Origin of the sequence: Roseofilum sp. SBFL (genome assembly GCF_017746885.1) — a bacterium.
In the GTDB taxonomy this organism is placed as follows: Bacteria; Cyanobacteriota; Cyanobacteriia; order Cyanobacteriales; family Desertifilaceae; genus Roseofilum.
Window position 1 is genome coordinate 1 of sequence record NZ_JAGHZH010000175.1, and the last position, 57,671, is coordinate 57,671.

At 44.9% G+C, this 57,671-nt stretch carries 46 protein-coding genes and 1 riboswitch (1 of these 47 running past the window's edge); of the genes, 26 read left to right on the top strand and 20 right to left on the bottom strand.

What is annotated here, in order from left to right; all coding sequences use genetic code 11:
* Nucleotides 1–144 precede the first annotated feature (144 nt).
* Nucleotides 145–1,233, top strand: a complete 1,089-nt coding sequence (locus tag J7545_RS18775) for a S8 family serine peptidase (RefSeq protein WP_318701336.1) — start codon at nucleotides 145–147, stop codon at nucleotides 1,231–1,233.
* Nucleotides 1,234–1,285: 52 nt separating this feature from the next.
* Here the strand turns inward: J7545_RS18775 and J7545_RS18780 are convergent, their stop codons facing one another.
* Nucleotides 1,286–1,879: a chromophore lyase CpcT/CpeT gene (locus J7545_RS18780; RefSeq protein ID WP_318701295.1), complete on the bottom strand. Its 594-nt coding sequence runs from the start codon at nucleotides 1,877–1,879 to the stop codon at nucleotides 1,286–1,288.
* A gap of 126 nt (nucleotides 1,880–2,005) precedes the next feature.
* On the opposite strand from J7545_RS18780, the gene J7545_RS18785 reads away from it, so the two are divergent.
* Both J7545_RS18785 and thrC read left to right on the top strand, forming a co-directional pair.
* Nucleotides 2,006–2,494 (top strand): cyclic nucleotide-binding domain-containing protein, encoded by a 489-nt coding sequence (locus J7545_RS18785; RefSeq protein ID WP_318701296.1) that lies wholly within the window; start codon nucleotides 2,006–2,008, stop codon nucleotides 2,492–2,494.
* Between the two features lie 133 nt (nucleotides 2,495–2,627).
* On the top strand, nucleotides 2,628–3,716 hold the full coding sequence (gene thrC / locus J7545_RS18790; protein WP_413038556.1) for a threonine synthase: 1,089 nt from the start codon (nucleotides 2,628–2,630) through the stop codon (nucleotides 3,714–3,716).
* Nucleotides 3,717–3,791: 75 nt separating this feature from the next.
* Here thrC and J7545_RS18795 read toward each other — a convergent pair whose 3' ends face one another.
* Nucleotides 3,792–6,332 carry a CHAT domain-containing protein gene (locus J7545_RS18795; protein ID WP_318701299.1) on the bottom strand — a complete coding sequence of 847 codons (2,541 nt, stop codon included), beginning with the start codon at nucleotides 6,330–6,332 and terminating at the stop codon, nucleotides 3,792–3,794.
* A 421-nt stretch (nucleotides 6,333–6,753) separates the two neighbouring features.
* Between J7545_RS18795 and J7545_RS18800 the strand changes: the two genes are divergently transcribed.
* From J7545_RS18800 to J7545_RS18820, 5 genes are all read left to right on the top strand, one after another.
* Entirely contained in the window at nucleotides 6,754–8,565 is a 1,812-nt protein-coding gene (locus J7545_RS18800) for an aromatic amino acid ammonia-lyase (RefSeq protein ID WP_318719996.1), read from the top strand.
* 577 nt (nucleotides 8,566–9,142) lie between these two features.
* Nucleotides 9,143–10,654 (top strand): long-chain fatty acid--CoA ligase, encoded by a 1,512-nt coding sequence (locus J7545_RS18805; RefSeq protein WP_318701302.1) that lies wholly within the window; start codon nucleotides 9,143–9,145, stop codon nucleotides 10,652–10,654.
* Nucleotides 10,655–10,757: 103 nt separating this feature from the next.
* Nucleotides 10,758–12,563 carry a thiamine pyrophosphate-dependent enzyme gene (locus tag J7545_RS18810; protein WP_318701303.1) on the top strand — a complete coding sequence of 602 codons (1,806 nt, stop codon included), beginning with the start codon at nucleotides 10,758–10,760 and terminating at the stop codon, nucleotides 12,561–12,563.
* 119 nt (nucleotides 12,564–12,682) lie between these two features.
* On the top strand, nucleotides 12,683–13,807 hold the full coding sequence (locus J7545_RS18815; protein ID WP_318719997.1) for a 3-oxoacyl-ACP synthase III family protein: 1,125 nt from the start codon (nucleotides 12,683–12,685) through the stop codon (nucleotides 13,805–13,807).
* A gap of 134 nt (nucleotides 13,808–13,941) precedes the next feature.
* The gene (locus J7545_RS18820; RefSeq protein ID WP_318719998.1) at nucleotides 13,942–15,084 is read left to right on the top strand and encodes a 3-oxoacyl-ACP synthase III family protein; all 1,143 of its coding nucleotides are present in this window, start codon (nucleotides 13,942–13,944) and stop codon (nucleotides 15,082–15,084) included.
* 119 nt (nucleotides 15,085–15,203) lie between these two features.
* On the opposite strand, the gene J7545_RS18825 is transcribed toward J7545_RS18820, so the two are convergent.
* Nucleotides 15,204–18,218 (bottom strand): S-layer family protein, encoded by a 3,015-nt coding sequence (locus J7545_RS18825; RefSeq protein ID WP_318719999.1) that lies wholly within the window; start codon nucleotides 18,216–18,218, stop codon nucleotides 15,204–15,206.
* Between the two features lie 375 nt (nucleotides 18,219–18,593).
* On the opposite strand from J7545_RS18825, the gene J7545_RS18830 reads away from it, so the two are divergent.
* A complete protein-coding gene (locus tag J7545_RS18830; protein WP_318720000.1) occupies nucleotides 18,594–20,390 on the top strand; it encodes a ShlB/FhaC/HecB family hemolysin secretion/activation protein in 1,797 nt (598 codons plus the stop codon).
* A 14-nt stretch (nucleotides 20,391–20,404) separates the two neighbouring features.
* On the opposite strand, the gene J7545_RS18835 is transcribed toward J7545_RS18830, so the two are convergent.
* The 6 genes from J7545_RS18835 to J7545_RS18860 form a co-directional block, all read right to left on the bottom strand.
* A complete protein-coding gene (locus J7545_RS18835) occupies nucleotides 20,405–20,692 on the bottom strand; it encodes a DUF2288 domain-containing protein (protein ID WP_318720001.1) in 288 nt (95 codons plus the stop codon).
* A 38-nt stretch (nucleotides 20,693–20,730) separates the two neighbouring features.
* Nucleotides 20,731–21,369, bottom strand: coding sequence for a lysophospholipid acyltransferase family protein (locus J7545_RS18840; protein WP_318720002.1), 639 nt, complete (start codon nucleotides 21,367–21,369; stop codon nucleotides 20,731–20,733).
* A 65-nt stretch (nucleotides 21,370–21,434) separates the two neighbouring features.
* Nucleotides 21,435–22,238: an ABC transporter permease gene (locus J7545_RS18845; RefSeq protein WP_318720003.1), complete on the bottom strand. Its 804-nt coding sequence runs from the start codon at nucleotides 22,236–22,238 to the stop codon at nucleotides 21,435–21,437.
* A gap of 6 nt (nucleotides 22,239–22,244) precedes the next feature.
* Nucleotides 22,245–22,784 (bottom strand): hypothetical protein, encoded by a 540-nt coding sequence (locus tag J7545_RS18850; protein WP_318701311.1) that lies wholly within the window; start codon nucleotides 22,782–22,784, stop codon nucleotides 22,245–22,247.
* An 8-nt stretch (nucleotides 22,785–22,792) separates the two neighbouring features.
* The gene (gene smpB / locus J7545_RS18855) at nucleotides 22,793–23,260 is read right to left on the bottom strand and encodes an SsrA-binding protein SmpB (protein ID WP_271943609.1); all 468 of its coding nucleotides are present in this window, start codon (nucleotides 23,258–23,260) and stop codon (nucleotides 22,793–22,795) included.
* Nucleotides 23,261–23,442: 182 nt separating this feature from the next.
* Complete coding sequence (locus J7545_RS18860) at nucleotides 23,443–23,709, bottom strand: hypothetical protein (protein WP_318701312.1); 267 nt, start codon at nucleotides 23,707–23,709, stop codon at nucleotides 23,443–23,445.
* 49 nt (nucleotides 23,710–23,758) lie between these two features.
* On the opposite strand from J7545_RS18860, the gene J7545_RS18865 reads away from it, so the two are divergent.
* The 3 genes from J7545_RS18865 to J7545_RS18875 all read left to right on the top strand — a co-directional run bounded on the left by J7545_RS18865 (nucleotide 23,759) and on the right by J7545_RS18875 (nucleotide 25,920).
* Nucleotides 23,759–24,247, top strand: a complete 489-nt coding sequence (locus tag J7545_RS18865) for a 2'-5' RNA ligase family protein (protein ID WP_318720004.1) — start codon at nucleotides 23,759–23,761, stop codon at nucleotides 24,245–24,247.
* A gap of 133 nt (nucleotides 24,248–24,380) precedes the next feature.
* A riboswitch (Glutamine riboswitch) is annotated at nucleotides 24,381–24,450 on the top strand.
* A gap of 51 nt (nucleotides 24,451–24,501) precedes the next feature.
* Nucleotides 24,502–24,960: a DUF4278 domain-containing protein gene (locus J7545_RS18870; protein WP_318701314.1), complete on the top strand. Its 459-nt coding sequence runs from the start codon at nucleotides 24,502–24,504 to the stop codon at nucleotides 24,958–24,960.
* 741 nt (nucleotides 24,961–25,701) lie between these two features.
* The gene (locus J7545_RS18875) at nucleotides 25,702–25,920 is read left to right on the top strand and encodes a hypothetical protein (protein ID WP_318720005.1); all 219 of its coding nucleotides are present in this window, start codon (nucleotides 25,702–25,704) and stop codon (nucleotides 25,918–25,920) included.
* 643 nt (nucleotides 25,921–26,563) lie between these two features.
* Here J7545_RS18875 and J7545_RS18880 read toward each other — a convergent pair.
* The 3 genes from J7545_RS18880 to J7545_RS18890 form a co-directional block, all read right to left on the bottom strand.
* Nucleotides 26,564–27,520 carry an NAD(+) kinase gene (locus J7545_RS18880; RefSeq protein WP_318701315.1) on the bottom strand — a complete coding sequence of 319 codons (957 nt, stop codon included), beginning with the start codon at nucleotides 27,518–27,520 and terminating at the stop codon, nucleotides 26,564–26,566.
* A gap of 91 nt (nucleotides 27,521–27,611) precedes the next feature.
* On the bottom strand, nucleotides 27,612–28,598 hold the full coding sequence (locus tag J7545_RS18885) for an SDR family oxidoreductase (RefSeq protein WP_318701317.1): 987 nt from the start codon (nucleotides 28,596–28,598) through the stop codon (nucleotides 27,612–27,614).
* A 219-nt stretch (nucleotides 28,599–28,817) separates the two neighbouring features.
* Nucleotides 28,818–28,925, bottom strand: coding sequence for a PetM family cytochrome b6-f complex subunit 7 (locus J7545_RS18890; protein ID WP_271939003.1), 108 nt, complete (start codon nucleotides 28,923–28,925; stop codon nucleotides 28,818–28,820).
* 150 nt (nucleotides 28,926–29,075) lie between these two features.
* On the opposite strand from J7545_RS18890, the gene pdxA reads away from it, so the two are divergent.
* Nucleotides 29,076–30,110, top strand: coding sequence for a 4-hydroxythreonine-4-phosphate dehydrogenase PdxA (pdxA, locus tag J7545_RS18895; protein WP_413038555.1), 1,035 nt, complete (start codon nucleotides 29,076–29,078; stop codon nucleotides 30,108–30,110).
* Between the two features lie 176 nt (nucleotides 30,111–30,286).
* On the top strand, nucleotides 30,287–30,508 hold the full coding sequence (locus tag J7545_RS18900) for a DUF4327 family protein (RefSeq protein WP_271939006.1): 222 nt from the start codon (nucleotides 30,287–30,289) through the stop codon (nucleotides 30,506–30,508).
* A 54-nt stretch (nucleotides 30,509–30,562) separates the two neighbouring features.
* On the opposite strand, the gene J7545_RS18905 is transcribed toward J7545_RS18900, so the two are convergent.
* Entirely contained in the window at nucleotides 30,563–30,946 is a 384-nt protein-coding gene (locus J7545_RS18905; RefSeq protein ID WP_318701319.1) for a hypothetical protein, read from the bottom strand.
* 67 nt (nucleotides 30,947–31,013) lie between these two features.
* Here J7545_RS18905 and J7545_RS18910 point away from each other — a divergent pair, with 67 nt between their 5' ends.
* The 3 genes from J7545_RS18910 to J7545_RS18920 all read left to right on the top strand — a co-directional run bounded on the left by J7545_RS18910 (nucleotide 31,014) and on the right by J7545_RS18920 (nucleotide 32,676).
* Nucleotides 31,014–32,171: an IscS subfamily cysteine desulfurase gene (locus J7545_RS18910; RefSeq protein ID WP_318701320.1), complete on the top strand. Its 1,158-nt coding sequence runs from the start codon at nucleotides 31,014–31,016 to the stop codon at nucleotides 32,169–32,171.
* A 68-nt stretch (nucleotides 32,172–32,239) separates the two neighbouring features.
* Nucleotides 32,240–32,461 (top strand): type II toxin-antitoxin system HicA family toxin, encoded by a 222-nt coding sequence (locus J7545_RS18915; RefSeq protein ID WP_271939012.1) that lies wholly within the window; start codon nucleotides 32,240–32,242, stop codon nucleotides 32,459–32,461.
* A complete protein-coding gene (locus J7545_RS18920; protein ID WP_271939013.1) occupies nucleotides 32,458–32,676 on the top strand; it encodes a type II toxin-antitoxin system HicB family antitoxin in 219 nt (72 codons plus the stop codon). Before J7545_RS18915 ends, J7545_RS18920 begins: the two co-directional genes overlap by 4 nt.
* 72 nt (nucleotides 32,677–32,748) lie before the next feature.
* On the opposite strand, the gene J7545_RS18925 is transcribed toward J7545_RS18920, so the two are convergent.
* The gene (locus tag J7545_RS18925; protein ID WP_318701321.1) at nucleotides 32,749–34,821 is read right to left on the bottom strand and encodes an AAA family ATPase; all 2,073 of its coding nucleotides are present in this window, start codon (nucleotides 34,819–34,821) and stop codon (nucleotides 32,749–32,751) included.
* Between the two features lie 215 nt (nucleotides 34,822–35,036).
* On the opposite strand from J7545_RS18925, the gene J7545_RS18930 reads away from it, so the two are divergent.
* On the top strand, nucleotides 35,037–37,568 hold the full coding sequence (locus tag J7545_RS18930) for a GAF domain-containing protein (RefSeq protein ID WP_318701322.1): 2,532 nt from the start codon (nucleotides 35,037–35,039) through the stop codon (nucleotides 37,566–37,568).
* A gap of 18 nt (nucleotides 37,569–37,586) precedes the next feature.
* On the top strand, nucleotides 37,587–38,234 hold the full coding sequence (locus J7545_RS18935; RefSeq protein ID WP_318701323.1) for a Uma2 family endonuclease: 648 nt from the start codon (nucleotides 37,587–37,589) through the stop codon (nucleotides 38,232–38,234).
* 132 nt (nucleotides 38,235–38,366) lie between these two features.
* Here the strand turns inward: J7545_RS18935 and adhE are convergent, their stop codons facing one another.
* Nucleotides 38,367–41,039, bottom strand: coding sequence for a bifunctional acetaldehyde-CoA/alcohol dehydrogenase (adhE, locus tag J7545_RS18940; RefSeq protein ID WP_318701324.1), 2,673 nt, complete (start codon nucleotides 41,037–41,039; stop codon nucleotides 38,367–38,369).
* A 270-nt stretch (nucleotides 41,040–41,309) separates the two neighbouring features.
* On the opposite strand from adhE, the gene J7545_RS18945 reads away from it, so the two are divergent.
* Nucleotides 41,310–42,668, top strand: coding sequence for a DNA phosphorothioation system restriction enzyme (locus J7545_RS18945; protein ID WP_318701325.1), 1,359 nt, complete (start codon nucleotides 41,310–41,312; stop codon nucleotides 42,666–42,668).
* A 39-nt stretch (nucleotides 42,669–42,707) separates the two neighbouring features.
* Complete coding sequence (locus J7545_RS18950; protein WP_318701326.1) at nucleotides 42,708–42,971, top strand: hypothetical protein; 264 nt, start codon at nucleotides 42,708–42,710, stop codon at nucleotides 42,969–42,971.
* Between the two features lie 256 nt (nucleotides 42,972–43,227).
* On the opposite strand, the gene J7545_RS18955 is transcribed toward J7545_RS18950, so the two are convergent.
* The gene (locus tag J7545_RS18955; RefSeq protein WP_318701327.1) at nucleotides 43,228–44,661 is read right to left on the bottom strand and encodes an ATP-dependent DNA helicase RecQ; all 1,434 of its coding nucleotides are present in this window, start codon (nucleotides 44,659–44,661) and stop codon (nucleotides 43,228–43,230) included.
* Between the two features lie 26 nt (nucleotides 44,662–44,687).
* Entirely contained in the window at nucleotides 44,688–44,999 is a 312-nt protein-coding gene (locus tag J7545_RS18960) for a Dabb family protein (RefSeq protein ID WP_318720006.1), read from the bottom strand.
* 70 nt (nucleotides 45,000–45,069) lie between these two features.
* Here J7545_RS18960 and J7545_RS18965 point away from each other — a divergent pair, with 70 nt between their 5' ends.
* Nucleotides 45,070–46,707, top strand: a complete 1,638-nt coding sequence (locus J7545_RS18965) for a Ppx/GppA phosphatase family protein (protein WP_318701329.1) — start codon at nucleotides 45,070–45,072, stop codon at nucleotides 46,705–46,707.
* On the opposite strand, the gene J7545_RS18970 is transcribed toward J7545_RS18965, so the two are convergent.
* Nucleotides 46,682–49,549 (bottom strand): EAL domain-containing protein, encoded by a 2,868-nt coding sequence (locus tag J7545_RS18970; RefSeq protein WP_318701330.1) that lies wholly within the window; start codon nucleotides 49,547–49,549, stop codon nucleotides 46,682–46,684. The genes J7545_RS18965 and J7545_RS18970 overlap by 26 nt on opposite strands.
* Nucleotides 49,550–50,149: 600 nt before the next feature.
* Here J7545_RS18970 and J7545_RS18975 point away from each other — a divergent pair.
* Nucleotides 50,150–52,975, top strand: coding sequence for a calcium-binding protein (locus J7545_RS18975; RefSeq protein ID WP_318701332.1), 2,826 nt, complete (start codon nucleotides 50,150–50,152; stop codon nucleotides 52,973–52,975).
* A 53-nt stretch (nucleotides 52,976–53,028) separates the two neighbouring features.
* On the opposite strand, the gene J7545_RS18980 is transcribed toward J7545_RS18975, so the two are convergent.
* The gene (locus J7545_RS18980; RefSeq protein ID WP_318701333.1) at nucleotides 53,029–54,261 is read right to left on the bottom strand and encodes a methionine gamma-lyase family protein; all 1,233 of its coding nucleotides are present in this window, start codon (nucleotides 54,259–54,261) and stop codon (nucleotides 53,029–53,031) included.
* An 80-nt stretch (nucleotides 54,262–54,341) separates the two neighbouring features.
* Between J7545_RS18980 and J7545_RS18985 the strand changes: the two genes are divergently transcribed.
* Nucleotides 54,342–55,163 carry an acyl-CoA desaturase gene (locus J7545_RS18985; RefSeq protein WP_318701334.1) on the top strand — a complete coding sequence of 274 codons (822 nt, stop codon included), beginning with the start codon at nucleotides 54,342–54,344 and terminating at the stop codon, nucleotides 55,161–55,163.
* Between the two features lie 199 nt (nucleotides 55,164–55,362).
* On the top strand, nucleotides 55,363–56,787 hold the full coding sequence (locus J7545_RS18990) for a sensor histidine kinase (RefSeq protein WP_318720007.1): 1,425 nt from the start codon (nucleotides 55,363–55,365) through the stop codon (nucleotides 56,785–56,787).
* Between the two features lie 120 nt (nucleotides 56,788–56,907).
* On the opposite strand, the gene J7545_RS18995 is transcribed toward J7545_RS18990, so the two are convergent.
* Nucleotides 56,908–57,150: a hypothetical protein gene (locus tag J7545_RS18995; RefSeq protein WP_318702198.1), complete on the bottom strand. Its 243-nt coding sequence runs from the start codon at nucleotides 57,148–57,150 to the stop codon at nucleotides 56,908–56,910.
* Nucleotides 57,151–57,362: 212 nt separating this feature from the next.
* Between J7545_RS18995 and J7545_RS19000 the strand changes: the two genes are divergently transcribed.
* On the top strand, nucleotides 57,363–57,671 hold the beginning of the coding sequence (locus J7545_RS19000; RefSeq protein ID WP_318702199.1) for a HEAT repeat domain-containing protein. It continues 3,498 nt past the right edge of the window; only the first 309 of its 3,807 coding nucleotides appear in the window; it begins with the start codon at nucleotides 57,363–57,365; the stop codon falls past the right edge of the window.

Sequence of the window (57,671 nt, forward strand, 5' to 3'; positions counted from 1 at the left end):
ACACCATTGAGGTGATGGAAGACCTCTTAGTTGAGCGGTGTTTGACCTTGGCTAATTCTATGCACGAGCCAGTTCGTCATCTGACTCAATTTCATTGGTGGCCAGTGTGACTTTCTCTTTCCCATACTATCCGGATTTGGGATTATAGACCCCGCTACGGCAGCGATCGCTTTAACTGTAGGTTCTATATCAATGGGAAAAGGTAGTTCCAAGTATCCTAACGATGCAAGGATAGCGATCGCCAAAGTTGAAAAATACCCGTCCCCTTTTACTCGTAGCGGGTTTGGAGTTGACGGTATGATTAAACCTGACTTAGTGGAGTTTGGTGGAGACTTTATTTTAGAGCGCGATCGAATCGATTGCAATGACTCGGGGCCAGCCATAATAACCCTAAATAAAAACTTTCAAGGTTCCTCCCTATTTAAAGCTTATGTTGGTACGAGTTTTTCAGCCCCCCGCGTTGCCAACCTCGCTGCTAAACTTTTTACAAAGTTTCCCAATGCCTCATCAAACCTTATTCGATCCCTAATTGCCGACTCCGCTCAAATTCCTACCAATATGCCTTCTTCTCTAGATAAAGATTTAAGCAAGCAAAAAATTTATGGATACGGACAACCCAATTTTGAAAGGGCTGCTTACTCCACAGAAAATCAAGTATTGCTTGTAGAAGATCATCAAAGCCTATCTGTTGGCAATTATTGTATTTACGAAGTTCCAGCTTTACCGCGAGAGTTTGTAAAGACTAAAGGAACCAAAACTTTATCCGTTACCTTGGCATTCGATCCACCCACGCGCCATACAAGGGGAGATTCCTACCTCGGCATTACGATGGAATTTCATTTGTTTAAGAATGTTGCAAAGGAAAAACTTGCCCAAGCATTTACCGATGCTAAAAAAATCGATAATTCAGACTTTACAGAGATTTCCATAGCAGATCTAAAGAAACAATGTGGTAGTAGTATAGAAATCCCACTGTTACCTAATGCAACAACTAGGAAAAAAGGAACCCTGCCAAAAGGGCAACATCAGTTTAAAAGTATCAAATGGAAATATGAGGATCAACCCTTGTATTTAGTGGTGGCTTGTAACAAAAAGTGGGTCGATCCGGAAAAAAATCCAAGTCAGAGATACACTTTAGTTGTATCCATTGCTCATGCCAATCCGGAAGTTGATTTATATAACCGCATGAAATTAAAAATCCAAGGAAAAGCTTCTGAAAGAATCCGAATTTAGAATATTATTGTTCGCTCTCCCTACTTCCCCACAAGGCACTGTAAATGGGTTACTACTGAGTTTGCACTTCGTGGGCAAAGTTTTCCCAGCGCACAAACTCGAAGGGGCCAGCAATCGAACCCCATACCCTTTCACCCGTTTCTAGGTCGCGTCCGCGATCTAAACTAATCAGTCCAGAAGGACTAACTTCAAATTCACTGTCAAGATAAGTAGTTTTGCCGTTACGAACAACTACGCAACCTTTTCCCGGTTCTACTTTGGCTTTGAAACTCTTGCCTGTCCATTCGACTTGGAAGGTGCATCCCGACAATTTTTCGATTCGGTCTGCGGTGAGGTTTTGGAGGCGTTCGGGATGTCGAGATGCACCGTAGAATTCTTCTTCATGCAAAACTTTATGATTTTCGACCTCAATTTGATTATCCTTGAGAACAAAGTTGAGGACGCGGGTACGATAGGGTTGAGTGACATCTAGATGATAAGCTTGCTCTAGATATAAACTAATATTGCCCATGAGATCGAAGGGAAGCGGACGCATACAAACCCGAATATGAGCAAAAAAGGGTGGATTTTCAAAGGCTTGCTCTTGATTACTGAAGTCTGCGGCCATCCAGCGGGCGAAGGTGGTAATATCTGTAGAATGAGTCATAGGAATTAACCATTAATTATTAATTATTAACCATTGAAAAAATGGGACTGAGACTTGATGTCCAGAGTCGAGTTTATCTGAAATTTTTTTATCTTCAATTTCTCTGAGTCAAGAAACTAAGAGAGAGTGCAGAATAAAACCAGAGTTAGGATAGACCGAGAGCCGAATGCCATGAAGGATAAACCGTTTCAAGCCTTTAATCACCTGAGAGCAAAACAAGTTAAAGCCTTTCTCAAACTGGGCAAACAGGGGACGATCGCCGCAGGCAAGCGAATTTTAAAACAAAATGTTCTCTGTCGGCAAATTATTTTTCTTCTCAAAGGAGAAGTCCAGGTTTCCCTAGAGACTTCCAACGAGGAATACCTCCTATCGACTCTCCAAGCTCCTACCGTCTTGGAGGAAATCAGCTTTTTTAGTGGTGAACCGAGCTCTGCCTATGTTACGACTCTTACCCAGGTGAAGGTCATCGTGATTGACTTTGATGTTTTACATCAACAAGCCGTTGATGGCGATCGCCCTCTGGGGTTTGATTCCATTAAATATATAGCCCTTCACACTGGGGAGTCAGGAGTCGCCTCATCCTCTGGATACAAAGACACCGAGACGCGGGGATGACTCCCTATTGCCTATTGCCTGGATTACTCCACATTTTCCTAAAAGCAACCCATGCATTAAACTATATAGAACAGATATATTAAACTTCATTTGGATTAACCAAGCGAACGTGACTGCCACTTTATCAACCCCGATCGGTCAAACTCATCCAAACTCGTCCGCACGCAGTATTTGGAAAGGATTAATTGAAACCTACCGCGCCTACCTTCCCGTAACTGAAAGTACGCCTGTGGTTACCCTGTTAGAAGGTAACACACCTCTGATTCCTGTGCCGGCGATCGCTGCTCAAATCGGAAAACAGGTTCAAGTCTGGGTAAAATATGATGGCTTAAACCCCACCGGAAGCTTCAAAGACCGGGGGATGACGATGGCAGTCTCGAAAGCGAAAGAAGAAGGCTCGAAAGCCGTGATTTGTGCCAGTACTGGCAACACCTCGGCCGCTGCTGCTGCCTACGCTAAACGGGGAGGGTTAAAGGCATTTGTAATTATTCCTGAAGGCTATGTCGCTCTGGGTAAACTGGCCCAAGCCCTGCTTTATGGGGCAGAAGTTCTGGCCATTAAAGATAACTTCGACCAAGCATTGGCGATCGTACGTGAAGTTTCAGAAAAGTATCCGGTTACCTTGGTCAACTCCGTTAACCCCTATCGGCTCCAAGGACAAAAAACAGCAGCCTTTGAAGTTGTAGATGCATTAGGGGATGCTCCCGACTGGCTTTGTATTCCTGTAGGCAATGCAGGCAATATTACTGCCTATTGGATGGGTTTTTGTGAATATCATCAAGAAAAGAAGTGTAGTCAACTGCCAAAAATGATGGGCTTTCAAGCGGCGGGCGCGGCCCCCATTCTTGCTGGACACCCCATCGAACATCCAGAAACCCTCGCCACTGCGATTCGTATTGGGAACCCTGCCAGTTGGGATCGGGCAGTGGCAGCCCAAGAAGCCAGTGGTGGTCAATTCCAAGCCGTTACCGATGAAGACATTCTCAATGCCTATCGCCTGTTAGCCTCCGAAGAAGGTATTTTCTGCGAACCGGCTTCTGCCGCTTCGGTGGCTGGGTTATTGAAGGTGAAAGACCAAGTCCCAGAAGGAGCCAAAATTGTTTGTGTTCTCACTGGCAATGGTTTGAAAGACCCCGACACAGCGATTAACCATAGCCAAAATCCATGTCATCAAGGCATCGAACCCGATCTAAAATCTGTCGCTGCTGCCATGGGATTTTAAGGGAATAGGGAATAGGGAATAGGGAATAGGAAGTCCTCCCGTCTTCCCTATCCTCCTACTCACCAACGCAGAGCGTTAGAGCCAATTCCCGACCATGACAAAAGAGGCCCAGAAGAAAGGTTCACGAAAGCTTTTACTCTCTAGGAGTTTAAGCTGCGCCTGGCGAAGGGCTTCAGCTTTGCCAATACCCGGTTGACGCAAGTCTTCATAGAATTGGGCCATCAGTTGAGCAGCAACTCGATCGCGAACCGGCCAAAGACTGGCAATGGTGGAGCGGGCCCCAGATTTGACAGCAAATCCGGCTAAACCTAAAGCTGCGCGATCGTCTCCGGCGGCAGTATCGCAAGCACTCAAGACTAATAACTCTAGGTTATCTTTACTCCGGCGGCGGTCTTTGAGTACTTCGGATAATTCTCGCACATTTAATTGTCCATCCCATACCAGTAAAAAGGTATTTTCTTGAGTCGAGCCGAATTGTCCATGGGTAGCTAAGTGAACTACATTAGGATGGTCTCGTTTTAGTTTCTGTACCAATTTGTCTCGCGTAAAGGTTTGGTTGAGTAATTGAGTCGCCTGGATAGTATTGGAAATCTCTTGGACTTCATGTTTTACTTCTGGGAGAGCAGCAAATCCATCGATCGCCTCACTAATGCCACCCACAAGAGCTTCAATCTCTTGTTCTTGCAGTTGTTTTGCTGGTAGCAGTTGCAAACCTGGAGATAAGGCGATCGCATATTTCTCGATCAGATACTGTTGTCCGTCATGGAGGGCGGCTACAGGCACGCGCTGGAGGAGATCGTCAAGCACAAACACTAGGGTGTTGTGACCTTGTAATGCATTATCTTCTTCTGCGGGCCGAATCAACCAATCATAGATCTGTTGGGAGAGTTGTAATCGTTTAGTATTATCGGAGACCGGATGTAGGGTAGCCAAAAAGGTTTGGAACGTTTGGGTTGCCTCCTTTTGAGAAATGGAACGAGTGTAGTAACGGATGGGTTCGGATGCAGCAGAGACGAGGACGACGAGGCGATCGCGAAGCATAATCACGTACAGGAGAGCCGCATCGGGGTCAATGGCATCAATTTGTTGGGGTTTGGCCTCTAAACAAGCATCGTCAAAAAAGTCATCGAGTTCTGCCAATTGTAGGCTCTCAATGAGGTTGCGGACTTCCGCTAATTCGGTTTGACCGGGATGATTATCTAACAGGAGTTCGACTAATTCTCGGTAAACCGGTTCCACACTTTCGCGAAAGGAAAACTGAATCTCCCGATCAACCCCGACTAAGTCACCTCGCAATGCTTGCAGAGCATCAATGGCTTCTCGGTAAGCGGAGATCGCCTCTGTCTGATTTCCTTCTTGTTGCACTACCCGGCCTAAATTCCAAGCTGCTTGAGAAATAATGACATTGGCTTGCATTGCCTGACCCAGTGACAGAGATTGTTTGAGTAAATTTTTCCCTGCTGAGGTTTGTCCTTGTCGAGTATACAGTGCGCCCAATTGTTCTAGAGCATAAGCTTCGGCTGTGGCATCCTTCAAACTACGGGCATCTTGCACCGCACCCCCTAGAAGCTTGGCGACTTTGGACGGTGGTAGGATGGTTTCTGGCCGTTCAAGGGTATTTAAAGTATGGGTAAAGTTAACCGTTGCGTAGATGCTAGAGCGGCTGGCAGGCAATGTATCAATTTGCTTTTGGAGAGAAGTTGCAATTGTTTGGGTCTTTTTCTGCTCTCCAAGTTCTGTATACATTTGTAGGAGGTTAAGTTGTGCGTCTAACCGAGTCTTTCCATTCTTGGCCGTGCGGTCCGCTTGTTGATAATAATATAGAGCATCAGGGGTGTTGTTCTGGTCAGCGGCAATATTCCCTAAACTTAATAAAATTGGACTCAGTTCGCTGTCTGCGTTGATCTGTTCTGCGAGAATCAAAGCCTGATCTAGAATTTGGCGTGCATCGTTCCGATATCCATTCAGATGTAAGGCATTGCCCAAACTATGGAGTGTTTGAATTTTGAGCAGTGAATCATCAAGCTGATTGGTTTGTTGCGCGATCGCCTCAAGAGTATCATAGGCTCGGCCATAATACCCCAAACCATGCCAGACTCGCGCTTGGTTCAGTTGGCTCCCCACCACGCCTTGATGGTCTCTAGCTTCTTGGTAGTAGCTTTCTGCCATCTCCCAAGTGTCTAAAGCCTTTTGAGTTTGTCCCAAATAGAGAAAAAGATTGGCTTGCGTATTGAGGACTTGACCCCAAAGAAAGGCTTGTGGCTCAGGGTCAGACTCTAAGATCTCGATACTCTCTTCAATGGCTTCCTGGGCTGGTTCTGGACGGTCTAGTTTTTGATAAGCGGAGGCGAGATAACTTAAACTCAAGGCTTGATAGGCATCATCTCCTGCTCTCTCATAGCCCTGTGCTGCTTGCTTCCAAAGTTTAGCCGCATCTGCAAAGCGACCTAACTGATAGAGTTGACGACCTTGCTCCAGAGGAGTGGAGGTTTGGGCAGAGGGGACAGGAGTGCGATTGGGAACGATCGCGATCGCGCTTTGAACAGACAAAGCTAGACCGATGGTCACCAGTGCAATTAAAAGATAATTCCAGTAACGTCGTAATTTTCTGATCATAGTGTTCTGTTTAAGACGTAGTGTTGTTGAACACTTAGAAAATAGCTCATTTCCTCTGCCGATGGGAGGGGTCAGACCCCCCTTCCTTAAATCATCAATGCACTCCTCCACCCCTTTCTCTGTCTGGGACAGGGTTTAGAACCCAACGATTTAATTATTAAATTCTTCTATAGCGCTGCGCTTCGCGTTCGGAAGTGGAGAGTACGCATTTCGCAGTAATAGGCAATCTTTCCATCTCCGCGTCCCCCTATCCTCTTTTCTGACTATCGATACTTATATTTATGTTGTATATACATAGATATATCTTATCAACGAGAGGTTGACTTTAGTAGGGGATCATCTATTATGTAGATATAACGAATAAGCTAGTATCACACCATAAATAGATTCACCTAGCACTTAAGGCAGATTGAGGACATTAATGAGAAAAAGACCAGGACTAATCCGTGGGAACACTAGAGTCCTACGGGAAAAAGAACAAGTGACCTTAAGCAGTAAACAGCAAAAACAACAGGGAAACCGTATGGTTCAGGAGACTTCGCAACTGTTTGGAGAACAACCATCTAAGGAAAAGGAGCGATCGCCTCTTCCGAGGCATGAAAATGAAATCGTAACGGTGGGCGATGAGAACCTCACCATCACAGACATAGCTGAAGTTGCTCGCCAGGGGACTTTAGTTCAATTGTCGGATGCAGAAGAACTATTAGAACAAGTTAAGGCTGCTCACAACTATATAGAAGATGCGGTGGCTCAGAACAAAGCCATTTATGGAGTAACCACTGGTTTTGGTGGCATGGCGGATACCGTTATCTCCTCCCAAGAAGCAGCCGAACTGCAAAACAACTTGATTTGGTTCCTCAAGTCAGGAGCGGGAAAACCATTGCCCCTAGCCGATGTCCGAGCAGCAATGCTCTTACGGATGAACTCGCACCTTAAAGGAGCATCCGGGATTCGACTGAAACTGATTAAACGGATGGCTACCTTTCTCAATCAAGGGGTTACCCCCCACGTCTACGAGTACGGATCGATCGGAGCAAGTGGCGATCTAGTGCCCTTAGCTAGGATTACAGGCGCATTGATTGGTATTGATGACTCGTTTACAGTTGATTTTCAAGGGCAATCGATGCCGGCCCCTCAAGCCTTGCAAAACCTGGGGTTGAAACCGTTAATCTTACATCCAAAAGAAGGGCTAGCGATGACCAATGGCACATCGGTGATGACAGGTATTGCTGCTCTGTGCGTTCACGATGCCCAACAACTGTTAGCCTTAGCCATGGGGACTCATGCCCTCTTTGTGCAAGGATTAGCTGGAACCAATCAATCCTTTCATCCCTTTATCCATGACTTGAAACCTCATTCAGGTCAAAAGTGGGCTGCTGCTACGATGCTCGACCTTTTAGAAGGCTCCGTATTATCGCGAGACGAACGGCAAGAGCGGCAGCACTTTGAACGAGAGAATTTAATCCAAGACCGCTATTCCCTGCGCTGTTTACCTCAATATCTTGGCCCCATCGTGGATGGACTGAGGGAAATTGCGGGACAGGTTGAAGTAGAAATGAACTCGGTTACTGACAACCCCTTAATTGATGTTGATAATCAAACCACGTACCACTGTGGAAACTTTCTCGGTCAATATGTCGGTGTAGGGATGGATCGACTGCGCTATTATCTGGGACTTTTGGCTAAACACCTGGATACGCAGATTGCTCTTCTGGTTGCCCCAGAATTTAATAATGGTCTTCCCTCTTCGTTAGTTGGTAATACCGGCCGCAAAGTGAATATGGGCTTAAAAGGGTTGCAAATTACCGGCAATTCCCTAATGCCCCTCTTGACTTTTTTTGGCAATTCTATTGCAGACCGATTTCCCACCCATGCTGAACAGTTTAATCAGAATATTAACTCTCAGGGGTTTGCTTCTGCTAACTTAACCCGGCAAGCGATCTCCATTTCCCATCAGTATATGGCTGTGGCTCTGATGTTTGCTGTGCAGGGCGTGGATCAACGGACTTATAAAGTTGCCGGACATTACGATGCCAGGGAGTGTCTTTCTCCTGCAACTGAAAAGCTCTATAGTGCTGTCCGAGCCGTGGTGGATAAGCCTCCTTCAACTAGAAGACCGTACATCTGGAATGACTGCGAGCAATCACTCGATTATCACATCGCTTGTATAGCGGCAGATCTAGCACAAGGGGGTCTCATTTTGCAGTCCCTTCAAAATATGGGTTTGTCTTAAGGCTGATTAGGAAGTAGCTAGCTTTTCTAGATTCCACTCTAATGGGTTAGGTACAATTGTTTGGGTTACTACTGGTACCATATTTTTCTTTGCTAGAAAATAGTACAATAAGAATGGGTGGCTAAACAATAGTTCCCCTAATATTCTAACAAAGATGGACTGGTTCGCTGTGACATGGATCACTAAAGTGCTCCTAAACTCTGAATATCTACCTAAGCATTTTAACAACAAAGATGGGCTAGCCGTCTGTGACATGGATCACTAAAGTGCTCCTAAACTCTGAATATCCACCTAGCATTTTAACAACAAAGATGGGCTAGCCGTCTGTGATACAGATCACTAAACCATTCCCTTTTGCCAAACTTGTAAGTTTCAATATGATTCAATTTCTCTATTCATTGAATAATTCCTTGCACTCCGAGGAATTGGAAGTTGCTGCGCCTTGGGGAGTCGGCCCTTGTGGAAGTGGGAGTGGAGAATCACCAATCGGGAACAACAAACAAAAAGGGAACTCCCGACTCCCTAGCGCACAGCCTTCTCTCCATTCCCGAAATTTTTATCCTAAAAGACAACAGTCATGAACATTACAGAACATTTGGAACGCGATCACAAAATTTTTCCCCAGCGAGTCGCCCTACGGTTTGAAGGACAGGAATTTACCTATCAACATTTGGATGAGTTGGTCAATCGCATGGCCAATGGACTGAAGCACTTGGGTGTGGAAAAAGGCGATCGCGTGGCGTTATTTTTGCCCAATATCCCGGAATTTGTAGTTGCCTATCTGGGCAGTCTCAAGATCGGGGCAGTGGTGGTTTCGCTCAATGTAATGCTCAAACAGGACGAAGTACTCTTTATCCTCAATGACTGTGAAGCAAAAGCAATCGTTACCACTCAAGACTTGAGAGTGCAAATTGCGGCAGATGACCTTGCCCATCTCCAGCACATTTTAATTGCAGAAGGCAAAGCAGAGGAAGACGTGAGTTTGACCCGTTTACTCGCTCGCATGTCTCCTCATGCCAAGGCTCTCTCCATGCAGATTCAAGACCCAGCCGCTATTCTCTATACTTCAGGAACCACTGGACTCCCAAAAGGCGCAACCCTCTCCCATGGCAATGTAGTCTCCAATATGCACTCGGTGAAGCATAATTGCCAGATTCAGCCCCATGATAAGTTGCTGTTGTATTTACCCCTCTTCCACTGTTTTGGGCAAAATTTCATCCTCAATGGAGGACTCAATGCAGCAGCCACCATTGTCTTACAACGTCGCTTTGACCCAGAGAAACTGGTGGAAACCGTACAATATGAAGGCATTACCATGTTCTTTGGCGTACCCACAGTGTTTGCCAAGCTGCTGGACATGCAGTTGCCTCCCTTAGCCCTGAGAACCATCCGCTACTACTTTAGTGCAGCAGCAGTTCTGCCCGCTGAACTGACCAAACGGTGGCAGGAGCAATATGGCCAATGGGTGCATGAGGGCTATGGGTTAACCGAAACCTCACCATTCTCCTGCTATAACCACGATTGGCACTATAAATTGGGTTCCATTGGGATGCCCATTGACAATGTGGAAATGCAGGTCGTTGATGCCAAAGGTGAGACACTGCCCCCTGGTGAAGTTGGAGAATTGGTGATTCGCGGCCCGAATGTAATGCTGGGATATTTCAATAATCCCGAAGAGACAGCCAAAGTCTTAAAAGATGGATGGTTCCATTCTGGAGATTTAGGTCACATGGATGAAGATGGCTATTTCTACATTGTCGATCGCCTCAAAGACATGATTAATCGGTCTGGGTTCAAAATTTATCCAGCAGAAGTGGAACGAGTTCTTTACCAACACTCGGATGTGATGGAAGCAGCCGTCTATGGCGCTCCCCATCCTACCAAGGGAGAGGTAGTAAAAGCCAAGGTGCGCTTAAAAGCGGGGCGATCGCTGAAAGCCAAGGCATTGCAAGCATTTTGTGCCGATCGCATGGCCAAGTATAAAGTGCCCAGTTCCATTTCCTTTGTAGACAGTCTGCCCAAGAATGCTACGGGCAAGATTCTCAAACGAGTGTTGCGAGAAGAAGAACTCGCTCTCAAGAAGAAATAGGAAGTCAGGAGTAGGCAGTATTGCGATCATCAAATGCCGACTTCCTCCTCTATCCGATAACGTTATCCCTCAAAAAGCTAGTAATTAATGCAAGAAGAAAATCATGGGAAAAGAAATTTTTGACGATGATTCGAGTGTGGCAAAAACTATCGCCCCTCTCTCAGAACCCTGCATAGAAGACAAAGAACAATTGGATCAAACAGAATGCCGGATATCTGTAGCACAAGCGGTTGTAAAAATGCTGGAACTGTTTGATATAAAAAAAGCTTTTGGGGTTTCTGGTGGTGCGATCGCTCCAGTTTGGAATGCTTTAGAACAAAGTTCGATTCAAGTATTCCATTTCCGTCATGAAGCAGGAGCTGCATTTGCTGCAACAGAAGCCTATTTTGTCAATAGTGAAACCGTTGTGGTGTTTACAACTACTGGCCCTGGACTAACAAATGCTTTAACAGGGTTATTTACCGCTCGATCAGAGGGAGCAAAAGTGATCCTAATTTCTCCTTGCACATCTGCTGCTCAACGAGACCAATTTGCGTTTCAAGAAACCAGTCTTAGCACCATGCCTTCCGACTTTTTTAGTACAGGTACTTTGTTTGACTTTGCTACCATTCTTGAATCTGAGGCTCAATTGCCCATGATCCAAACCAAGTTCGCTAAAGGGTTGGCTCACTCAGATGGCTTTGTTGCTCATATCAGTATTCCCATGGCAGTTGAATCCCATTTAACTGATATCTCCTTACCCCAGATCAAAACGGCTTACTCAACAGTTAGGGCCCGCAAAAGAGAGATTGCCCATTGTGCAAAGTTATTACGTGAAAAGTCTTTTGCCATTTGGCTCGGCTTTGGAGCGCGGGGAGCTACTAAACAGATTCGCAAACTGGCTGAACGTATGGATGCTCCCGTGATCTGTTCCCCTCGCGCAAAAGGGATTTTTCCTGAAGATCATCCTCTCTTTCTTGGAGTCAGTGGGTTTGGCGGACATTCCTCTGTCCTCACCTATATGCAAGAGTATCTTCCTAAGCATGTATTAGTTTTGGGAACGCACTTGGGAGAATTTACTTCATTCTGGAGTCCAACTATGGTGCCACAGGAGGGATTTATCCAAGTAGATAGCAACCCCTCAGATGCTTATTCTAATTCTGCCAAATGCCTGGCAGCCATCCAGTCTGATGTCAAAGTATTTCTGAAGCAGTTACTTGAGGCTTTACCCAAAAAGACTGTTGAGTCAACACCCGTATCTTTGCCTCGGCCAGAGTATCTTGTTCCGATGAACCCCCAGTCTAGTGGCCTTGTGCGACCCCAAGTGCTGATGCAGGCCATTCAGAACATCATTGTGGATGGCAGCGATGCTGTAGTGATGACGGAAGCTGGCAGTTCTTTTGCTTGGGGGACTCACACCTTACGTTTCAAAGAGCCAGGTCGCTATCGAGTCAGTATGAACTTTGGTTCGATGGGTCATGCAGTAACAGGAGTTGTAGGTGCAGCTTTGGCCTTGCAAGACGAGACGGACTCAGCACGTAAGGCAGTCGCCATTGTCGGAGATGGTGCCATGCTGATGAATAGTGAGGTAAATACGGCTGTCACATATCAGATTCCTGCGGTCTGGATTGTTCTTAACAATAGAAACTACAACTTGTGTGATCAAGGAATGAAGGCCTTGGGATTCAAGAACGTTGATGCGGGAATGACGCAAACCGATTTTGCACTCGTTGCTCGTGGCATGGGAGCCAAGGGGGTTCGCATTACCCAAGAGACCGAGATTGAGAAGATTTTGGCAGAAGCAATGAAAGCGACAGAGCCTTTCGTAATTGATGTAGAGATTGACCCCACAGTACCTGCTCCCCTTGGAGAACGAGTGAAGAGTTTGATGGCTCAAGGGGCACGGGAATCCAAAGGACTTCCGTCCTAGCCCTTTCATTCTGTAGGTTGGGTAAAGAGAATTTTACCTGACAATATCAACCCAATCGACACAAATCCCCCCAATTTTACAGCTACTGATAATGTATTCAATTAAGGAGACAAATCATCTTGAAATCTGTAGGAATTCGTTCTATCTCTGTCAAATTCCCGAGTGTTATTCGCACCAATAATTACTTTCGAGAACAGTATCCAGAGTTGGTTTCGAGTGCAGAAGAAAGAAGTTTAGCTCGAGCTTTTTCTGCCGATCGCTCAACAGCTCTAAGCAATGATTTTGATCGAGCAATGGCTCCCTATCTATCCGATCCCTTTCGAGGTGCTGTCGAACGGCGAGTATTGGGAGAAGGAGAATCCCCATTAACCTTAGAGTATGGTGCTGCTGTAAATGCACTAGAGGCAGCCAAATTGCAGCCGGAAGAGATCGATCTAATGATCGTCGCTTCATTTATGTCGGAAAATTATGTTCCTCCTGGTAATGCCGCCTACTTGCACAAACAATTAGGATTACAATGTCCGGCTTGGAATCTTGAATCTGCCTGTTCAAGTGGATTAATTATCCTCGAAACAGCTTGTGCGATGGTTAATTCAGGTAACTACAAAAATGTGTTGGTTGTTGTATCCAATACCTATTCTCGCGTTTCCCCAGAAGATGATACGGTTTCTTGGTTTATTGGAGATGGAGCAGGGGCAATGGTTGTCAGTCACCTCAAAGAAAATCAAGGAATGTTGGGAATTAAAGTGGTCGATACAGCTCGAACTTGTGGTGCTTTCCAACACCTCATTACAGTTGATAACGAGGGAAACCCCAAAGTGATTATGAAAACCAACAAAGAAGGAGGAAAGAAGATTCGGGAAACGGGTACCGAATATATTCTCTCATGTTGTAGAGGAGCTGCCGTTGCCGCAGGTGTGAGTTTGCAGGAGATCAATTTCTTTGCCTTCAATACTCCCTTAGCTTGGTATGCAGACTTATGTATTTGGACATTAGGACTCGATCCAGACCGCACGATTAACCTCTATCCTCAATATGCCAATATTGGGGCTGTTTTACCAATTGCTAATTTGTATCATGGAGCGCAGACTGGAAAAATCAAGGAAAACGATTTAGTTCTGATTTACACGATTGGATCGGCTTCTACAGCAGGGGCAATGGTCATGCGTTGGGGAGATGTTGCACTCGGCGCTGCACCTGTTCCCTCACCAAGTTCTGTCCAGAAAGTGGCGGTAGCCGTTTAATCTGAATCTCTGTTAGGTGCGTTATAAGAGTCTATTTAATACTTATCTCTGTTTAACAGACGTACCCTTTTCATTCTTCCCTAAATAAACGTGTCTTTTTTTCGGTTTTTTATCCAATTAAAGGAGTTGTCATTATGTTGAATCAATCCGTAGGAATTCGTTCATTAGCGATTAGCCTTCCAAGTGGAGTTCGCACCAACGATTTTTGGCGCAAAAATTATCCAAACTTAGTCCAGCAAGCAGAACAACTGACTTTAGCGAAAGCCTTTGCTCCTGAAAAATCAGATTCTAACGAAGCTAATCTTTGGATCGAAGAGATGATCCCCTATTTATCCGATCCATTTCGAGGTTGCGTGGAACGCCGAGTAATTAGTAGTGGAGAAGATGTTCTAACCTTGGGATATCAGGCTGCTTGCCAAGCCCTTGAAGCAGCAGATCTGACTGCGGAAGATATAGATTTAGCTATTGTCAACACGATGATGCCTAAAGGAATCATCGTAGGCGATGCAGCCTTTTTTGCTGGCAAACTTGGGCTACACTGTCCTGCTTGGAATATAGAATCAGCTTGTTCTGCTGCAATGGTTGCCCTTCAGACAGCCTATGCTCAAGTGCGTTCTGGAGAGTGCCGTAATGTTTTAGTAATTACTTCTGCTGCTTACAGTGATTTTCTTGTTCCCAATGATACTCTTTCATTTTTGATGGGTGATGGTGCCAGTGCTTTTATCGTCAGTGAAGTGAACACTAATTACGGAATCCTTGGCAGCAAAATTCTCAATACTAGTGAAACTTGGGGGGGATTTGATGTTCACATCTTGAATGATCGTGGCAAAGTGCAAATGCAAATGCAACCAACAGAGAATGCAGGAGCTGTACAGCAGTCTGTCAATAAACATTTTTGTACCTGCTGTGAAGGTGCTGCTACTGCTGCGGGAGTTACACTTGACAAAATTAATTTTTTTGTGTTCCATGCTCCTATGGCTTGGTATGTCAAGTCTTGCACCCGCGCTCTTGGTATTGATCCAACTCAGACAATCAACCTTAACCCATATCTGGGTAATATTGGCCCTGTGTTACCGCCAATGTACTTATACTTTGCTGCTCAGGCTGGTCGCATTCATGAAAACGACTTAGTGCTCCTCTATGCTATTGGTTATTCTGGAAATAGTACTGCATTCGTCATGCGCTGGGGCGATGTGGCGTTAGGCTCACTCCCCAAAAACTCAGACAAAATCCTCCAGGCAGCTCGTAGCCAAGCTCCTATGGCGGTAGTTACCTAATATCAGCTTTTTTAGGGTGCGTCAGTAGATACTGCCTTGGATATAGAAGAAACTCGGTTTCTAGCGCCTGTTCCCTAAACGGAGTCGAAGGGAGCGCAACAACGAATCATCATTAATGGTTACGGGCAAACCCCCTGATGATTGCTCCCACGGAAATAGCGTACTGGCTTTGACCAGTCTACATACAGCTCCATCGTGCCATCGGGCAGCCGTCGGGCTGCATTAGCCTCGATAATCGGAGGTACGGGTTGAGGTCGTTGTCTCGCTGTTCTGTCCATGTAGGGAGCAGGGTCTCGGATATCATGCCAGGTGGTTACGCCAGAACGTCTGATGCGGGGATTTTCTGGCGTTCCTCCCCGTCCACTGACGACAAAACGACTATCGCCCACCGCATCGCACCCTTGAACGATGATGGTCTCTGGGTCAATTACTTCTGATTCTAATTCGGTATCTTGTTCGGTAGGATTGACATTGAGGTTAGAAATGGTGACTGTCCCACTGAGTCCAAACTGGGAACTAGCCGTAATATCGCTCAACGGGGTTAAGTCTTCCCGGAATTCTAAGCCCAAGATACTGTTACTAATAATATTAATATTGCCTCCATTTCCTTCAAACGCATTGGCAACGATATCACTGTTTTCTTCAGAAATGGCAAACACAAAGGGACTGTTAATCGTAATATCCCCTCCATTGCCTGCACCTCCAGCTTCCGTAGAAATCAACCCACCATTGCGCAAGAGGAGAACATCGCCCACTCTTAGCTCAATGTTGCCCCCTTCACCCGAAGCCGTTTCTGCCGTTAACCGTCCGCGATCGCGTAACTCTAGGCGATCGGCTTGCAATTGTAAGTCCCCCGCATTGCCAGTGCCTTCATTCCGAACCGTGATTTCTCCCTCATTCAGCAGTTGTACCTGGTTGCCTTGAATCGTAATTTGCCCCGCATTTCCTGATATCTCTTCCCCTTCATTAGTTAAAGCACCCGCAGAAATTAAGCCTTCCCGTTGAATGAGCAGTACATCAGAAACCGTCAGATCAATATCTCCCCCTTGTCCTAGGGCAGTGGTAGCGGTAACTTTCCCTTGATCGCTTAATTCTAGACGTACCGCTTGAATTGTCAGGTCTCCCGCATTTCCGGTTCCGTTGTTGCGAACCGTGATTTCCCCTTCATTGAGCAGTTGAATCAGATTAGCATTAATCGTAATATTGCCAGAATCGGCGGACAAGGCTTGACTTTGCACCCCGACTTCTCCCACTTCTGTGGAAATTAAGCCTCTATTGCTGATTAACAGCATATCCCCAACTTGCAAGTCAATCTTACCACCTCCACCAGAAGCAGTTGCTGTAGTAATTTCTCCTTTGTTTATGACCTCAATACGGTTGGCTTGAATCTGGAGGTTACCTGCTGTGCCAGTGCCTGGATTACCTACACCGATTCTTGCTCCATTAGAAATAGTTAAATGAGGGGTGTTAATGGTCAAACTACCTGCATCCCCAGAAGGACGATCTGGGACTCCCAAAGCTTGACGAAACACTTCTGGGAAAATCCGAGCATCTGATACAATTTCAGCTCGCAGTTCCCCTTCCTCTGTTTTTCCATTACCATTGACTTCTATAGAATGACTGGCATTGATAATGAGGCTTCCTGCCGATCCTTGAGCCAAAGTTGAAGTGCTGATAGTTGCTCCATCTTGGACAACTAATCTAGATGTGTCGACCGATATTTTTCCTGCATTTCCTTCTCTAATTGCTCCACTACCGATACTTGCTGGTCTCAAGCTTTGAGGGACAAATCCACTTAATACTATCAAATCAGAATTTATAGTAATATCTCCACCTTGTCCAGCACTTAAACTGCTAGTAGAAATTTGCCCTCCATCTAAAGCTACAATATCTTGAGCATCAATCGTGATATTCCCGGCATTACCTTCTCCTGCTGTCACAGCAACCAAACTACTGAAAATATTTGGATTGTCACTGGCAAAACCATTCACTTCTACCCTATCAGCCGCACTGACCGATACATCCCCTCCATCCCCACTGCCATAGGTTTTATTATGTATAATTCCTCCTCCTGATAGCAACAGGTTCCCCGTAGAAATACTGGTTTGCCCTCCTGCTCCCTCACTTACCGTTTCATTAAATAAGAGACTCGGAAACATCTGTTCTGCATCAGTTCCACTGACTTCCAACACCTCACTCGCATTCACCGTTAAGTCACCCACAGGACTTGAACCCCTATTCTGAATCAATCCTACTGACCCTCCTGTGAGGCGCACTTGCCGTCCCACCATCTCAATGGAACCGCGTCCTAACCCACTGGCATCCACTGCGGCCTGTTGTGATAAAGTAATGTCCCCAAAACGTTCTACTCCCTCATATCCCAATCGCCATCCTCTCTCTACAGAGGTTAGACTCACTTGTCCTTCACCCACCCCCGCTAGAGCAATATGTCCTTCGGGCGCTCTAACTACTCCCCCAACTAAGTTCACTTCTCCCCCAATTAAGGCTAAAGTATTTCCCGAACTTACCTCCAACCCAGGATTGGCCTCGCTGCGGTCTACTGGAGAGGTCCGAATACTTCTAATCGTCAACCCATGTCCTTCTCCTTCCACCTGAATGGGAGCTGGATTATCAATATTAAAATTTAACCCAATCGGAGAATTGATGGTCAACAACGGTTCCTCGCTAGGGTCGTTCGTATTGAACACTACCCCATCATTAAAGATAATCTGATTGGCTGTTGTCCCAATAAACGACCCACCCAACCTCAACTGCGCTCCCGAACCAAATCGAATTCCTGCCGGATTAATCAGGAATAGATTTGCTGTTCCTTGGGCTTCAATCAACCCATTAATAAAGGATTGATTCCCCCCAGTCACCCGACTAAAGATATTTTGAATATTAGGACTATTCAGGAACACTGCCGAACCCCCAAAAGGAACTGAGAACTCCCGGAAACTATGAAACAAATTCTGTCCCGCAGTCGTTCCCCCATCAATCATAAAATGGGGATTTCCATTTACCCTCGTTCCCAATGAGCCATCAGGAACTACCTGAGCGAAGGTGGGTGAAGCAGTAAAGGAAAAAGTCACAGCAACCAGTGTCGTTGAGAGAGTGAGCCAAGTCCGTTGCATAGCTATGCTCCAGGTGAAACGCTTTGCCTCGAACCTATCTCTAGATAGCCTGATTGTCAAGTAAATAATTAACCTTTATTAAGTATTAATAACACCAATCTTCTTCATTCCTCTCGTTGTTGTCCTCCCAATCCGTAAAGTTGGGAAAGGCAGCTTTAGTAGACGACTACTGGTTTCTTGGGGTTTTAATTCTCTGGAGAATAATACCTTATCTAATATTTATCTATCAATTGAGTTTGATTTTTTTAGATTTTCTGAGATAGAAAAAGATTGTAAAAAAAAGAATTTACTGCTAGACTACACTCGATCCCACTGGCCCTGAGCGGAGTCGAAGGGAGGGGGATAACGCACCAAAAAGTATCCTGGTTATAATTTATGCTTAATCGAGTTCAATTTAGCCGTAAAATAGGTCTTTTTTTAGCAACTGTGGTGCTATTAGAGGTCAGTCCAAGACCAGTTCTTGCTTATCGGAAATCTAGTCCAATGATTGCAGATGCGATCGCTCTAACTGAGTCTCCTGCCTCCCCCTTACCCCTGGATTCTCGAGGCATAAAAATTAGCCAGCGCATTACCCCTCCCATCCCTCAACCGCCACTGCCGAGTGAACCGCTACCCCTTCTAGAAGAGATCCTGATTCCTCCTGAATCTCCAGAAGACTCAGAAATCATACCGTCGGAAGGAGAAAGTAATTTTTGGATTGAGAGATTTGAAATTGAGGGGAATACAGTCTTTAGTAATGAGGAATTAACAGAAGCGCTTGCCTCTTTTCTCCAGCAAGAGTTAACCTTGGTTGAACTGTTAAAAATCCGATCAGTTATTGCTGAACTTTATAGCCGTGAGGGTTACATTTCTTCTGGAGCGATTTTTCCTCTACAGAGAATAACTGATGGGACGCTAAAAATTCAGGTTATTGAAGGCAGTTTAGAATCGATTGAAGTCATTGGAGTGCGTCGCCTCAGTTCTAACTATATTCGTAGTCGCCTCGCTTTGGTGGGTTCCCCTCCACTAAATATCAACCGCGTATTAGAAGGGATGCAACTGTTGCGCTTCGATCCTCTCATAGAGAGCATTACCGGCGAACTGCAAGCGGGGAGTAGCCCACAAACCCGCATATTGGTGGTCACGGTTACGGAAGCTGATAGTTTTACGATTACTACTAATCTGGATAATGCTCGCGTTCCTAGTGTGGGTACGTTTCGCCGACAATTGCTGATCGAGGAAGGCAACTTAACGGGTTTGGGGGATAAAATTCTCAGTATTTATACGAATACAGATGGCAGCAATATTTTTGATTTTAACTATACCTTGCCCTTGAATGCTAGCAATGGAACCTTGAGTGCTGGGTTTGGCATTAGTCGTAGCCGTGTGATTACAGAGCCTTTCGATCGCCTGGGGATCACTTCTGCCTCTAACTACTATAGAGTCAGTTATCGCCAGCCGCTTATTCGGACGACTCGACAAGAACTTGCTCTAGGATTGACGTTTTCTTGGCAAGATAGTCAAACGGAATTAGAGCTGGATGATATTGGGCCTTTTCCCCTTTCTCCTGGAGCTGACGATCGCGGTAGCACCCGTATTGCTGCTCTGCGATTTTTTCAGGAATGGACAACCCGGAGCGAACGGGATGTTGTCAGTTTGCGATCGCAATTTAGTTTCGGTTTAAATCAACTCTTTAATGCCAGCCGTAACGAAGCTCCTCCTGACAGTAATTTTTACACTTGGCGGGGACAAGGACAGTGGGTGCATTTATTGGCTCCTGATATGCTATCGATTGTTCGTACCGATATCCAACTAGCCGATCGCCCTCTGGTTCCTTTGGAGCAAATGGGATTAGGTGGAGTAGACACTGTGCGTGGATATCGTCAAGAAACTCTACTGACGGATAATGGAGCTTTATTCTCAGCAGAAGTGCAACTGCCTGTGGTGCGAGTTCCCAGAGTCCAAGGGATTTTACATCTGATTCCCTTTATTGATCTTGGAGTTGGCTGGAATGAACAGGATTTAGATCTCGAAGAAAACTTCTTAGCTGGAACGGGTTTAGGATTATCTTGGCGGATGAGCGATCGCTTCATCGCTCGAGTAGACTGGGGTATCCCCCTAACTTCCCTTTCCTCTGACGGCGAGAGTTGGCAAGAAAATGGCGTTTATTTTTCTATCCTCACGAATTTTTAAAATTTCATGGAACCCTAGGCTTCTTGTACGAGAACATAGGGTTGGACAATAAGAGCCTCAAACTGTTGATCTTCAACACGCTCCCAATGATTTAATTGTTCAAGGGTGGGTTTAGCGATCAATTGTTCGCTAATCCAGTGTTGTACGGAAGTGAGTTGATCCGTGGCGATCGCCACTCCGACATCGACTAAATCTAATCCTTGAGTCACCACTACCACATTATCCCTAGCAATATGAGGCTTGAGCCATTGCCATTGTGCGCGATCGATTTCTTGCGCGAGACGTTCCCTAATGTCTTCCATATTTGAGGTTATCTATTCTAATTTTGCACCTGCTTATTCTACCGTCCTAAGTCGTGGAGTGCATGGATAGCATCTTTACAGACTTCAGTCATTCGCTCTAACTCTGCTCGTTTCGTTGTTTTTGGAGGATCGATCAAAGAGCCAATACGGACGGTAATCGGAACAGAGCGCGGGAGAGGAGTCTCTTTAACGAGGATGTTTTCCGTACCCCATAAACTAATCGGTAATAGGGGCGCTCCAGCTTTAGCCGCAATCATAGCTGCGCCTAATTTCGGCACACTAATGCGACCGTCTTTAGTCCGAGTGCCTTGTAAAAATAATCCTGTCGCCCACCCTTCTTCTAAAGCAGATAGGGCATTACGAATAGCACTGCGATCGGCGGCTGCCCGTTCAACGGGATAGGCTCCATATAAGCGGATAGCTTGTTTTAATACGGGAACTTTAAATAATTCTTCCTTGGCCATAAAAGCGACCGGTCGACGCACACAGTTGGAGAGAATGGGCGGATCGAAATAACTGGCATGGTTACTGACAATGACTAACGGCCCCTCCTGGGGAACATTTTCCGCCCCATAAATCTGGCCTTGAAAATACACATGCAGCATGGGACTGACCACAGACCACTTGAAGATGTGGTAAAGAATAAGACTTTTCAAGGGTTCGCGGTTTTGAGTCATGGTTTTGAGAACGAATCGGGATAGGGAAGAAAAGGTTTAGAGATTTTATCAAACTGAGCAGCTCTTTAGGGTTTTACTTTGATTAATTTATTGAGTCTAAGCTGATGGGAGGGACTTAACAGCGCTTGCCAGGCGAGCAGGACAACACCGAGGGTTCCTAATGCACTTCCAGAGGCGATCGCAAAGATAATGATAATTTGATACCGCACTGCATCTAAGGGACTAGCTCCAGCTAAAATTTGACCGGTCATCATCCCTGGCAAATTGACCACTCCCATCACCATCATCGAGTTAATGATCGGAATCATGCCGCGCCTAACGGCTTGTTTGACTTCGGCATGGGTGGCTTCCCATCGGGTTGCTCCTAAGCTCAGAAGAGTTTCAATTTTGCCCTGATTCGTCACTAAACTCTCCATAAATTGCTCTAATCCTAAGGACACTCCATTCAAAGCATTACCTAAAATCATACCCAATAGGGGAATTAAATATTGGGGATCGTACCAGGGATTGACTTGAATTACAGCCAGGATAGAGAATTGGGTAATGAAGAACGCAGCCACCAAAATGGAGAGGAAGGAGCGCCAATAGATACCCACAAAGCGCCTTGAGGTGCGGTTAACGCCAGACATTCCCGCGATGCTGGTCATCAGGATAGCCAGCAGTAAAATGGCGATCGGATTCGATAAGGAAAATAGCCAATTGAGGACATATCCAATTAACAATAATTGGACGACCATGCGAATCGTGGCGATCGCTAAGGTTTTCTCTAATCCTAACCGCAAACCCACCGATAATCCCATATTGATGAGAATTAATAGGGATGAACTGACCAATTGAATCTCACTAATCGAAATCGTGCTCTTGGACATGAATTCTTACCACTTCATCATCGGTAATGGGTTAAGGAGATTGTGCTTAAATTCTTCTTTAGTTAATCGCAATAAGTTTTGATGAAATCCAAGATTAGGAAAGGTTTTAAAGACTTCTTTAATATAAATTCTCGGTAAACCAAACGACCGCCACCCCTGAGACACATCCACCCAATCTCCTTTTCTAAACACTTCCACTAACGGATACTCGCAGTTACGAACACGGGTGAATTTGTGGTGTAAATCGATCATGAGCGAAATTTCCGTTGACCATGACTCCTTACCTTGATTTTTGAGGTAAGTTTTAGCTAATTCAATCGATGGCGGTAAATAGTCCACCGTATCATCCGGCCAAATCCCCAGATCGTGAAAACAGCCAGCAATAATCAACTTTTCTCGATCGTCCTCCTGGCAATTATGAAAAATAAAGCAGAAATTCAATACTCGATAGACATGGTTTTTATATGGCTCGTATTGACTGCCGATCGCGGATTTCCACTCTCCGAGAATGGATTCTAATAGGGGGATATGGGTTTCTATGCACATAAAGTGTACTAAAAGTTTTTCATCGCCCGTTGAATTTGCCGTTGATCGTCACGGCGTTTGATGTCTTCTCGTTTATCATGGAGTTTTTTCCCTCGACCTAAACCGACGGCTACTTTAACCCATCCTTCTTTTAAGTAAAGCTTGAGGGGAATTAAGGTTAAGCCTTTCTGTTCCACTTTACCGATGAGTTTACGAATTTCCTCTTTATGTAATAACAACCGGCGGGTTCGTAAGGGGTCATGGTTAAAGTAATTCCCTGTGGTTTTGTGGGGAGAAATATGCACATTGAGTAAGACGGCTTCTTGATTACGAATTAACACGTAGCCATCCCGAAGATTAACCCGTCCTTCGCGAATCGATTTGACTTCGGTTCCCCGCAGTTCAATTCCGGCTTCATAGGTTTCTAATATTTCATATAAGTATCGTGCTTGCCGGTTATCGCTTAAGATTTTATGTCCACTGCCTGTTTTAGCCATAGTTTTTCCTCGACATACATTATTTTCCAACCGTTCCATCCCCGTGAATCCCCCTTGGGAAGGGAGGCTTTTTCTACGAGTTTATCCCTCTAAATTCCTTTTAGACAGCCTACTTTTCTCTATTGGCTCTCTTTGTAAGGGGGATGGGGTAGAGCGAGATGAAATGTGCTATACCTTACTCTTTACTCAACGACAATACACCATTCATAGAGATCGTAGGTGACACAATGGTTAAGAATCAAGGGATCTTGCTCGACGATTGCCTCTGCTTCTTCCCAAGATTTGGCTTCAAATACTAACATGCCACCGCCTCGTCTGCGCCAATATCCACTCCGCGCTTTATATCCTTTATTCACGAGGTCTTGAACAAAGGCTTTGTGGGCGGGAACATACCGATCGAATGTCGCTTTATCGACGATTCCAGATTCGATTTTGGCAAACCAAGGCATGATCGAAGAAGGATTATGAATTTTTGGGTGATTCTTTTTTATTTTAGCGATGAATAGCAAAATGGAGCGTTTTTTTGTGGCTCTTGTGGTTCCCTCTGGGTTTCAGGAGGAAGTGGAGCAGATTAAGCAGGAGTTTAGCGATCGCTACCAGAGTCGCAAAGCCTTTAATACTCCTGCCCATATTACCCTACAACCGCCGTTTGAGTGGGAACCTGGCAACATCCAACAGGTGGAAGAGTCCTTAGAAGATTTTGTCGGTAATGCTTTCCCCATCCCCATTCAACTGGACGAGTTCGCGGCCTTTCCCCCCAAGGTCATCTATATCAATGTGGTCAAAACCCCTGAACTGATGGCCCTGCAATCTGCCTTGATCCGCCATCTTCAAACCACCCTCCCCTCCATCAAACGGCCCTCCCATCCCTCCTTTACCCCCCATGTCACCGTTGCCTTTCGGGACTTAACCCCCAAGAACTTCCGCCAGGCTTGGCCCAATTTTGAGCATCGTTCGTTTCAAGGTGAGTTATCGCCTCTAGTCTGACCCTCCTACGCCATAACGGTCAACGTTGGCAGTTGTTTGATGAGTTTCCCTTACCCGAAGAAATATAAAGTTTTGTTACGAATACTGGACATTTTGCAAAACCGTATATTAGACTACAGAAAGTTAAAGATAAATCGTTCATCTTACTTTACTTCGTTTGTCGAGTAAGACGGAAGTAAGGAGAAATCCTGAAGGAACGCGCCTCTGTTAACGATGAAACAAAGCGAGTTTGATTATCTTAGGAGGCGAAAGCTATGGAACTTTGTTATCGCGGACTTACCTATAATTACAATCCCCCCACTATCGAAATGGGAGAGGAAAAGGTTGGTGGAACCTATCGCGGTTTAGAATGGCGGTTCCGCAACATCAAGAAAGCACCAGTGATGCAGACCAACCTGGATCTCAAATATCGTGGACTAAGGTATCATGTCGGCAGTGAAGTGAAAGCACCGCAAGCTATTCCAGAGGTGGCACCAGTTACCCCAGTGGTTGCTGCGGCAGCATCGATGGCTGGATCGGTAGCGGAAACAGCCAGAGCTTTAATGATTTCTCGCGATCGCAGCATCAAAATCCGTCAACAAGCCATGCTCGGCCGTTTAGCCACAGAAGTAGGTTTAACTGCTGATTCTGGAAAATATTGGAGCCGCATTCAAGGTAAAATCCAACCCACATTCCGGGTGAACTATGAGCATCATGTAGGTTCCTACAGCTAGAAACGCTGTTTTAGATTAGCTCTTAGTTGGTATATTTTGAGTATCGTCTCCCTCCAAGGCTCTTGGAGGGAGCTTTTTAGGATTTATCCCTCTTTTGTAACTGTGCGGAATCAAGTAGGAATTATAGTGAATTCGATGAGCTAGTAAGGGCTTACCTCAAGGCTTGCCAGAAGAGTACTCCCAAGGGGGTCTCTATCAGCAAGCAAGGCAATCGGCTCTACCTCCGGTTCAAGACAGCGACAAAGCCTGCTACAGCTAACAATTCCTGTAACGAGTCATTTACCCGTGATGGTTGCGTCAATGCTCTAGCGAAAGCCTTAGCAGTCTTTGACAAGCTCAAAGAAACTGAAACAGAGTCTGAATTCTGGGAATGGTATGAGTCAGAAATCAGGGAAGATGTATCTCTTGAGAATGACATCATAACCATTGGCGATGCCATTGAGATTGTGAAAAACAACTATCTCAATGGTTTTGACAAGTGCGGTAGAGATAGAAGTGATAAGAAGCTTAAGACTAATACTTTGGCCAACTATCACTTAACTTACAGAAAACACTTTGATAAGCTCAACCCTAGGCTTAGGCTGACTGGGGAAAACATCATCTCTGAACTGACCCGTAACTGGGGTCAGTTGATTGTCTCAATTTCTGGCTCCCAAACTCTTTGCTCCAAAGGGTTCAAAAATGCCTATACAGGAGTCGTGAAGCTTCTCAGGGACACCAAGCTAACCCCAGAGTTGGACTATGAATGACAAATACGACAAACACCAGACCACCAGGAAGCAAGTCAATCTTCTCATGACTGATATCTCCGAGAAATCAGAGAACCAACGCCTAAAAGAGAAACTTGCTAGAGCAAAAGAAACCCTCCTGTTCCTGAAGAAGGAAAACGCTCGGCTCAACGAACTCCTGGGAGGCAATAACGACCTCCCAAGGATTGGCAGCTCAACTAAAAAAGAGTAGCGGACATAAACAGCAAAGAACCCCCAACTGGGGGTTTTCTTTTTACCTCATCCACCCTAGCCACTTTAGTCAAAGGGTTCCCTTCAGCTCATGCTTCGCCCTTGACCCCTTTTACTAAAGTGGCTACTACTCCGTTATCGGGTGCTTCGGCAGGGGAATGTCTATTTTTTTGAAAGCAAGACCTAAAACTCCTCCAGAGTCTTACAGCGCGAAGCGCTGTATATCTTCTTTGGTTACCCTAGTTGGGTCTCCAGCTTGGATATATATCTATTTTATCACATTTTATGATTCTCTCTTCATCCATAGGGAATATTTATGTGATGGTCGTACGACTGTCATGTGACTGATGTATTGATGGAATGCTATGGCAATGCTTTTGTGGATATATTTTCTCTATTTGTACGACCTATTTACCCTGCACTGCTTTGGAGTGGTGTAGGATGATTTTGTGTTGAATGTGTGTTGAGCATAGCCCTCCAACCTATTGATGGGGAGGGGAGTTCCTTTACCCATAAGCCTATAAGAAAAAGCGGGTAGGGGGAATCGAACCCTGAACCAAGAGATTAAGAGTCTCCGGCTCTGCCGTTGAGCTAGTCACCTCAGTGGTTTGAGCATCGATCTCAGTTATAGGCGATCGCCACCATTAAGGCAACTCTACTGAGGTCGGTTTAGCGATATGGGGCAATCCCCAGCCCAATTTTTCCCGCAGAATGCGGAAGAATTCTGGAGTCTGTAGGCGAATAAACCGAGCCAAATAGGGTGATTTTTCAATGACTACTTCATCTTCAGGAGAGACATAACAGCCCCCATTGCCATCAACCACCATTACTAATTGATTGGGATACACGGGATAAATCGTTACCGGGTCACTGTCATTAAAAACCAGAGCGCGTGAGGCTAAGGAATGAGGACAAATGGGCATCAGTTGCAGGACAGGAACTCCAGGCGTGACGACTGCTCCTCCCGCACTCAGGGAATAGGCGGTTGAACCGGTCGGTGTGGATACGATAACTCCATCAGCAGCCATATCAACTGGGGCATGGTGACCGATTTGAATTTCAAAATGGCACATACTGGTGAGGGGTTCTCGGTGCAGTACCATTTCGTTTAAACACAGCGCTTCCCATATACTCGGACGTTTCGTGTTGTCTTGAGTTTTAGGAGTATTCTGAGCGCGATTGCTATAAACGCGCACCATTAACATGATGCGGTTTTCGATGGTGTAATTGTCGTTCTCCACCCGATCGAGGGCTTCTGAGAGATGATTAATATAGGTTTCCGTCAGAAATCCCATGTGACCCGTATTCACCGTTAACATGGGAATACCGCAAGGGGCCACTTGTCGAGCTGCCGAAAGCACCGTGCCATCGCCGCCAAGGACGATCGCAATTTTCATCTGTGACGTAAAGTTTGGGGGAACCAGATGATCGATGGGAGTATGGCATGTGGGACGATCGGGATGGGAGTATCCCAATATTCCCCCTGCACCTGTCGCCAGTCGCACCGTCCATCCCCGTTGGATCAGTTGTTGTTCTAGTTCTTCTGCGACTCGACAGGCAGTTGGTTTAATGTCGTTGTAAATAATCCCAGCTTCGGGCACGCTAATACCAGTATTGAGAAGGTTTTCTAAATGATTTGTCTAAGGATTGTACTTCAAAGGGGTTGAATCTCGATCGCTAATCTACAGTTTTCTAGGAACGAGATTTAAACGGGCTTCTCCGTTTTTTACTTTTTTGCTTCATTTTCTCGCGCTCGTATTCGACTTCTTTGAGTTTCTTGAGAATACGGCTAAAGTATTCCTGCATATAGGAGTCTAAGGTGGTGATGTCTTTGGGGTCAAGGCCAAATACAGTATAGACTTCATCCATAGGGGCGCTTAGAGGCTTCCCACTGGCTTGAACTTCTGCAAAGGCAAGGCGATCGCTAATATTCCATGTCCATTGGAAAAATTGAGCGATTCGACGAACCCCTCGCAATAAGGCGATCGGCATTCGCGAAACCCTAGCTTGTCGTCCAGAGAGTCTTTCGCATAAGGCAATGATTTCATCTCCACTCCACGCTTTTGGCCCGACAAGGGGAAATGTTCGCCCTTCAGTTTCTGGTACACTCAAGGCCCGCACGGCGAATTGAGCGATATCCTGGGTATCCATATAGGCCACTGGTGAAGATTTTCCCATCACCCAAACGCCCTGTTGGTCAAGGATGGGAATGGCATACTGGGGAATGAGTCCCTGCATGAAGCCAGCTAATTGAAAAATGGTATAGTTCAGCTCTGCTTGTTTCAAGAACAGTTCTGTACAGTGCTTGATAGCCATTAACGGCACTTGGGGATATTGGTCAGCATCCAGAATCGAGAAAAATATGTAGCGTTCAATACCAGCTTCTTTGACCGCTTGAATCAGGGAGACTTTGGCTTCCCAGTCTACTTCTTTCATACTCAGGGAGTCGGTCGGACGGGAGGTAGACGCATCAATGACAGCGGTGACTCCTTCAAGCGCTTCTTTGATACTTTCAGGTTGACACAAATTTCCTGGGGCAAGTTCAGCTCCCCGTTCTTTAAGAAATCCGGCTTTTTGATAATTCCGCACTAAACAGCGAACGGAGTACCCTTCTTCTAGGGCGCGGAAGGTAATCTGCCTTCCTAGTGTGCCTGTGGCTCCAACAATTAATAAAGTCATTGATAATGGATATATATTTACAAAACGTTAACTTTTTATAAGAGTCTATCAGAAAACTTCAAGAATCTTGACATTTGTTCATAATTTTTCTGGCGATTGCCACAGATCTCAGCGATCCACCTCCAGTCCGGATCGCTACGAAGAAGGCGGGGAGGGTTCCCCGCCAAGCATGGAAGTGTTACAGCGAATCGCTATAACCTTCAGTTAAACGTATTCAGATTAGCCTTCGACGCTATCCTGAATTTTCAGCAGAAGGAAGCCTAAACCTAGGCCCACCATGATTAAACTGGAAGATAACAGTGCAGCATTAAAGATTTCAGCGCCCATGGTTTAAGTAATATCCTTTAAGGTGAACGATCAAGGGGTAGAGACTCAAGCCTAGAAACTTAGGAGTAAGCCTATAGGTTGATTGTAGAACAGGGAATGGGGAATGGGGAATGGGACAATAGCACCATTGAACTGATTTATCTAGAACTTATGACTCACAGTTTAGCGATTACGATGGGCGATCCCATGGGAATTGGCCCGGAAGTTATTTTGAAAGCACTTGCCGATCGCCAGCTTCAGGAGCCGATTCAGATGACGGTGGTCGGGTCTGCGTCCATTTTGCACGAAACCTACGCCTGTTTAACTCCCCATGGACAACCCCTAGCTAATCCTGACGATTTATCGATTCTCGATATTCCCCTGCCGGATGAGGTAGCCGAGGAACTCAAGTTAGGAGAGGGAAATGGGGCCAGTGGATGGGCCAGTTTTGCTTATTTGCAAGAGGCTATTTCTCAAACGCTCTGTGGCCACTTTCAAGGGATTGTCACCGGCCCGATCGCTAAATCGGCTTGGAGTGCGGCTGGATATAATTATCCCGGACAAACGGAACTGTTAGCGGAAAAATCGAGTACAGAGCAATTTGGGATGCTATTTGTGGGAAGATCGCCCCATACCCAGTGGCAATTGGTTACTTTATTAGCGACCACTCACATCCCTCTGGCAAAAGTTCCAGAAATCTTAACACCAACTCTCCTAAACCAGAAGCTACAATTGTTAGTTAATGTTTTGCGCGACCAGTTTGGTCTGAGTCAACCTCGGATTGCGATCGCGGGACTCAATCCCCATAGTGGTGAGCAAGGGCAACTCGGTACTGAAGAAATTGATTGGATCATCCCCTGGCTCGAAGAGTCTCGCCAAGCCTATCCCCATCTCACTTTAGATGGACCAGTACCCCCAGACACCTTATGGGTTAAACCGGCTCAAGCGTGGTATAACGCCTCATTTGCTGCCCAGACCCATGAGGCTTACCTGGCACTTTACCACGACCAAGGGTTAATTCCGGTGAAAATGATGGCTTTTGATCGAGCAGTCAACACCTCCATTGGTTTACCCTTTATTCGCACATCACCAGATCATGGAACGGCCTTTGATATTGCTGGCAAAGGACTCGCCCATGCTACCAGCATGACCGCTGCTATTCAACTGGCCACTGAACTGGTTTACCAGAAAAGCGTTATTAGTTGATGACTTTTGCAAAATATCTTAATATAATTAGGGGTCAGATAGCGTAAAAATGGAAAAAGTTCTGTAGCCAGAGATACTGAACTTAAGCTAAAATCCAATGGATGGCAATCGTCCGATTAATTGCCTATCTTCCCAAGTTCTCATAAACAATCATTCCAAACATCAAGAGGGTGAAAATGCTTCAATCTATCCGTTACTCCTTAGGTATGATTCAAGACGAGGCCCGCAGCCTTGTACAAAACGGAGTAATCAGTCGTCAGCAGCCCATTTATGTTCTTTGTAAATATATTCCTGCCCGTGAATGGGGTTACGTTGAATGTGAATTAGAAAACGGTAGTTTCTTGCTTAGAGACCGGATCGGAGACCTCTTAGGACGTGAAGAATGGGATAATGACTAGATTGGAAGTTAGAACAGGGGATTGGGTTAACTCATCCCCTGTTTCGTAGTCCATCTAACTTTCTTCTTGTCGCAACTGTTCTAACTCAGAGCGTAAAGTCGCAATTTGCTCAGTCAGTTCTTCAAGTTCCACTTGAGGATTTGAATCGGTCGGCGCTTCAAGTTGTTCAGTCATCCCAGAAGAGTCAGATTCAGAAGCAGTATCTGGGGAATTCCTGTTTTGCTTCATCAAATTATCAACAAAATTCCGAGCTTCTTCTTCGGTGATTTTGCCCTTTTCTGACCATTCTCGAGTCAGCTCTGCTAACTCTTGGGTCAGTTTGCGCCAGCTTTCTTCCCGTTTCTGCTCATCTTGCAGAACTTCGGCGAAAGAAGCGGTTGCTCCTAGGGTCACATGGAAGCTTTGTTGTAACAGTTGCACTAAGGTTTCAGAATTCATATTCTTGTTTTAGGCTTGAGGATATGGGCAAGATCTGTGCCCTGATTCTACTGTAATCTTCAAGAATATGTCTGAACGACCCATTTATCTGGACTCCCATTCGACTACACCCGTGGATCGACGAGTAGTAGAGGCGATGTTGCCCTACTTTACCGATCGCTTTGGTAATGCAGCCAGTGTTACCCACGCCTATGGATGGGAATCAGAAGCAGCCGTTAGCCATGGGCGAGAGATTTTAGCTCAAGCCATTGGCGGCACTCCAGAAGAGATGATCTTCACCAGTGGAGCGACTGAAGCCAACAATCTAGCGATCAAGGGAGTTGCTGAATCGTACTTTAGCAAGGGTCGCCACCTGATTACTGTTACTACTGAACATAATGCTGTTTTAGATCCCTGTGAGTATTTAAAAGCTTTGGGCTTTGAAGTTACCTATCTGGGAGTTAACGAGCAAGGGTTAATCAATCTAGAGGAATTACAATCAGCTATTCGCGAGGATACCCTTTTGGTGTCGGTGATGGCGGCGAATAATGAGATTGGAGTGATTCAACCTTTAGCAGACATCGGCCAAATTTGCCGAGATCGCCAAGTTCTCTTTCATACGGATGCAGCTCAGGCGATCGGTAAAATTCCCCTGGATGTCCAGGAAATGAAGATCGATTTACTGTCTTTAACGGCCCATAAAGTCTACGGACCTAAAGGGATTGGAGCCTTATACGTACGTCGACGTAATCCCAGAGTCAAGCTTGCTGCCCAAATTCACGGGGGTGGCCATGAACGGGGACTGCGATCGGGAACTCTTTATACGCCTCAAATTGTCGGTTTTGCGGAAGCTGTGCGTCTAGGAATGGCAGAACAAGAAACCGAAAGCAAACGCTTAACCGAACTTAGAGAAAGACTGTGGAGCGCATTAAGTTCCCTAGACGGGATTTACCTCAACGGTCATCCGACTCAAAGGCTATCTGGTAATTTAAATATTAGTGTAGAAGGGGTAGACGGATCGGCTCTATTGTTAGGATTACAACCTGTCGTTGCTGTATCCTCGGGTTCCGCGTGTACCTCTGCTAAAATTGCTCCCTCCCATGTCCTGTTAGCATTAGGTCGAGAAGAAAAACTTGCCTATGCTTCAGTGAGATTTGGCATCGGTCGATTCAATACGGAATCAGAAATCGATCGAGTTGCCGAACACTTTATTTCCACCGTTACTGCATTACGCAAAGCACTGTAAAGTGTTACCCTCAGCAATAGCACAATCAATCTAGTGAAATGATGTAAATTAGGCAAGATAGCTATGCTATGCCGAGAAAAATCCGAGAGTATAAGGCTGAGTTAATTGCATTAGGATTTGTGCAACGCCGTGGGAAGGGAAGCCATCAAAACTGGAAACATCCACAACTACAACTATTAATTACTATTGCTTTTAGAGATGGTCAAGATACACCATTGTATCTAGAAAAACTTTTAAAGAAAGCAATTCAACAATTAGAAGCGATAGAAAGGGAGGAAACAGAAGAATGAATTACCGGTATAGTTTGCTCATCCAATGGTCAGAAGAGGACAAACTCTATCTAGTAACTCTACCAGAGTTTGCTCAGTTAGCCATGCAACCTTGTTCTTATGGACATAGCTATGAAGAAGCGATCGCCAATGCTCAAGAAGCGATCGCGGGTTATCTTGAGTATTGCCAAGAAGAAGGTTTAACTCCTCCAAGTCCAAGTTCAGTTGCAGCTTAAATCTCAGGAGATCGCTCAGTTAACACCAATGGTGAAATAGCGCGTTCGATGGGTGTCAAGATTTCCTAACCATTACCCATCATTACCAGCGCCAAGCGCTACAATCTCTGTATACTCGAATTCATTATCACTGGGTTTTACCAGGGGATAGTGTTGACCCAATCGAGAGAGGGCATCGGCTTCACAATCCGGTTTAGGGGAATGGTAGACTAAAACATACTCTTGTTGAATGCGATCGCCCATTTCCTCCTCCACTTCCCCTCTCCACTGGGTTTTCGTCACCAATACCACAAGCTGAGAAGCCAGTTGAGGCAGCGCTTTCGCCACTTGACGACGATACACTTCATCTAAACTGCCAAAGGGAGAATCCATCACCATCGGAAATGTACTACTATCTGGCCCCAGATGCATATGCTCTTGGCTCCATTGCCTCACCCGATCCATAATTGCGCCAATAAAAGATAAACTCAAAATCTGATTTTCTCCCGTGGACGCGGCTACAGGATGTTCAAATAACGTGGTTTTATCGATCAAGCTTAACTCATACTTTTCACTCAGTTGGGGAGAATAGGGGGTAAACGAAATCTGCTGAAAAACATCCTGAACTCGCCCTTCTAACTCTAGTCGAAACTCCGTATCTAAGCGATATTTCATTTCTGCAATACAGTTAATCGCTTCCACGGCTACCTGAATCCGCTTTTGCGCCAATTGCTGTTTTTTCTCATTCGATTGATGTTTAGCAATTTGCTTCTCTTTTTGGGCGATATCGGCATCTAATAGTTTGATTTTCTGCTCATTGGCTCCCGTTTCCCGCTCCAACTCACTCATCCGCGATTCGGTTTGATCTAAACGCTTTTGCAAACTTTGAATATCCAAATCTGGATAACTTCTCAGCTTAGACTTTACCGTATCTAACTGAGTCTCGATTGCCGATAAATCTTGACGTTTTTGATTCATTTCGTCGCGCAACGAGTTAAGCGTCTTCCAAAATAACTCAGCCTTATTTTCCAGATCCGAAACCTCTCCCAACAACTTTAAGGCATTTTCCTCGACATCCCCTACTCCTGCCTTATTCATCCACTGCGCGACTAAGGTATAAGCATGACTCCCTTCAGCCAAATGGGTTCCACAAATACATTGGTGTTGTGCCAGCAGATCTTGGACAAACTGCTGTTTAATTCCCCTAGGCAACTCTCCTCGGTGACGTAACTGCTCCATTAAAGCTCTAAATTGTTCAATTGCTGAAGGTAAAAAAACCGTATAGGCCTGACTCGAAATAGTATGCTTTAACTCTGACTTAAACTGCTTTAACCTCTCCCTTAACTCTTGTTGCTGTTTTTCTAAATCTGCGCGGCGCTTTTGTAGTTCTTCTGCTCCACTGAGGTTTCGGAGTTCATTATTTAACTCCTCTTTAATATGAGCATGGGAGTTCAATTCCTGGGTAATTTCTGCTTGGCGATCGCTAATTGTTTGTCGTTGTTTTTCCCAATCCTCTTTTTCTCTTAAAAACTGTTTCGTTTGTGGATCGCCAATCCTCTCTAATTCCCCTTCCAAACTTTTCTGAGATTCCTTCAAATGTCGAAGGGCGCGATCGAACACTTCGATCCCTAACAACTCCTTAGTTGCTTCCGCAATTTCTCCCTTTTTTTCCTCTCGTCCCCAAGACTCAATCCGTTCCCCATCAAAAAAGAAATATTGATGTAAACTTCTCGGTAAAATTCGTCCAATTACCTCATCTATCGGATAATCTGTTAACCGCCATCGTCCATCATCTCCTGATATCCACATCGAACACTCAGTTTGACCACATTCTACCGTTGTGCCTCGATTGTAAGCTCGATAAAGCCGCTCGACTCGATAGCGTTGGTAATCGTGTTCAAACTGCAATTCTACAAAACATTTAACAGCTTTCCCCTCCTGTGCTTCCGAGAGGGCGCGTTTGTTCACCAACTGTTGAGGCGCTGCAAACGCCGCCGTAAACCGTTCATATAAGACCCAAGTAAATGCATTTAACAGCGTCGTTTTCCCCGATCCATTATTCCCGTGGATAATCGTGATATTCTGATTGCCACTGGCAAACTTAACTTCTGGTGTTTGTCCATAAAATTGCCGGAAGTTACACAGTTTTATCGATAATAATTTCATTAAGGGGTAATGGGTAAGGATCTTGTGGTATATCGTCAGAGATAATTAGATATTATACTACATAACAGTGGGGAGGGCTGTAAGAAGAATAACATTCAAGGGACTCAGTCCCCGATCTAATGCGATCGGTGGTATAATTTCCCATTCCCTATTCCCTATTCCCTAAATCTAGTTAACATACAATAAGAAATGAGATCTTGTAGCTTGGCATTCCTATGACCTTACCCAACACTGGCAGCGTTCTGGCGACTCTTGCCCAAGTGAACATGATGGGGGCCTTAACCGCGAGGGTGAAAGACCTCCCGGTTAAAGAGTTTATTTGTTTACTCGATTTTATCACGGCTGAATTTCAGCAGTTTTTAAGGGCGATCGAGCTAATCAACAATGAAGCTCTAGAAGCCATGTTGGAACAGATATTAGATGCCCTCACCCTCAAAATTGGGCAAATTTTGGAAGCCGATCGCACCCTAATTTTCTTGGTGAATGAGGATAAGGGGCAGTTATGGTCAAAAATCAATCAACCGGATGCCGAAAAGCCGATTGAAATTCGCTTTCCTCTTCATGTGGGTATGGCTGGTCATGTGGCCATCACTGGAGAATGCTTAAATGTTGAAGATGCCCCGACTCATCCCCTCTTTCAACCCGAACTCGATAAACAAACCAATTATCAAACTAAAAGCCTGCTCTGTATGCCCATTGTTAGCAGTAAAGGGCAAGTTGTGGCAGTGGTACAATTATCCAATAAAGCTGGGGGATTACCCTTTTCGGCTGAGGACCAAGAAACATTTAAAGATTTTTCTGAATCCATTGGCATCATCTTAGAGACTTGTCAATCTTTTTATATGGCTGCTCGCAATCAACGGGGAGCTGAAGCCCTCTTAAAAGCAACCCAAACCCTCGGTCAGAGCTTAGATGTGGAATTGACCTTAAACTCCGTGATGGCACAAGCGCGAGATTTGATGAAGGCTGACCGCAGTACATTATTTTTACTCAGTAAAGAAAACCAAGAACTTTGGACAAAAATTGCTAAGGCTGATGGCAAAACTCCATTAGAAATCCGTATTCCTACGAATAAAGGGATTGCTGGTTATGTGGCTTCCACTGGAGAATTACTGAATATTCCGAATGCCTATGAAGACCCCAGATTCGATCCAAGTACAGATCGGCGATCGGGTTATCATACGCGCAATATTTTATGTATGCCGGTGTTTAATTCATCTAAAAAACTCATTGGTGTAACCCAACTAATTAATAAAGAACAAGGGAGCTTTACCGGTTCTGATGAAGAGTTTATGCAAGCCTTTAATATTCAGGCAGGGATGGCTCTAGAGAATGCCCAATTGTTTGAAAGTGTTTTGTTAGAAAAACAATATCAAAAAGATATTTTAGAAAGTTTATCGGATGCCGTTGTTTCTACAGATATGCAGGGTCAAATTGTTACCCTTAATGAAGCCGCGCTAGAATTGTTGGGATGTTATTGGAATTCAGAAGAAACGAAAACTCAAATTCAGGTCTGGGAGTCTAAGTTAATTGGACGTAAGGTTTGGGAGGTTGTCCCGATTGAAAATTTAAAGATGCGAATAGAAGATAGTCTAAAAAATGGTACTAAGCAATATATTCCTGAGCAGGATTTAAAAGTTGGAATTTATCCTCTTCATGGGGATAAAAGATGTTTTAAGTTAGCGATTAAAGACCCAACCGACCCAGATTGGTTTATTCCTTGGAACGATCCCAATGAAGTCAAAATCTCTGCTAAAGATGTAGGAGCAGTGGATCGCAGTATTAATTTAACGGTTAATCCTCTGACCAATCCGAGCGGTGAAGTCAGAGGTGGATTAGTGGTGTTAGAAGATATTAGTCAAGAAAAACGCATGAAGACCACAATGTATCGCTATATGAATCCGGATGTGGTCGATCAAGTTATGGCATTGGATAATGATTCTCTGATGATTGGAGAGCGAAAAGATGTGACTATTCTGTTTTCGGATATTCGTGGCTATACAACACTGACGGAAAATTTAGGCGCTCAGGAAGTGGTAACGTTACTCAATCAGTATTTTGAAACCATGGTTGAGGCGGTGTTTAATTGTAAAGGAACCTTAGATAAGTTTATTGGGGATGCTTTGATGGCAGTTTTTGGCGCACCTCTTCCCTTACCTAATCATCCCTGGATGGCGGTGAAATCGGCTTTAGATATGCGCCGAAGATTACAGATTTTTAATGATAGTAGCTTTATGGACAATCAGCCCCATATTCGTATTGGGATTGGCATTAGTTCCGGAGAAGTGGTATCGGGAAATATTGGCTCTCGCAAGCGTATGGATTATACCGTGATTGGGGATGGGGTGAATTTGAGCGCTCGCCTCGAAGGGGTGACGAAGGAATATGGCTGTGATATTATTATTAGCGAGAATACTTATAAGTTGTGCGGAGATCGCCTGTGGGTCAGAGAACTTGATAAAATTCGAGTCAAAGGTAAAAATGAAGCCGTCAGTATTTATCAAGTGATTGGCGATAAAGAAGTGGCTCTAGACTCCCAGCAGCAAGACGCACTGGAGTTATACCATTTAGGACGCTCTGCATATATTCATCGGGACTTTAGCCAAGCCATTCAGTATTTTGAGCAAGCACAAACGCTCGATCCCATGGATAAAGCGATTACAATTCACGTAGAACGCTCTCAGGTTTATTTACACAATCCTCCCCCAGATTCCTGGGATGGGGTACACACGATGACGACAAAGTAATATCAATTAACAATGGGTATGGCAACTCAAACATTAGTCAAGCCAGAACGTGTTACACAACTTCATGGAGTACGGTGGGAAACTTATCAGGCTTTATTGGTCGATTTAGCAGAATCTTCCAATAAAAAGTTAGCATTTGATCGGGGGGTATTAGAAATCATGACTCCTTTACCGGAACATGAGATCAGTAAGGGCTTTTTAGGGCGTTTGGTCTGCATAACAACGGAAGTTTTGGGTTTAGAAGTTGCTAGTCTGGGTTCTACTACATTAAGCCGTGGGGATTTACAAAAGGGGATTGAGCCAGATGAGTGTTTTTATATTCAAAATGAGGCTCTGGTACGGGGTAAAATGTCCTTTGATTTTACCCTCGATCCAGTTCCTGACCTCGCAATTGAAGTAGATATTACCAGCAGATCTTTACATCGGTTAGATATTTATAAGGCGCTGGGTGTAACTGAGGTGTGGCGCTTTGATAGCGAGGATTTATTGATTTATGGTCTCCAGGATGGGGAGTATCAAGTGCAGGATGGTTCTCAGATTTTGCCAATTTTATCGAAGCAGATCATACTGGATTTTCTAAAGCGACGCTGTGAAATGGGAGAAAATGCTCTTCTGCGTGAGTTTCGGCAATGGTTACAGGATCGGATTTCCACGAATATGGTGTAATTTAAGATTAGGTGTAGCTTTAATTCTATTCAATTATTTCTTGATGAAATAGGGGCGAACGGCCGTTCGCCCCTACAATCAGGTCTCATGATTGAGAGGATTTAATGAGTAAACCCTCACCCTAGTTCAGATTTAATGGGTAACTTCTGTTAAATGCTCTACAGGTGCAACTAAAGCTTTGCCATTAGAGCCATTCACGCTTAGATCCAAATTCCCGTGATAGGCATCAATTAACAGTTGCTTTAAGTCTGTAATCAAAGGATAACGGGGATTTGCCCCCGTACATTGGTCATCAAAAGCCTGATCTGCAACCTGATCTAATTGGGCAAAAAATGCGGCTTCATCCTCTTTAATGAATTCCTTAATACTAGAGGGGATTTGCACCTTGCGCTTGAGATCTTCCACGGCTTGAATTAACAGGGAAACCTTCTCGTCTTCGGTTTCTCCTCCTAAGTTGAGATAATCAGCAATCCGAGAATAGCGCCAGCGAGCATTGGGATATTTATACTGAGAAAAGGTTGCTTGCTTAAAGGGCGCATCGGTAGCATTGTACCGAATGACGTGGGAAATCATTAGGGCATTGGCTAACCCATGGGGAATCTGGAACGTTCCTCCTAATTGGTGGGCAATCGAGTGGCAAATTCCCAAAAATCCATTGGCAAAGGCCATTCCAGCCATGGTGGAAGCATAATGCATTTTTTCCCGTGCTTTGGGTGCATTGGCTCCTTTTTCGTATGCATCTGGTAGATATTTGAAGATGAGGCGAATCGCTTCTAAGGCTAATCCGTTAGTATATTCGGACGCTAACACAGAAACATAGGCTTCGATCGCATGAGTTAAGGCATCAATGCCCCCAAAAGCGGTTAGACTCTTGGGCATATTCAGCACCAATTCGGGATCGACGATCGCCATATTCGGGGTTAAGGCATAATCAGCCAAAGGATACTTAATATGATTGCGGCGATCGGTCACTACTGCAAATGGAGTCACCTCCGAACCCGTTCCAGAAGTCGTCGGAATTGCTACTAGCATCGCCTTCTCACCCAACGGTGGCAACTCATACACCCGCTTGCGGATATCCATAAACCGCATCGCCAACCCTTCAAACTCAATCTCTGGATGCTCATACAACAACCACATAATCTTGGCTGCATCCATGGGAGAACCGCCCCCAATGGCAATAATCACATCCGGATTAAAGGTTTTCATCAAGGTCAAGCCTCGATGTACCGTATCCAAAGACGGATCGGGTTCCACATCATAGAACACATCGTACTTTAGACCAATCTCTTCCAGCGCCTCCTCCAGAGAATTGGTCATCCCCAAATCATATAAGGGCTTATCAGTAACAATAAATGCCCGTTCTTTGCCCGCTAACTCCCGAATCGCCACTGGCAATGCACCATACTTAAAGTACACTTTGGGCGGAATCCGGAACCAGAGCATATTTTCCCGACGCTCTGCCACCGTCTTAATATTCAATAGGTGCTTGGGTTCCACGTTCTCACTAATCGAATTTCCGCCCCAAGTTCCACATCCCAGGGTCAAAGATGGATCGAGCCGGAAATTGTAAATATCTCCGATCGCCCCTTGGGAAGATGGCGTATTAATCAATACTCTCGCTGCTTCCACCCGGTCTTCAAACCGCTTAATATGCTCCATATTCGAGGTCGCTGTATACAATGCAGCCGTATGACCTCGACCAGCAAATGCCACCAAACCACGAGCTTTATCCACCGCATCCTCAAAATCGGTCGCCCGATACATTGCTAAAATGGGAGATAATTTTTCATAGGAAAACGGTTCCTCTGGGCCAATTTTATCCACTTCTGCTAAAATTACCCGCGTTTGTTCCGGAACTGAAAAACCAGCCATTTCCGCCAATTTCTGCACCGGTTGACCGACAATTTCCCCATTCAATCGACCATTTACCAACACCTTACTGGCTAATTTCTCCCGTTCTTCTGGAGTAACAAAATAAGCGCCCCGAGCAATAAACTCTTGTCGCACTTCATCATAAACTTCATCTTCAACAATCACCGATTGTTCGCTGGCACAAATCATGCCATTATCAAACGTCTTACTCAAAATAATCGAAGAAACCGCCATTTTGATATGAGCGGAAGCATCAATCAGAGCTGGCGTATTGCCAGCCCCCACACCCAAAGACGGATTACCTGAAGAATAAGCAGCTTTCACCATTCCCGGCCCGCCCGTTGCCAAAATTAGCTTAATATCAGGATGTTGCATCAAAGCCTGGGATAAGGGAACCGTCGGCTCATCAATCCAGCCAATAATATCCTCTGGCGCACCCGCTTCAATTGCCGCTTCTAGGACAATTCTCGCCGCATCAATCGTACATTGTTTCGCCCGTGGATGGGGAGAAAAAATAATTCCATTGCGCGTCTTCAAACTAATCAGGGCCTTAAAAACAGCCGTTGATGTGGGGTTAGTCGTGGGTACAATTCCCGCTAAGATACCCACCGGCTCGGCTATTTTCTGAAACCCAAAGGATTTATCTTCTTCGATTACCCCACAAGTCTCCTCATTCTTATACTTATTGTAAATAAACTCTGAAGCAAAATGATTTTTAATCACCTTATCTTCGGCTACTCCCATTCCCGTTTCTTCTACGGCCATTTTTGCTAAGGGAATCCGAGCTGCATTAGCGGCTAAAGCCGCTTTCTTAAAAATGTGATTCACCTGCTCTTGGCTATAGGTGGCATATTGCACTTGGGCGGTTTTCACGCGGGTAATTAGGGCTTCTAGTTCTTCCAGGTTAGTAATCTTAGTTTGAGTGACCATACTCGTTCTCTCGTTCAATACTGCAATGAAAATTTCCCGTAAGAGGGTTACTGTATATTAACACCGGATCATCTTGGATTTTGGGGGATATCTTTAGAAAGTCTTAAGTTTTATGGGCTTTTTCTCGATATTACTTTAATTTATAGATAATAGATAATAAATAATAGGTTGTAGAACATGCGTCTTGATAATTTGACTGTATTCCATCACCGAAAAAACTGCTGCTTTTGCCTTTTACTTTTTGCTAAGCGAGAAGCCCTATACTAGACGATGTTTCCCTGTATTCCAGATTCAATTCAACTGCGCCCTTATCAACAAAAAGCAGTGACAAATTGGTTTGCCCATCAAGGACGGGGAACACTGAAAATGGCAACGGGTAGTGGCAAAACAATTACCGCTTTAGCTATTGCTGTTCAACTGTATCAATGTATTGGCTTACAAGCCCTAATTGTGGTTTGTCCTTACCGTCATTTAGTGGCTCAATGGGGGCGAGAATGCGAACGTTTTGGGATGTTGCCGATTTTAGCTTTTGAAAGTGTACGCCATTGGCAACACGAGTTATCGACTCAACTTTATAATGTGCAAGTCCAGAGGCAAGTCTTTCTCTGTGTGATTACGACCAACTCGACGTTACTGGGGGATGGATTTCAGTCCCAGTTGGCGTATTTTCCTTCAAAGACGTTAATTGTGGGAGATGAAGCCCATAATCTGGGGACAGCCAAATTAGAAGAGAGTTTACCCGCACGAGTAGGACTGCGGTTAGCCCTTTCTGCCACCCCAGAGCGTTTTTTTGACCAGGCGGGAACGGAGGCGATTTTTAATTATTTTGGCCCGGTAATTCCCCCAGAATTGACCTTGAAAGATGCCATTGATCAAGGGGCATTGGTACATTATTTATATTATCCGGTTTTGGTGCATTTAACGGAAAGTGAAGCTTATAAATATGCCAAATTAACCACGCGTATTGGTTGGGCTTTGGCTGCGGGGGAGAAATTAGAGGAAAATGAGACATTAACGGCGTTATTAATTCGGCGATCTAGGTTAATTGCTAATGCTGAAAATAAACTTGATAAACTGCGAGCAATTATGCAACCGCGCCTGCAAACCAGCCATACCCTATTCTACTGTGGCGATGGAGCGCAAGAGGGCAAAACTAGCGATTCTTCAGATCGACAAATTGCTGCTGTTACCCGATTATTGGGGGTAGAATTGGGCTATCGGGTGAATACCTACACGGCTAATACCTCTTTATCTGTACGGGAAACCCTGCGTCACCAGTTTGAGCAAGGGGAACTCCAAGGATTAATTGCCATGCGCTGTTTAGATGAAGGGGTGGATATTCCTGCGATTAAAACGGCTATTATTCTCGCGAGTAGTCGTAACCCCCGGCAATTTATCCAACGTCGCGGGCGAATTTTACGCCCCCATCCCCATAAGCAACGGGCGACATTGTTTGATCTGATTGTGGTTCCTCCGCCTTTGGATCGACAAACTTGGGATGTGGAGCGCAACCTGTTGAGGAAAGAGCTACAGAGGTTTGTAGAATTTGCCGATTTAGCTGATAATGCGGGGGAAGCTCGCGGGCAATTCTTAGGACTTCAGAAAGAATACGGACTTCTAGATTTGTAAGATTGGGTACAATAAAGAAGGGTTTTCGGTTGAGTGCTTATGAGTGTTCATTATTCTGATGGTTTTATAGGACGGATTTCCCGGATTTTTTCAGCGAAGAAATCGGGATATAAAACGACTTCTACTCGCTCAAATTCAACTCATGATTCAGTTTTAGAACCGCTTAAGCAAGCTTCGCCAGAAGTGCAAAAGGTTGTAAAACGGGTACTGCAAGTGGAAAAGGATAAGTTGCATTTTTCTAGTCCTCGTAATATTAATGATGATATTCTCAAGATTATTAAGGAAGAAGTAAGAGATGCTTAGGACTCACAGACGACTGTGCTATCAGTCTATAGCGCTTCGTGCTGTAATGGGGGGATAGGGGGAGTAAACAACAGACTTGGTGGAGCTTTTAGCTGTCCTCACTTAACGAGTTCCTTTTATTGATGCTAGACATCACAATCAGGGTAGAGATAAGGTGTGCCTTGTCTCTACAGTACGCATTTGTAGCAAGAATTATAGTATTAGTAACGATCGCAGAGATCGCCCATAGAAAGACGATTCTCCAAAGCTTACTACCCTATCTCCCCATAAACTGGCAGCGATCGCAATGCAAACACTGATAATTCTCTACCTGCTTAAATCCAAAGGCTTCTAACAGGAATTTCCAGCGACAGCTACAAGTCATTAAATAACGTTCCATCTTTCGTATCGCTTGGTTATTGTCTAAGGCACTCGATGAGGAACTCGACAGGATTTGATAGTGAAATGGACTGTGCCATGTGAGCTTTCCCTGGCTATGGAGGACGGATAAAGCCAGGGGAGCTTGGTGATGGGATTGACTAAGCTGTCGTACATCACCTTGAGGGGGTAGGGTATAGGTGAGGTTTTGGGCGAGTTGCTGAAGCGATCGCCCTTGTCCGATAAAATAGTTTTGTCGCTGTTTATCCCCAGGATCGAGCCATCCCGTAGGTTCGCTGATTAAGGTAATAGCTCGTGCAGGTTGTCCATCTCGTCCCGCTCTACCCACTTCCTGCATATATTCGGATAAAAGCAGGGGCGGATGGTAGTGAATTACCCAGCGCACATTCGGTTTATTAATCCCCATTCCAAAAGCAGAGGTGCAAACAACCGCTTGCACTTGTTCCTCAAACCATTGATTTTCAATCGTTCGTCGCTGCTCTGGACTTAAACCTGCGTGATAAGCAGCCGTAGCCAGCCGATGCTGCTGGAGCCATTGAGAGAGTATTTCACTATCTTTGCGAGTGCGAACATAGATTAACCCACTTTGCCCATTTGCTCGTTTGAGAACCTGCAAAATTCGGTTTTTGCGTCCCCTGGGCGACCAAGCAATTTTAACGCTTAAATGGAGATTTTTCCGATAAGGATTGAGGAGAAAGGTTTGTGGATCTTGGAGATCCAAGACTTCTTTGAGAATCGATTGGGTATGGGAATCAGCAGTCGCGGTAAAGGCGGCGATCGCCAATTTTGTGCCACTGGATTTATGCTTTAATAAAGTCGAACGAACTGCCCCCAACCGGCGATAAGCGGGGCGAAAAGTTTCCCCCCACTGAACTAAACAATGGACTTCATCTAAAATGAGTCCATTAATCTTAAGTTTGGGTAAACACAGTCGATCCCAAACCGGGGGACTGAGCAAGGTTTCTGGAGAAAGATAGAGTAATCTCAGTTTCTGCTCTTCAAGCTGTCGGAAGACCTGTTTCCGGACATAGGTGGGCTGTTCGCTATGGAGAGAGGCGGCTTTGAGGTTCCGTTGGCGCAGTTCTTGTACTTGGTTTTCCATCAGTGCCACGAGCGGAGAAACGACTAAAGTTACTCCATTTTGTAATAGGGCAGGCAGTTGAAAACAGATGGATTTTCCGCCGCCAGTCGGCATGACGACTAGGGCATCTTCTTGCCTCAATAAGGTCTGAATAATTTCCCCTTGGGGATAGCGAAAATTTTCATATCCCCAAATCTGTTGAAAAGCAGCGCAGACTTGTTCAAATTCCATGGTAATTATGCCTTCTCCCTATCCTCCTATTCCTCCCCATCCTCTATAATTTCATAATCCATAGCTAAAATATTAACGGCAATCGGCTTAATTAGCGTTTGTACTACTTCTTGATGGGCGGGATGATCTTGATAGGCTTGTAGACTGGTAGAGTCTTGGAAACGAGCAACTAATCCATGGGTAAATCCTTGGGCGCGATCGCAGAAATTTTCGCCACAAGATAATGCAAGAATTTGGGGGATTTTACCTTTTAATTCCCTGAGTCGGCTAACGACGGCTGAGAGGCTCTCGGAGGAGGCATCGGGTTTAAATTGAAACAAGACGATATGTTCGATCATAGGAGAGGTCAATTAAGTCCCTTTTAAAGATACCCTGGATCGTAAAGCTTAGGCTAAAGAAAGCATTATCATGGTTAATCAGCTCGTCGATTCCTCAACCCTGATTCAGACTCCTACGTTTCCGACACCCGAAACGCCTCAGATTTTAGCGGCGATCGACGTGGGAACCAATTCTGTACATATGGTGGTGGTTCGGATCGATCCCACACTCCCCGCGTTTACCATTATTGACCGGGAAAAGGAAACAGTTCGTTTGGGCGATCGCGACTCAAAAACGGGGGAGCTGAAAGTAGAGGTAATGGAGAGGGCGATCGCTGCTTTTCGGCGTTTTTTGCAGATTGCTAAAAGCCTCGAAGCGGATGAGATTGTCGCTGTTGCTACCAGCGCTGTAAGAGAATCCCCAAATGGTCGAGATTTCCTCAAACAGATTAAATCTGAACTAGGGTTAGAGATTAATCTGATTTCTGGACAAGAAGAAGCACGACGAATTTATCTTGGAGTCCTTTCTGGGATGGACTTTCAAGGTCTACCCCATGCCATTATTGATATTGGTGGGGGATCGACGGAGTTAATTTTAGGAGATGGACAAGAACCTCGCTCCCTGAGCAGCACCAAGGTGGGAGCCGTCCGGTTAACAGCAGAATTTATTACCACCGATCCGATTAGCGATCGCGAATTTAACTATCTCAAAGCCTATATTCGAGGACGCTTAGAACGGGCAGTTGAAGAGCTACAAAGTTATCTTCAATGGGGCGAAATTCCCCGGTTAGTGGGCACATCGGGAACCATTGAAACCTTAGCATGTATTGATGCTTGGGAACGGCTAGGTATGGAACCGAGTCCCTTAACCGGTTATGAGTTAAAGCTAAAAAACTTACAAGAGATTATTGAGCATTTGCGTAAGCTGCCAGAGAGCGATCGCGCCCAAATTCCCGGAATGTCGGAAAAACGCTCAGAAATCATTATCGCAGGCGCTTTAGTTCTCCAAGAAGCCATGATTTTATTGGGTATCAATTCCTTAGTTATTTGCGAGCGGGCCCTACGAGAAGGTATCATTGTAGACTGGATGCTCACTCATGGTTTAATTGGCGATAAATTAGAATATCAAAGCCAAGTCCGCTATCGTAGTGTCCTCAAAGTAGCCCAAAAATATCAGGTGAACTTAGAATCGAGTCAGCGTATGGCTAATTTTGCTGTTCATCTGTTTGATTGCACCCAAGGAATTCTCCATTATTGGGGAAACTCAGAACGAGAACTACTCTATGTAGCCACAATTTTACATAACTGTGGAGTTTATGTGTCCCATGCAGCCCATCATAAGCATTCCTATTATTTAATTCGCCATGGTGAATTACTGGGATATACAGAAAATGAAGTAGAAATTATTGCCAATATCGCCCGATATCATCGGAAAAGTGCCCCGAAGAAAAAGCATGAAAACTATACCAATTTGATGCATAAGAGCGATCGCCAGTTAGTGAGTCAAGTTAGCCCATTTTTACGATTAGCCGTTGCTTTAGACCGCAGACAAATTGGGGCAGTCGAGTCTTTTAGTAGTCATTATAACCCTTCAACAAAAGAGTTTTATTTAAAACTTCAGCCAGCCGATATCAATGACAATTGCGAATTAGAACTTTGGAGTATTAATGATAAAAAAGAAGTGTTTGAATCAGAATATGGAATTAAAGTACGTGCAGGTTTGAGTTAACTGAAAAACGTTTTTTATCCTGCAATAATCGAGTAATATTTTCCGCATCTAAGGGTTTAGCAAAAAAGTAGCCTTGACCAAATGTACAGTTTAAACTGCACAGTTGCTGCATCTGATCGATGGTTTCAATCCCTTCAGCAATAGTTTCCATCCCTAAACTGTGCGCGAGAGAAATAATTGTATGAACAATTTCTGCCTTTTCTCCCCATTGGGTTATTTTTTGCACAAAAGAGCGATCTACTTTCAGAGTATCCACAGGGAAACGATGTAAGTAAGCTAAAGAACAGTATCCCGTGCCAAAATCGTCAATGGAGAGTTCGATATTGCGCTTTTTTAGTTCGTGGAAAATGGCGATCGCACTTTCAGGATCTTCCATGATAGCCGTTTCCGTAATCTCTAGCTTCAAGTATTGGCCCGGTAAATTCGCTTCAGCTAGAATACAATCGATGCGATCGCATAAATTCGGCGTTAATTGGCGACTCGATAAATTCACACTCATCTTTAAGTGGGAAAAATCCCTAAATTGGGTGTGCCACTGTTTTAATTGCCGACAACTTTCTAATAATACCCATTCACCAATAGCGCCAATTAAACCCGATTCTTCAGCAACGGGGATAAATACTCCAGGAGAAACAAATCCTCTCTCCGGATGATACCATCGAATTAAAGATTCAAAACTAATAATTTTACCGCTTCCTAAGGCGACAATGGGTTGATAGTAGACATAAAATTCTCCTGGATGTGCATTATTCTTATTTTCTGGATAGAGTAGTAAACGCAGATCCGTTTCGATCTGCATTCGCTCCATCGCTTCTTGACGCATAGTCCAATCAAAAACAACAGTACAATTTTTACCTTGTTTTTTAGCTCGATACATGGCAATATCGGCATTGCGGAGGATATCATCCACATCCTGATTCTCAGGTAAGTTATAAGCAATACCAATACTAGCCTGCATAAACAAATCATGACCCCCTAACTTAAAAGGTTGTTCAAGATGTTCGTGAATGTGATTAGCAATATCAATCACATCTTGTAGCCGATCCTGGTTTTCCACCAGAATCGTAAACTCATCCCCGCCTAATCGCGCAATGGTGTCATGTTCGCTAATACACTGTCGTAGAGTCCAGGCGATCGCAATCAACAACAAATCGCCCACCCAATGCCCCATACTATCATTAATACTCTTAAACCCATCTAAATCAATAAATAAAACCGCAAATTGATAGTTAGGATTTTCATGATATCGAGCATTAGCCTTAGCTAAAGCCTTGATAAAATAGGCCCGATTAATCAGTCCTGTCAACGAATCATGGGAGGCATAATAGCGCAGTCTTGTTTCCTGCTGTTTTTGTTCTGTAATATCAACGACAGACCCCTCATAATAAAGTAAATTTCCTTGGTTATCTTTAACCCCTCTTGCTCGTTCCAAAATCCAAATAATGCTGCCATCCCGACGATAAATTTCCGCTTCAAACTGAGAGAGTACTTCTTTTTCTTCTAACAACATTTTGAATTCTTTTCGACTCTCCGGATTAACATAAAGTTGATGCTCCACATCTGCCATGCTATCCATCAAATCTTCAGCAGATTCATACCCATAAATTTTAGCCAATGCTGGATTAGCACCAATCATTTTTCCTTCAGGAGTCGTTTGAAAAATACCTTCCATGGAATTCTCAAAAATACTCCGATATTTTGCCTCAGCTTGCTTCAATTCAAGCATCGATCGAAGTTGCATAGCTACGGAAGCCAGTAATTCCATCAACTTAGGATCTTTTTCTTGAGAGTATCTTCTGAAGAAGACTAACACAGCCAAAATATGATGATTAGCTAAAATGGGAACTCCTAAACCTGATTTTATACCACATTCTGCTGCTACTTTATTGCGGAAAAACAAATCACATGATTCTTGAGAGATATCAAAAACCCATTCCGTTTTTTGTGAACCCCAGACTCGTCCAGGTAAACCGACATGAGGTGGAAAAGCCATCTGCTCACTGACCGCTCGAAAATATTGGATTTTTGGATATATTTCTGGACAGATTTGACTGTGTTGATACCAGACTCGACTACAGACTAACTCCTGTTTTTGAGCAGAAGGTATCCAAGCTTCAGCAATATCCCAACGAGTAGCTTCACAAATGAGTTCCATCGTTACTGCCAGAGCGCGATCGAAATTCTTGGATTCACTAACTGCTTGAGTGAGTTGATAAAGGAGATGAATTTCCGTTTCGCGACGTTGACGGTCAGTAATATCAATGCCTAGACCAACAAAATATTCGATTTGATCGGTTTCTGGATTAGCGATAGAACGTCCATTCCATTCTACTAAAATTTCTTGACCTTCTTTAGTTAATATGCGATTTTGATGATGGATGGGTTCTAGGGAATGATAATGATGTTCAAATATTACCGATAATTCAGCACGATCGGCTTCTGGGACAAAGTGAGAGAGGTAATCTAAACCCATCGCTTCTTCTGCTGTATATCCTAAAACTTCCAGCATCGATTTGTTGATTTTTTTTACCTTTCCATCTATCCCAATGGCTACAAAAAACGCTGGATTCGATTCCCATAAAATATGATTAAAACCTTCGTTTTCTCGATCGGAGAAGTTTTCCAGGGTAGTGAAGAGATTGTTTTTATTTGTTCTGTTCAAGGTTTTGCTAATTAAAACAACACTGGTGAGTCCTAAACTAAAAAATAGAATGGGAATTCCCCGATCGCCTGATACAACCAGACCGCTTAGGGAGCGATCGCTTCTACTTTCCAGTATAATTGACTGGGTAGATGGATCTCTCCCCTGAGTCGCTTTCCACTCAACTTCGTGATTATTCAAAGTAATAGGTTAAGTAATAATACTGAGAGAAGAGGCGATCGCAATAATCCACAACAACCGTAACATAGAACTCATAACCATTACACCATCTAGCTTACCGTCTTTCAATCCCACCATCATCTAACCACAATTTCCCCTCAAATTACTAGGAAAAATGATTGCAAGATAGTTCTCCATAACTCATCTAAGTACATTCATTACCTCACCACAATCCCTGAATTTTGGACTTTAATCTCTCATCCTAATTCCTGTGAACTATCATTTTTGTTACACATGATATAAATTTCTTCCAGATAAAAAATTAACAGTGCTGATCTCCTATATGACTAGACTAGCCAACTTCCATAAAATTTGCTATTATTTCCCATCTAACCTTCCTATTTATCTATCGCACCACGCAAAAAATAATCTGGAATTAACATAAATGAGTCTGTAGTTCTGGCAATCTAGAGCTAAGATAAGGGGTGATTTAAGCTGGACTAGCAAACCCATTGATTTCTTGGAGAAATCAAATCACAATCAAACCAGCTTAATTGAAAGGTCTGATGACCCCTCTTGATATAGTTAAATCATTTGAGACACGATTGGAGGAACTAACTCATGGCAAATTTTGATGCGTCCGCAGAAACACAAGATACAGTAATATCTGGAACTAACGATGTCGATAATATTACAGGAGGCAGTGGCAATGATGTTCTGACCGGTCAGAATGGTAATGACAATATTAAAGGAAATGCTGGAAATGATATTCTAAATGGAGACAATGGCAACGATAACCTTGAAGGCGGTGAAGGCAATGATGTCCTCAATGGTGGAAATGGTAACGATGTCCTCAAAGGTCAAGCTGGACAAGATATTCTCACCGGTAGTGATGGTAATGACAACCTTGAAGGCGGACTGGGTAACGATGCTCTAGATGGGGGCAATGGTAACGACACTCAAAAAGGTGAAGACGGTAATGATAAGCTTTTTGGAGGGTCTGGAGACGACAACCTAGAAGGGGGGGCAGGTCAAGATACCCTTGATGGTGGAGAAGGTAACGATCTAGTCCTCAAAGGTGGTGCTGGCAACGACATCATTTTAGGGAATGCCGGCAATGATAAGCTCGAAGGTGAAGAGGGGAATGACTTCTTAGATGGAGGAACGGATAATGATGAGCTTCGTGGTGCCAATGGCAATGATACCCTGCTAGGACAAGCGGGCAATGATTCATTATTTGGTGAAGCCGGTAATGACTCTCTCCTAGGTGGAGAGAATGACGATCGCTTAGAAGGGGGTGACGATAATGACTACCTTAATGCAGGAGCTGGTAACGACCAAATCCTCAAAGGAGGAAATGGAGATGACACCATCTTAGGAGAGGCTGGAAATGACAAGCTTGAAGGCGAAGAAGGCAATGATTCTCTAGATGGAGGAGCTGACAATGATGAACTTCGTGGCGGTAATGGCAACGATACTCTTCTAGGGCAAGCTGGTAATGACCAGTTATTCGGCGAAGGAAATGATGACTCCATGCTTGGTGGTGCCGGACAAGATGAACTAGAAGGTGCTGATGGTAATGACTACCTCAATGGGGGCGCTGATAATGATGGGAAACTCCAGGGTGGCAATGGAGATGACACCATCTTAGGAGAGGCTGGAGATGACAAACTCGAAGGTCAAAATGATAATGACTCCTTAGATGGTGGAGAAGGTAATGATGAACTTCGTGGCGGTAATGGCAACGATACTCTCCTAGGGCAAGCCGGTAATGACCGGTTATTCGGCGAAGGAAATGATGACTCCATACTTGGTGGTGCTGGACAAGATGAACTAGAAGGCGCTGATGGCAACGACTACCTTGATGGTGGAGCTGATAATGACACGAAACTTCAAGGAGGTAGTGGCAATGATACGATCCTTGGAGGTACGGGAGATGACAAACTCGAAGGTCAAAATGATAATGATAGCCTGATTGGTGGAGAAGGTAATGACGAACTCAGAGGGGGTTCAGGCAATGATTACCTCGAAGGTGGCGCAGGCACTAACCAAGTTTTTGGTGAGGATGGGGATGATACTCTAGTTGCCGGTGTAGATGGAAATGGTTCTACCTTTGATGGTGGCAATAATAATGACTGGATCTCGTTTGCCAAAGCAACGGTTGGCTTTACAGTCGATTTAACCGCTGGCACAGCAACCGGAACAGGCATTAGTTACACTCTTGCCAACATCGAAAGCGGGGTCATTGGTTCTGCTCAAGCAGATATGATTACCGCAGGTGCTACTGGCAATTTAACCCTGCAAGCTGGATTGGAGAGCGATACTTATAAGCTGACGACTACTAATGCCAAAGGCAGCAAGATTGATGATGCTGGCGGTACTCTAGATGTTCTGGAGATTGACAGCACGACTCTAGAAACTACTGGTCCAGGTCAAACTACGACCAATGGAAATATTGGGGTGTTTCGGGTAGACAATACCAGCACCAGTTTGATTATTGACTTGAACAATAACGGGACTTTTGAGGCTAATGATGATTTAGAGGTTCAAAACTTTTTCTCCACTACAGCCAATACTGGAGGAACTGGCTTAATTGAAAGGGTAGGTAACCTGAATGCTAGTGATATTTTGTCAACCTTTCCTTCTCCAACCCCAACCCCAACTCCAACCCCAACCCCGACTCCAACCCCAACCCCAACTCCAACCCCAACTCCAGGTATAACTGATCCAGTGGCTCCTCCATCGAATACTCCAAGTCCTACGCCAACACCCACACCCGGCCTGAACCCGGTTCCTGGAGCTTCAGGAGATGATTTTCTGACAGGAGGGACGGGTAGTGATAGCGTCCAAGGTTTGGATGGCAACGATCAACTTTATGGTCTTGGTGGTGATGATGTCATGACGGGTGATACGGGTAACGATCTCGTTAGTGGCAATACAGGTAATGATCAGATCTCGGGTGGTATCGGTAATGATACTGGATTTGGCGGTCAAGGGAATGATACCGTCAATGGCGATGAGGGTGATGATTCGTTGATGGGCGATCGCGGCAATGATACGGTTTCTGGTGGTACAGGTAACGATACCAGCTTCGGCGGCCAGGGCAATGACTCCCTCATTGGTGGTGATGGTAATGATGTCCTGAGTGGAGATGTTGGTACAGATACCTTACTCGGTGGAGCGGGTAACGATCTGTTTGTCCTCCGCACCAGTACAGCAAGTACCAGCGTGGCAACAGCCGATCTCATCCAAGATTATCAAGTTGGAGTTGATATTATTGGCTTAACCGGTAACTTGACCCCTGCTGCTTTGACGGTGACGATCAACGGTAACGATACGGTGCTGAGTATTACGGCAACCAACCAAATTTTAGGTGTTCTGACCGGTCAGTTTACGTTTCAACAGTTGACGTTTGCCTCGATTCAACTGCCGAATGGATTAGTTTAAGTTCCAAGCTAGTTGGGTAGGGGCGAAAAATATGCAAGCCCCTACTTTCGCTTTTACAACGAGGTCTCTACTACAGCGATCGCCGCTTCCAAGGCGATCGCCACGTGCGTCCAATGGGTTCCTCCCTGACAAAACACCACATAAGGTTCCCGCAACGGCCCATCTGCTGACAACTCGGAGGTACTCCCATCAATAAATGTACCCCCAGCCATTACTAACTCGCTCTCATATCCAGGCATTTCCCCCGGAACCGGATCGAGATAGGAACCTACGGGGGAAAATTGCTGAATTGCCCGGCAAAATGCCTTTAATTTCTCAGGTGAACCCAAACGAATGCCCTGAATCAAATCCCGTCGGGGAGCCAAAGGAGCGGGATTCACGGCATATCCCAGGCGATCGAACACATACCCGACCAAATAATTCCCCTTCAATGCCTCGCCCACCATCTGCGGAGCCAAGAATAAACCCTGATATAACAGGCGATGCTGGTCAAATGTAGCCCCTCCCGTACTGCCAATCCCAGGGGCTGTCAAGCGGCAAGCAGCCTGCTCTACGAGGTCAGAACGACCGGCCAGATACCCACCCGCCGTCACCAAAGTTCCCCCCGGATTCTTAATCAAAGACCCCGCCATCAAATCTGCCCCCACCTGTGTCGGTTCCTGCTCTTCTACAAATTCCCCATAACAGTTATCCACAAAACAGACTGTATCTGGATTTTGCGCCTTTACCCTTTCAACAATCTTGGCAATATCAGAAATCGACAAACTCGATCGCCAGGAATAGCCACAAGAGCGCTGAATCAACACCATCCGCGTCTGTGGTTTCACCCCTTGCGCTAGAGCCTCCCAATCAATTTCACCGTGAGGCGTTAACTCCAACTGACGATACTCAATCCCATACTCGATGAGCGATCCAGAGCCTTCACCCCGCAGTCCAATTACCTCCTCCAGGGTGTCATAGGGAGCGCCCGCAACCGAGAGTAGTTCATCCCCTGGACGCAATACCCCAAACAGGGCACAGGCGATCGCATGGGTTCCCGATACCAACTGCACGCGGGCGATCGCCCGTTCCGCTCCCATTACCTCAGCCAAAACGCGATCGAAGGTTTCGCGCCCTAAGTCATTATGACCATAACCCGTTACACTAGAAAAATGATGTACCCCCACTTTCTGCGATCGAAAAGCCTGCAAAACTTTTCGTAAATTGTGCTTGATTCGAGCATCCACGCTAGAAAAAATAGGGGCGAGTGCATGTTGTGCCTCTTGGATCTGTTCTAAGGGATTCATTTTTCTCTACTAATGGGTAAAGGGGCGCGATCGTTCCAAACAGCAGGATATCCTGCATTGTTATAAATTGAGATTACTGCATGAGTGTTGCCACAACCAATAAACATCCCCTAGATTGGGTCAACGTCAGCTACTTCCTATTAATTCACCTAGCGGCCTTGTTTGCTTTCCTGCCCAGTAACTTTAGTTGGTCTGCGATAGCATTAGCCTTAGCCCTCCACTGGATTACCGGTGGATTAGGCATTACCCTAGGATTTCACCGTTTAGTCAGCCATCGGAGTTTCCAAGCCCCCAAATGGCTAGAATACTTCCTCATTTTTTGCGGCAGTTTAGCCTGTCAAGGCGGTGTACTTGATTGGGTTGGACTTCATCGGATGCACCATCTTTATTCAGATACTGAAGCCGATCCCCATGATTCTAACGCTGGGTTCTGGTGGAGTCACATGGGATGGCTTTTACATATTATTCCTAAACGCAGTGAAGTCCCCCGGTTTACCAAAGATATTGGCGATGACCCAGTTTACCAGTTTTTACAAAAGAATTTTGTCCTGATCCAAGTTGCCTTTGGTCTCCTCTTGTATTTCTTAGGCGGTTGGCCTTTTGTCGTTTGGGGAATATTTGTCCGTTTAGCAGTTGTCTTCCATTGCACTTGGTTTGTCAACAGTGCTACTCATAAGTTTGGTTATGTTAGCCATGAAAGCCATGACCACTCCAAAAATTGCTGGTGGGTTGCCCTCGTTACCTATGGTGAAGGATGGCACAATAACCATCATGCCTATCAATATTCAGCTCGCCATGGTTTGCAATGGTGGGAAATTGATATCACTTGGATGACAATTCGACTGCTTGAGATGTTGGGATTAGCGACTAATATTAAATTAGAACCGAAATCCAGTCAATAGTTTATTAACAAGCGAATGGATTGAAGGGTTGCCTTTGAGCAACCCTAATTATTTTTAAAGTTTCATATCTTTGCCGTACTTCAAGGGATAATTCACGATAAATAAACCTTCAGGGTTCCTTTAGAGCATTATCAGGCTTTTCTCAGAATTGGGACTTAATCTGTAGGGGTGAGGGGAAGTTACTGGCACAGATGAGAGCATGTTAATTAAAAATTTAGGGCATCGATTTAAGTTTAAGTTTAACTCGCTACAATTTCGTCTCACCCTGGGTCTGGCAATCGTGTCTGGGATTGGATTAGGATCGGTTGCCATTGCCACAGGCTTAAAAATGCAGCAACAGTTGGTCTTAACCCATAAACAAAATATAGAATACATTGCCGAACGCTTACCGAATGATATCAAGATTTATAGCCAACGGTTTAGTCAGCGTGAAACCTTAGAAATGGTGATTCAAGATGTAAGCGCTGAAAATATTTTTTTGTGGATTCAAGCTCCAGATGGTGAAATTATTGCCCGATCGCCCAATCTCCAGCGATCGCTCGATCCCGAAAATGCCGATCTCCTCAACATTAGTAATGCTCCCATTCAACCGGAAGTCTACCCCTACAAAGGGCGCTATTTTGTTCTCTGTGCCGGTCCACTCAGGGTCAATGAGCAACACTTGGGTAAACTCTATCTGGCTCAAGATATCACCTCAGAGCAACAAATGCTGTTGGAGATGCTCAGAAATTTGATCGGGGTGAGCGTGTTCGCCTTGCTCCTGATTGTGATTATGATGGCGATCTATATTCGGCGATCGCTCGATCCGGTGCGTAAAATTAGTGAATATGCAGTTAAAATTTCGGCACAAGATTTAGGGGAAGTTTCCCTCAGCTTAGATCCGGCTCCTTCCGAACTGCAAGAGTTGACTAATACCTTAGATTTGATGCTCTCGCGCTTGTCTGAATCTTGGGAACATCAGCGGCAATTTGTCAGCAATGTTTCCCATGAGTTACGAACCCCGTTAACCATTGTTCATGGGTATTTGCAAAGTACCCTAAGACGAGGAAAAAATCTTACCGAACCTCAACGGGAAGCCCTGGAAACCGCAGCAGGAGAAGCCGATCGCACCATTCAATTGTTGCAAGACTTGTTGGAACTGGCACGGACGGATAATGGGCACATTCATTTTGAACTCGACAAGATATCCCTAACCGACTTAGTTTTAGAAGTCGTCGATATGGCGCAACAGTATAGCAACCGTAGTATAGAACTGGATTTAGGGGATTGGCCGGTGGAGATTAAAGGCGATCGCAACCGCTTAAAGCAAGTCTTGCTCAATTTAATCGATAACGCCGTCAAATATTCCGACCCCGACACCGTAATTACTCTGAAACTCGATAAAGAGAGCGATCGCGTTTGTCTGCAAGTGTGCGATCGCGGTGAAGGCATCCCCCTAGCCCATCAAGCCAGAATCTTCGAGCGCTTTTATCGCGTTGACGACGCTCGCGCCCGCTCCACCGGAGGAACCGGCTTAGGCTTATCCATTGTCAAAACTCTCATCGAAGGCATGGGAGGGCGCGTTACCGTCGTTTCTAAATTGGGAGAAGGCAGCACTTTTACCATCAGTTTACCATGGTATTAGAAACCGGGTTTTGAGCTTCATCTCCATCGCAGGTGGCATCTGTGGGCAGAAACCCGGTTTCTTTGCACTTTTCGCGATCTCCGCCTCTCCTGCACACCTTACAAATTCTGTAGGAGAGGGCTATTTTCCATAAATTTTCCCCATCATCCAGCAACAGACAAACGTCACCAGCAACCAAACCGCAGCGCACCCGAAGCCAACAACAGGATATGCCGGAATAGTGGGGGTGTGACTGGGAACACTCATCAGTTGCTGAATATGGGGGTCAACAAAGTTGGTTCCCAGGTTTTCCAGAGCTTCCCGTTGTCGATTTTTAGCGAGTTGTTCGGCATTGAGAAAGGGATTTTTATATTGGCTTTCCATTGCGTTCTTCTCCTGATTGTTCAACGTTTTTTCGGCGCTGAAATTACGGTAGGAAAAGCCAAATAGGAATAAAATTAGGGATAAATAGAATTCAAATAGAAAAATTCTATTTAGGCTGAAACCCAGTCTAGGACGTAGAAACCCGGTTTCTTGAAGAAACCGGGTTTCTGAGCCGAGTGGTATATAATGGAGAAAACTAAACTGTTGGGAAAATGAACAGAGAACGTCAACAGCAGTTTCTTGAATATCTCGCAGACCAGTACAAGTTTTATCGCGATCGGCGTGAGGTCTTCTTCGCTCGTTTCGATCCGGCGAATGCTGATAAACCTCATAATCAGTTGCACTTGTCTTTTGAAGACGGTTTGAACAAAAGGCAGAAGATTCAAGATGAATTACAGAATATTGGTGAACGTTTAAAGCAAGATGGCTGTGAAATTGTCAGCAAGAAAGGACGCGCTAAAAAAGGTGGAAGTCCTTGGGAGCAGGCCTATAACTGGTTATGGACGGTCAAGTTTCCGGAA

What these genes read in the sequence shown, in the direction of transcription:
- J7545_RS18990 (WP_318720007.1), top strand. Translation starts at nt 55,363, where the DNA reads ATGTTAATTAAAAATTTAGGGCATCGATTTAAGTTTAAGTTTAACTCG.
- J7545_RS18955 (WP_318701327.1), bottom strand. Translation starts at nt 44,661, where the DNA reads ATGGAATTTGAACAAGTCTGCGCTGCTTTTCAACAGATTTGGGGATAT.
- J7545_RS18960 (WP_318720006.1), bottom strand. Translation starts at nt 44,999, where the DNA reads ATGATCGAACATATCGTCTTGTTTCAATTTAAACCCGATGCCTCCTCC.
- J7545_RS18945 (WP_318701325.1), top strand. Translation starts at nt 41,310, where the DNA reads ATGTTTCCCTGTATTCCAGATTCAATTCAACTGCGCCCTTATCAACAA.
- J7545_RS18915 (WP_271939012.1), top strand. Translation starts at nt 32,240, where the DNA reads ATGCCGAGAAAAATCCGAGAGTATAAGGCTGAGTTAATTGCATTAGGA.
- J7545_RS18850 (WP_318701311.1), bottom strand. Translation starts at nt 22,784, where the DNA reads ATGTGCATAGAAACCCATATCCCCCTATTAGAATCCATTCTCGGAGAG.
- J7545_RS18885 (WP_318701317.1), bottom strand. Translation starts at nt 28,598, where the DNA reads ATGACTTTATTAATTGTTGGAGCCACAGGCACACTAGGAAGGCAGATT.
- smpB (WP_271943609.1), bottom strand. Translation starts at nt 23,260, where the DNA reads ATGGCTAAAACAGGCAGTGGACATAAAATCTTAAGCGATAACCGGCAA.
- J7545_RS18930 (WP_318701322.1), top strand. Translation starts at nt 35,037, where the DNA reads ATGACCTTACCCAACACTGGCAGCGTTCTGGCGACTCTTGCCCAAGTG.
- J7545_RS18845 (WP_318720003.1), bottom strand. Translation starts at nt 22,238, where the DNA reads ATGTCCAAGAGCACGATTTCGATTAGTGAGATTCAATTGGTCAGTTCA.
- J7545_RS18910 (WP_318701320.1), top strand. Translation starts at nt 31,014, where the DNA reads ATGTCTGAACGACCCATTTATCTGGACTCCCATTCGACTACACCCGTG.
- J7545_RS18830 (WP_318720000.1), top strand. Translation starts at nt 18,594, where the DNA reads ATGCTTAATCGAGTTCAATTTAGCCGTAAAATAGGTCTTTTTTTAGCA.
- J7545_RS18935 (WP_318701323.1), top strand. Translation starts at nt 37,587, where the DNA reads ATGGCAACTCAAACATTAGTCAAGCCAGAACGTGTTACACAACTTCAT.
- J7545_RS18875 (WP_318720005.1), top strand. Translation starts at nt 25,702, where the DNA reads ATGAATGACAAATACGACAAACACCAGACCACCAGGAAGCAAGTCAAT.
- J7545_RS18965 (WP_318701329.1), top strand. Translation starts at nt 45,070, where the DNA reads ATGGTTAATCAGCTCGTCGATTCCTCAACCCTGATTCAGACTCCTACG.
- pdxA (WP_413038555.1), top strand. Translation starts at nt 29,076, where the DNA reads ATGACTCACAGTTTAGCGATTACGATGGGCGATCCCATGGGAATTGGC.
- J7545_RS18920 (WP_271939013.1), top strand. Translation starts at nt 32,458, where the DNA reads ATGAATTACCGGTATAGTTTGCTCATCCAATGGTCAGAAGAGGACAAA.
- J7545_RS18795 (WP_318701299.1), bottom strand. Translation starts at nt 6,332, where the DNA reads ATGATCAGAAAATTACGACGTTACTGGAATTATCTTTTAATTGCACTG.
- J7545_RS18890 (WP_271939003.1), bottom strand. Translation starts at nt 28,925, where the DNA reads ATGGGCGCTGAAATCTTTAATGCTGCACTGTTATCTTCCAGTTTAATC.
- adhE (WP_318701324.1), bottom strand. Translation starts at nt 41,039, where the DNA reads ATGGTCACTCAAACTAAGATTACTAACCTGGAAGAACTAGAAGCCCTA.
- J7545_RS18905 (WP_318701319.1), bottom strand. Translation starts at nt 30,946, where the DNA reads ATGAATTCTGAAACCTTAGTGCAACTGTTACAACAAAGCTTCCATGTG.
- J7545_RS18820 (WP_318719998.1), top strand. Translation starts at nt 13,942, where the DNA reads ATGTTGAATCAATCCGTAGGAATTCGTTCATTAGCGATTAGCCTTCCA.
- J7545_RS18835 (WP_318720001.1), bottom strand. Translation starts at nt 20,692, where the DNA reads ATGGAAGACATTAGGGAACGTCTCGCGCAAGAAATCGATCGCGCACAA.
- J7545_RS18900 (WP_271939006.1), top strand. Translation starts at nt 30,287, where the DNA reads ATGCTTCAATCTATCCGTTACTCCTTAGGTATGATTCAAGACGAGGCC.
- J7545_RS18870 (WP_318701314.1), top strand. Translation starts at nt 24,502, where the DNA reads ATGGAACTTTGTTATCGCGGACTTACCTATAATTACAATCCCCCCACT.
- J7545_RS18980 (WP_318701333.1), bottom strand. Translation starts at nt 54,261, where the DNA reads ATGAATCCCTTAGAACAGATCCAAGAGGCACAACATGCACTCGCCCCT.
- J7545_RS18825 (WP_318719999.1), bottom strand. Translation starts at nt 18,218, where the DNA reads ATGCAACGGACTTGGCTCACTCTCTCAACGACACTGGTTGCTGTGACT.
- J7545_RS18860 (WP_318701312.1), bottom strand. Translation starts at nt 23,709, where the DNA reads ATGCCTTGGTTTGCCAAAATCGAATCTGGAATCGTCGATAAAGCGACA.
- J7545_RS18805 (WP_318701302.1), top strand. Translation starts at nt 9,143, where the DNA reads ATGAACATTACAGAACATTTGGAACGCGATCACAAAATTTTTCCCCAG.
- J7545_RS18950 (WP_318701326.1), top strand. Translation starts at nt 42,708, where the DNA reads ATGAGTGTTCATTATTCTGATGGTTTTATAGGACGGATTTCCCGGATT.
- J7545_RS18810 (WP_318701303.1), top strand. Translation starts at nt 10,758, where the DNA reads ATGGGAAAAGAAATTTTTGACGATGATTCGAGTGTGGCAAAAACTATC.
- J7545_RS18975 (WP_318701332.1), top strand. Translation starts at nt 50,150, where the DNA reads ATGGCAAATTTTGATGCGTCCGCAGAAACACAAGATACAGTAATATCT.
- J7545_RS18840 (WP_318720002.1), bottom strand. Translation starts at nt 21,369, where the DNA reads ATGACTCAAAACCGCGAACCCTTGAAAAGTCTTATTCTTTACCACATC.
- J7545_RS18985 (WP_318701334.1), top strand. Translation starts at nt 54,342, where the DNA reads ATGAGTGTTGCCACAACCAATAAACATCCCCTAGATTGGGTCAACGTC.
- J7545_RS18995 (WP_318702198.1), bottom strand. Translation starts at nt 57,150, where the DNA reads ATGGAAAGCCAATATAAAAATCCCTTTCTCAATGCCGAACAACTCGCT.
- J7545_RS18925 (WP_318701321.1), bottom strand. Translation starts at nt 34,821, where the DNA reads ATGAAATTATTATCGATAAAACTGTGTAACTTCCGGCAATTTTATGGA.
- J7545_RS18780 (WP_318701295.1), bottom strand. Translation starts at nt 1,879, where the DNA reads ATGACTCATTCTACAGATATTACCACCTTCGCCCGCTGGATGGCCGCA.
- J7545_RS18865 (WP_318720004.1), top strand. Translation starts at nt 23,759, where the DNA reads ATGAATAGCAAAATGGAGCGTTTTTTTGTGGCTCTTGTGGTTCCCTCT.
- J7545_RS18800 (WP_318719996.1), top strand. Translation starts at nt 6,754, where the DNA reads ATGAGAAAAAGACCAGGACTAATCCGTGGGAACACTAGAGTCCTACGG.